General features: G+C 30.4%; 50 protein-coding genes and 3 tRNA genes (2 of these 53 cut by a window edge). 23 read left to right on the plus strand and 30 right to left on the minus strand.

Features of this window, described 5'->3' with window-relative positions; translation table 11 throughout:
- From HNV10_RS09235 to HNV10_RS09280, 10 genes are all read right to left on the minus strand, one after another.
- On the minus strand, positions 1 to 94 hold the 5' end (the start) of the coding sequence (locus HNV10_RS09235; RefSeq protein WP_173301069.1) for a DUF3857 domain-containing protein. 1,853 nt of this gene lie to the left of the window's left edge; only the first 94 of its 1,947 coding nucleotides appear in the window; the start codon lies at positions 92 to 94; its stop codon lies beyond the left edge, outside the window.
- Positions 94 to 1,464 (minus strand): exonuclease domain-containing protein, encoded by a 1,371-nt coding sequence (locus HNV10_RS09240; RefSeq protein WP_173301514.1) that lies wholly within the window; start codon positions 1,462 to 1,464, stop codon positions 94 to 96. The genes HNV10_RS09235 and HNV10_RS09240 overlap by 1 nt, the downstream gene beginning before the upstream one ends.
- A 58-nt stretch (positions 1,465 to 1,522) precedes the next feature.
- Positions 1,523 to 2,185: a YggS family pyridoxal phosphate-dependent enzyme gene (locus tag HNV10_RS09245; RefSeq protein ID WP_173301070.1), complete on the minus strand. Its 663-nt coding sequence runs from the start codon at positions 2,183 to 2,185 to the stop codon at positions 1,523 to 1,525.
- Between the two features lie 39 nt (positions 2,186 to 2,224).
- Positions 2,225 to 3,463 (minus strand): DUF1015 domain-containing protein, encoded by a 1,239-nt coding sequence (locus HNV10_RS09250; protein WP_173301071.1) that lies wholly within the window; start codon positions 3,461 to 3,463, stop codon positions 2,225 to 2,227.
- Between the two features lies 1 nt (position 3,464).
- A complete protein-coding gene (locus tag HNV10_RS09255) occupies positions 3,465 to 4,094 on the minus strand; it encodes a M23 family metallopeptidase (protein WP_173301072.1) in 630 nt (209 codons plus the stop codon).
- A gap of 38 nt (positions 4,095 to 4,132) precedes the next feature.
- Positions 4,133 to 5,023, minus strand: a complete 891-nt coding sequence (locus HNV10_RS09260; RefSeq protein ID WP_173301073.1) for a 3-hydroxyacyl-CoA dehydrogenase family protein — start codon at positions 5,021 to 5,023, stop codon at positions 4,133 to 4,135.
- 36 nt (positions 5,024 to 5,059) lie between these two features.
- Positions 5,060 to 5,713 (minus strand): hypothetical protein, encoded by a 654-nt coding sequence (locus HNV10_RS09265; protein WP_173301074.1) that lies wholly within the window; start codon positions 5,711 to 5,713, stop codon positions 5,060 to 5,062.
- On the minus strand, positions 5,714 to 6,673 hold the full coding sequence (locus HNV10_RS09270; protein ID WP_173301075.1) for a Gfo/Idh/MocA family protein: 960 nt from the start codon (positions 6,671 to 6,673) through the stop codon (positions 5,714 to 5,716).
- A 219-nt stretch (positions 6,674 to 6,892) separates the two neighbouring features.
- Positions 6,893 to 7,258, minus strand: a complete 366-nt coding sequence (locus tag HNV10_RS09275; protein WP_173301076.1) for a hypothetical protein — start codon at positions 7,256 to 7,258, stop codon at positions 6,893 to 6,895.
- A 79-nt stretch (positions 7,259 to 7,337) separates the two neighbouring features.
- The gene (locus HNV10_RS09280; protein WP_173301077.1) at positions 7,338 to 9,887 is read right to left on the minus strand and encodes an ATP-dependent Clp protease ATP-binding subunit; all 2,550 of its coding nucleotides are present in this window, start codon (positions 9,885 to 9,887) and stop codon (positions 7,338 to 7,340) included.
- Between the two features lie 274 nt (positions 9,888 to 10,161).
- Here HNV10_RS09280 and gyrA point away from each other — a divergent pair, with 274 nt between their 5' ends.
- Together gyrA and HNV10_RS09290 are read left to right on the plus strand one after the other, a co-directional pair.
- A complete protein-coding gene (gene gyrA, locus HNV10_RS09285) occupies positions 10,162 to 12,714 on the plus strand; it encodes a DNA gyrase subunit A (RefSeq protein WP_173301078.1) in 2,553 nt (850 codons plus the stop codon).
- Between the two features lie 29 nt (positions 12,715 to 12,743).
- Positions 12,744 to 14,036 (plus strand): tetratricopeptide repeat protein, encoded by a 1,293-nt coding sequence (locus HNV10_RS09290; protein WP_173301079.1) that lies wholly within the window; start codon positions 12,744 to 12,746, stop codon positions 14,034 to 14,036.
- 61 nt (positions 14,037 to 14,097) lie between these two features.
- Here the strand turns inward: HNV10_RS09290 and HNV10_RS09295 are convergent, their stop codons facing one another.
- Both HNV10_RS09295 and HNV10_RS09300 read right to left on the minus strand, forming a co-directional pair.
- Positions 14,098 to 14,847, minus strand: a complete 750-nt coding sequence (locus tag HNV10_RS09295; RefSeq protein WP_173301080.1) for a C40 family peptidase — start codon at positions 14,845 to 14,847, stop codon at positions 14,098 to 14,100.
- 9 nt (positions 14,848 to 14,856) lie between these two features.
- A complete protein-coding gene (locus HNV10_RS09300) occupies positions 14,857 to 16,035 on the minus strand; it encodes an acetyl-CoA C-acyltransferase (RefSeq protein WP_173301081.1) in 1,179 nt (392 codons plus the stop codon).
- Between the two features lie 114 nt (positions 16,036 to 16,149).
- Between HNV10_RS09300 and HNV10_RS09305 the strand changes: the two genes are divergently transcribed.
- Entirely contained in the window at positions 16,150 to 18,204 is a 2,055-nt protein-coding gene (locus tag HNV10_RS09305) for an HD family phosphohydrolase (RefSeq protein ID WP_173301082.1), read from the plus strand.
- Positions 18,205 to 18,305: 101 nt separating this feature from the next.
- Here HNV10_RS09305 and HNV10_RS09310 read toward each other — a convergent pair.
- The 3 genes from HNV10_RS09310 to HNV10_RS09320 form a co-directional block, all read right to left on the minus strand.
- A tRNA-Arg gene (locus HNV10_RS09310) sits at positions 18,306 to 18,379 on the minus strand.
- 34 nt (positions 18,380 to 18,413) lie between these two features.
- Positions 18,414 to 18,488: transfer RNA gene (locus tag HNV10_RS09315), tRNA-Pro, on the minus strand.
- Positions 18,489 to 18,539: 51 nt separating this feature from the next.
- Positions 18,540 to 18,628: transfer RNA gene (locus HNV10_RS09320), tRNA-Ser, on the minus strand.
- 458 nt (positions 18,629 to 19,086) lie between these two features.
- Between HNV10_RS09320 and HNV10_RS09325 the strand changes: the two genes are divergently transcribed.
- Complete coding sequence (locus tag HNV10_RS09325; RefSeq protein ID WP_173301083.1) at positions 19,087 to 19,500, plus strand: hypothetical protein; 414 nt, start codon at positions 19,087 to 19,089, stop codon at positions 19,498 to 19,500.
- Here HNV10_RS09325 and HNV10_RS09330 read toward each other — a convergent pair.
- The 8 genes from HNV10_RS09330 to tsaD form a co-directional block, all read right to left on the minus strand.
- The gene (locus tag HNV10_RS09330) at positions 19,487 to 20,668 is read right to left on the minus strand and encodes a class I SAM-dependent methyltransferase (RefSeq protein ID WP_173301084.1); all 1,182 of its coding nucleotides are present in this window, start codon (positions 20,666 to 20,668) and stop codon (positions 19,487 to 19,489) included. The genes HNV10_RS09325 and HNV10_RS09330 overlap by 14 nt on opposite strands.
- 6 nt (positions 20,669 to 20,674) lie before the next feature.
- Positions 20,675 to 21,763, minus strand: a complete 1,089-nt coding sequence (locus HNV10_RS09335; RefSeq protein WP_173301515.1) for an AI-2E family transporter — start codon at positions 21,761 to 21,763, stop codon at positions 20,675 to 20,677.
- A gap of 48 nt (positions 21,764 to 21,811) precedes the next feature.
- On the minus strand, positions 21,812 to 22,318 hold the full coding sequence (locus HNV10_RS09340) for a TrmH family RNA methyltransferase (protein ID WP_173301085.1): 507 nt from the start codon (positions 22,316 to 22,318) through the stop codon (positions 21,812 to 21,814).
- A 37-nt stretch (positions 22,319 to 22,355) separates the two neighbouring features.
- On the minus strand, positions 22,356 to 22,688 hold the full coding sequence (locus HNV10_RS09345; RefSeq protein WP_173301086.1) for a hypothetical protein: 333 nt from the start codon (positions 22,686 to 22,688) through the stop codon (positions 22,356 to 22,358).
- Between the two features lie 28 nt (positions 22,689 to 22,716).
- Positions 22,717 to 23,358, minus strand: a complete 642-nt coding sequence (locus HNV10_RS09350) for a DUF4159 domain-containing protein (RefSeq protein ID WP_173301087.1) — start codon at positions 23,356 to 23,358, stop codon at positions 22,717 to 22,719.
- A gap of 4 nt (positions 23,359 to 23,362) precedes the next feature.
- Positions 23,363 to 24,067: a 16S rRNA (uracil(1498)-N(3))-methyltransferase gene (locus tag HNV10_RS09355; protein WP_173301088.1), complete on the minus strand. Its 705-nt coding sequence runs from the start codon at positions 24,065 to 24,067 to the stop codon at positions 23,363 to 23,365.
- Positions 24,067 to 24,699: a peptidylprolyl isomerase gene (locus tag HNV10_RS09360; protein ID WP_173301089.1), complete on the minus strand. Its 633-nt coding sequence runs from the start codon at positions 24,697 to 24,699 to the stop codon at positions 24,067 to 24,069. The genes HNV10_RS09355 and HNV10_RS09360 overlap by 1 nt, the downstream gene beginning before the upstream one ends.
- 133 nt (positions 24,700 to 24,832) lie before the next feature.
- Positions 24,833 to 25,855 (minus strand): tRNA (adenosine(37)-N6)-threonylcarbamoyltransferase complex transferase subunit TsaD, encoded by a 1,023-nt coding sequence (tsaD, locus tag HNV10_RS09365; RefSeq protein WP_173301090.1) that lies wholly within the window; start codon positions 25,853 to 25,855, stop codon positions 24,833 to 24,835.
- Positions 25,856 to 26,029: 174 nt separating this feature from the next.
- Between tsaD and HNV10_RS09370 the strand changes: the two genes are divergently transcribed.
- The 5 genes from HNV10_RS09370 (at position 26,030) to HNV10_RS09390 (ending at position 33,832) form a co-directional block, all read left to right on the plus strand.
- On the plus strand, positions 26,030 to 30,430 hold the full coding sequence (locus HNV10_RS09370) for a translocation/assembly module TamB domain-containing protein (RefSeq protein ID WP_241695489.1): 4,401 nt from the start codon (positions 26,030 to 26,032) through the stop codon (positions 30,428 to 30,430).
- 136 nt (positions 30,431 to 30,566) lie between these two features.
- Entirely contained in the window at positions 30,567 to 31,553 is a 987-nt protein-coding gene (pfkA, locus tag HNV10_RS09375; protein WP_173301091.1) for a 6-phosphofructokinase, read from the plus strand.
- Positions 31,554 to 31,584: 31 nt separating this feature from the next.
- Positions 31,585 to 32,586, plus strand: coding sequence for a type I glyceraldehyde-3-phosphate dehydrogenase (gene gap, locus HNV10_RS09380; protein WP_173301092.1), 1,002 nt, complete (start codon positions 31,585 to 31,587; stop codon positions 32,584 to 32,586).
- Between the two features lie 78 nt (positions 32,587 to 32,664).
- A complete protein-coding gene (locus tag HNV10_RS09385; RefSeq protein ID WP_173301093.1) occupies positions 32,665 to 33,537 on the plus strand; it encodes an N-acetylglucosamine kinase in 873 nt (290 codons plus the stop codon).
- Positions 33,538 to 33,646: 109 nt separating this feature from the next.
- The gene (locus tag HNV10_RS09390) at positions 33,647 to 33,832 is read left to right on the plus strand and encodes a hypothetical protein (RefSeq protein ID WP_173301094.1); all 186 of its coding nucleotides are present in this window, start codon (positions 33,647 to 33,649) and stop codon (positions 33,830 to 33,832) included.
- A gap of 82 nt (positions 33,833 to 33,914) precedes the next feature.
- Here HNV10_RS09390 and HNV10_RS09395 read toward each other — a convergent pair whose 3' ends face one another.
- From HNV10_RS09395 to HNV10_RS09405, 3 genes are all read right to left on the minus strand, one after another.
- Complete coding sequence (locus HNV10_RS09395; RefSeq protein WP_173301095.1) at positions 33,915 to 35,846, minus strand: DUF3857 domain-containing protein; 1,932 nt, start codon at positions 35,844 to 35,846, stop codon at positions 33,915 to 33,917.
- A 2-nt stretch (positions 35,847 to 35,848) separates the two neighbouring features.
- Positions 35,849 to 37,759, minus strand: coding sequence for a DUF3857 domain-containing protein (locus HNV10_RS09400; RefSeq protein ID WP_173301096.1), 1,911 nt, complete (start codon positions 37,757 to 37,759; stop codon positions 35,849 to 35,851).
- 147 nt (positions 37,760 to 37,906) lie between these two features.
- Positions 37,907 to 39,535 carry an acyl-CoA carboxylase subunit beta gene (locus tag HNV10_RS09405; protein ID WP_173301097.1) on the minus strand — a complete coding sequence of 543 codons (1,629 nt, stop codon included), beginning with the start codon at positions 39,533 to 39,535 and terminating at the stop codon, positions 37,907 to 37,909.
- 148 nt (positions 39,536 to 39,683) lie between these two features.
- Here HNV10_RS09405 and HNV10_RS09410 point away from each other — a divergent pair, with 148 nt between their 5' ends.
- From HNV10_RS09410 to ettA, 6 genes are all read left to right on the plus strand, one after another.
- Positions 39,684 to 40,040, plus strand: a complete 357-nt coding sequence (locus HNV10_RS09410; RefSeq protein ID WP_173301098.1) for a DoxX family protein — start codon at positions 39,684 to 39,686, stop codon at positions 40,038 to 40,040.
- 1 nt (position 40,041) lies between these two features.
- A complete protein-coding gene (locus HNV10_RS09415; RefSeq protein ID WP_173301099.1) occupies positions 40,042 to 40,572 on the plus strand; it encodes an NADPH-dependent FMN reductase in 531 nt (176 codons plus the stop codon).
- A gap of 57 nt (positions 40,573 to 40,629) precedes the next feature.
- A complete protein-coding gene (locus HNV10_RS09420) occupies positions 40,630 to 41,067 on the plus strand; it encodes a MarR family winged helix-turn-helix transcriptional regulator (protein ID WP_173301100.1) in 438 nt (145 codons plus the stop codon).
- A 62-nt stretch (positions 41,068 to 41,129) separates the two neighbouring features.
- Positions 41,130 to 41,855: a pirin family protein gene (locus tag HNV10_RS09425; RefSeq protein WP_173301101.1), complete on the plus strand. Its 726-nt coding sequence runs from the start codon at positions 41,130 to 41,132 to the stop codon at positions 41,853 to 41,855.
- 101 nt (positions 41,856 to 41,956) lie between these two features.
- A complete protein-coding gene (locus HNV10_RS09430) occupies positions 41,957 to 42,139 on the plus strand; it encodes a CAL67264 family membrane protein (protein WP_173301102.1) in 183 nt (60 codons plus the stop codon).
- Positions 42,140 to 42,187: 48 nt separating this feature from the next.
- Complete coding sequence (gene ettA, locus HNV10_RS09435) at positions 42,188 to 43,879, plus strand: energy-dependent translational throttle protein EttA (protein ID WP_173301103.1); 1,692 nt, start codon at positions 42,188 to 42,190, stop codon at positions 43,877 to 43,879.
- Positions 43,880 to 43,929: 50 nt separating this feature from the next.
- Here the strand turns inward: ettA and HNV10_RS17285 are convergent, their stop codons facing one another.
- Together HNV10_RS17285 and HNV10_RS09440 are read right to left on the minus strand one after the other, a co-directional pair.
- Complete coding sequence (locus tag HNV10_RS17285) at positions 43,930 to 44,064, minus strand: hypothetical protein (RefSeq protein WP_262887132.1); 135 nt, start codon at positions 44,062 to 44,064, stop codon at positions 43,930 to 43,932.
- A 66-nt stretch (positions 44,065 to 44,130) separates the two neighbouring features.
- The gene (locus tag HNV10_RS09440; RefSeq protein WP_173301104.1) at positions 44,131 to 44,301 is read right to left on the minus strand and encodes a hypothetical protein; all 171 of its coding nucleotides are present in this window, start codon (positions 44,299 to 44,301) and stop codon (positions 44,131 to 44,133) included.
- 465 nt (positions 44,302 to 44,766) lie between these two features.
- Here HNV10_RS09440 and HNV10_RS09445 point away from each other — a divergent pair, with 465 nt between their 5' ends.
- From HNV10_RS09445 to HNV10_RS09480, 8 genes are all read left to right on the plus strand, one after another.
- Positions 44,767 to 46,113, plus strand: coding sequence for a microtubule-binding protein (locus HNV10_RS09445; protein WP_173301105.1), 1,347 nt, complete (start codon positions 44,767 to 44,769; stop codon positions 46,111 to 46,113).
- A 136-nt stretch (positions 46,114 to 46,249) separates the two neighbouring features.
- Positions 46,250 to 47,293: a hypothetical protein gene (locus tag HNV10_RS09450; RefSeq protein ID WP_173301106.1), complete on the plus strand. Its 1,044-nt coding sequence runs from the start codon at positions 46,250 to 46,252 to the stop codon at positions 47,291 to 47,293.
- Positions 47,294 to 47,426: 133 nt separating this feature from the next.
- Positions 47,427 to 49,388: an AAA family ATPase gene (locus HNV10_RS09455; protein ID WP_173301107.1), complete on the plus strand. Its 1,962-nt coding sequence runs from the start codon at positions 47,427 to 47,429 to the stop codon at positions 49,386 to 49,388.
- A 2-nt stretch (positions 49,389 to 49,390) separates the two neighbouring features.
- Positions 49,391 to 50,719: a hypothetical protein gene (locus HNV10_RS09460; protein WP_173301108.1), complete on the plus strand. Its 1,329-nt coding sequence runs from the start codon at positions 49,391 to 49,393 to the stop codon at positions 50,717 to 50,719.
- Between the two features lie 23 nt (positions 50,720 to 50,742).
- On the plus strand, positions 50,743 to 51,324 hold the full coding sequence (locus tag HNV10_RS09465; protein ID WP_173301109.1) for an NUDIX domain-containing protein: 582 nt from the start codon (positions 50,743 to 50,745) through the stop codon (positions 51,322 to 51,324).
- A gap of 5 nt (positions 51,325 to 51,329) precedes the next feature.
- The gene (locus HNV10_RS09470) at positions 51,330 to 52,565 is read left to right on the plus strand and encodes a DUF6638 family protein (protein ID WP_173301110.1); all 1,236 of its coding nucleotides are present in this window, start codon (positions 51,330 to 51,332) and stop codon (positions 52,563 to 52,565) included.
- A gap of 38 nt (positions 52,566 to 52,603) precedes the next feature.
- Entirely contained in the window at positions 52,604 to 53,131 is a 528-nt protein-coding gene (locus HNV10_RS09475) for a hypothetical protein (protein ID WP_241695490.1), read from the plus strand.
- Between the two features lie 92 nt (positions 53,132 to 53,223).
- Positions 53,224 to 54,927, plus strand: coding sequence for a hypothetical protein (locus HNV10_RS09480; protein ID WP_173301111.1), 1,704 nt, complete (start codon positions 53,224 to 53,226; stop codon positions 54,925 to 54,927).
- Here the strand turns inward: HNV10_RS09480 and HNV10_RS09485 are convergent.
- A complete protein-coding gene (locus HNV10_RS09485; protein ID WP_173301112.1) occupies positions 54,924 to 57,350 on the minus strand; it encodes an nSTAND3 domain-containing NTPase in 2,427 nt (808 codons plus the stop codon). The two genes, HNV10_RS09480 and HNV10_RS09485, sit on opposite strands and share 4 nt — an antisense overlap.
- Before the next feature lie 16 nt (positions 57,351 to 57,366).
- A protein-coding gene (locus HNV10_RS09490) for a GNAT family N-acetyltransferase (protein ID WP_173301113.1) crosses the window boundary here: on the minus strand, positions 57,367 to 57,671 show its 3' portion. The gene runs 160 nt beyond the window's last position; only the last 305 of its 465 coding nucleotides appear in the window; its start codon lies beyond the right edge, outside the window — the gene reads right to left on this strand; its stop codon occupies positions 57,367 to 57,369.

Below are 57,671 nucleotides of genomic sequence, written 5' to 3' on the forward strand. Positions count from 1 at the left end.
ATTCACTTTTTATAACAGCCATATTACTAACATAGCTTTGAGAAAAACATAAATAAGACGCAAAAAGCGAAACAATTAACAATCTATATTTCATTAGTCTTTATTTAAATCAATTATTTTTAAACGTTTATTTCTCCTTAAGTAACTTTGTATAATATGTTGAGAATCTCTATCGTTTGTCATAGGAGTAATAACAGACTTGAGAATTTTTAAATTATTTATTTGATGGTTCAGTTCAAAATAACCCATACCTTTAAAAATACCATTTTCAATTAAAAACACAGATTTTTCTTCTATTTCACGACCTTTATCAATAATAAGCATATTTTTATTATCGTAACTAAATTTTTCCTTAAGTAAATTAACTCGATTATTATATACTTCTATGGGTTCTTCATTAATACAAGCACCTAAACATTCTTTTACTTCATATTTAAAACAGCTTGTCTTTGTAGTGTATAAACCAGTTAGCTTTTGGCATAAATTAAAATCTTCTACAGCCTTAAACAAAAAATGTTTTCCACTAGCCCTAGTGCTAAAGGTTGTTATTGGAGCATCCTCTCTATCTGATTTATCTATTTGGAGATTGATATAACCATTGCTATCTGTGTAACTATATAGAGCATGGGTGAAAATACTTCTCCGTAAAGCTCTATTAAAAATAGGTTTGTTTTTTTTTATTTCTGCACTTTCTTTTAATAATGCGGCTAATTCGCTACCTGTTTTTTCATAAGTAACTGTATTAACTAATTTCTGAATTTTCTTAGATTTAGAATTTGTACCCGTAAAATGCTGAATAATACGCTTTCTTATATTTTTACTTTTACCTATATAAATAATTTCACCGTCTACATTATGTATGTAATAAACACCGGTATCGGATGGTAACTCATCTATAATATTATTAAGATTAGAAGACATTTTAGATTTTTGTTCAATCTTAATTGCGTCTTTTACAATCACTTTATCTAAATCTTTATTCAATAGCATTTTAAACAACTTTACCGTTGCCATAGCATCTCCATTTGCTCTGTGTCTATCTGCAATAGGTATTCCAAGTGCACGTGTTAATTTCCCTAAACTATAAGATTCCATATCAGGAATTAATTGTTTAGATAACTCAACGGTACAGAGTGTTTTGCGTTTATAGGGAAAGCCTAAACGTTTAAATTCGGTTTTAAGAATTCTGTAATCAAAAGAAGAATTATGAGCTACAATAATGCAATCTTCCGTAATTTCTACAATACGTTTTGCAACCTCATAAAATTTAGGTGCATTTCTAAGCATATTAGAATTTATGCCTGTAAGATTAACAACAAAGGGTTGAATTTCGCGTTGCGGATTAACTAAAGAAATAAATTGGTCTGTTACTTTATGACCATCGTACTGATAGATTGCAATCTCTGTAATCCCTTCTTCATTGTACTTTCCACCAGTGGTTTCTATGTCTAGTATTGCGTATATGGTATTCTGATATTTTATTCTAGTTGTACAGTTATATTTAAAGTAACTTGTACGTTAACTAATTATTGTAATTTCTTACTCCAAATATACTACTTCCTACGCGAATCATGGTACTTCCACATGCAATTGCTAACTGATAATCACCACTCATTCCCATACTTTTAACTTTTAGTTCAGCGTTTGTGTTTTTAAGTTCTGAAAATGTGTTGTTTAGGAATTTAAATTCATTTTCAATTTGTTTTGAATTATCGGTAAAAGTGGCCATTCCCATTAGGCCAACAATCTTTATGTTTTTTAATTCTGAAAACTCATTAGATTTTAAAAGGGTAGAAGCATCATTTGCAGACATACCAAATTTACTATCTTCTTCAGCAATTTTAATCTGAAGTAAACAATCTATAACTCTATTATGGTTTTTGGCTTGTTTGTTTATTTCTTTTAATAATTTGAAGCTGTCCACACCATGTATTAAGCTTACAAATTTAGCCATGTACTTCACCTTGTTTCTTTGTACATGTCCAATCATATGCCATTCAATGTCTTTTGGCATTTCTTCATGTTTATCAATCATTTCTTGGATTTTATTTTCTCCAAAAATGCGTTGGCCAGCATTATAAGCTTCCATTAAATCGCTTACGGGTTTTGTTTTTGAAACTGCTACTAAAGTAACATGCTTTGGTAGTTTAGATTTTATATGTTCTAAATTTGCTTTTATACTCATTATTCTGTTTATTTTGAATAATTGTTATTTTTTTCAGAGTTAATACTCATATATAGTTATCGCACTTCTTAATTTTGGTAAAATATAGGTGCTTTTTGGTGGCATACGTAATCCTTGATCAGCAATTTGTTTCATTTGTTCTACATTAGATGGACACATGCCAAAGCCAACTTTATATTCACCACTATCGACACTACTTTTAATGGTAATCATTTCATGTTTACCATTGACATAAGAGATTCTGTTATCTTTTCTTAAATCTTCAATACCTAAAATAGGTTGAAGTATGGTTTTGTATAATAATTGTGCATCTAATCGGTCTAAAGCTGTTTTAAAATTGTAATTCGTTTTTCTTAAATATAAAGAATAAAATTCTCCATCTAAGTACATACTAAAATGATGTGGTTTTGATGGGTTATAAGGTATTAAGCCTCTATTTTCAATACGATAAGATGTATCTAGCTTAATTAAAAATTCTTCTTTTGTTAGACCGTTTAAATCTTTAATTAGTCTATTAAACTCTTGAATAACCAAATCAGATTCAGGAATTAAATAAGACATAAAAAAGTTATAAGATTCTTTTCCGTTGTGGTTTGGATTCTTGGCTTTTTCATCTTTATATAGCAAATAAGACGAAGCTGATCGATGATGACCATCAGCTATATAAACAGTATCCATTTTGCTAAATTCTTTTTGAATAGTTTTAATAGTTTCTATAGCATCTATTTTCCATAAATAATGTGTATCTCTATAGGTCATTGTAAATTCAAACTCAGCATAACCTTTTTGTGTTTCCTTAATAATCTGTGCAATTGTAGGATTATCAGGATAGGTGAGAAGCACAGGTTCTGCATTAAAACCTACGGTTTGTAAATAATTTTTGAAGGTTTCTTCGCGTTTAGCAATAGTTTCTTCGTGTTTCTTTATTCTGTTTTTTTCGTAATCTTCAGCGCTTGTTGCAGCAATGATTCCATTAAAAACTTGTCCATGTCTATTTACAATTTTATAAACATAAAAAGAAGGTTTCTCATCTTGTACAAAAACACCATCTTCCTTAAATTCTAAATATCTATTTTTTACAAGTTTATAGCGTTCTTCACCTGTAACTTCTTGTGCGTATTTGTAACCAGGATTTATAATATGAAGAAAACTATATGGATTATAGGCCATGCGAGATTCTCGCTCATCTAAAGTATAACTTTGATAAGGGCGTGAAGCAACAAGACCAACAATTGCTCTTGTTGGTTTAACGGCTTTAAATGGAATAATTTTAACCACTCTAGTTTCTGTTTTTATTAATAAAATTTGTTGGATTTAAATATCCAGTTGTGTCTGTAGAATAGCCAGAACCAATATCTAAATCTACTTTATTTCTAATTTCTAGATGAAGATGTGCAAAATATGCACCATTACAATTTCCTATAGTAGCAATCTTTTCTCCTTTTTTAATAAATCGATTAGAGTTTACTAAAATAGAATCGCAATGCGCGTAAATTGACTTGTACAATTTTTTATTATGTAAATGAACAATTCGTATAACTTTTCCCCAGCCACCTTTATAATCTTTTACTTCACTTATATACCCATTTGCAATAGAATATATTGGGTCTCCAAAATCCGTGTTGCCACCATTTTCACCATTCCAATCATCGCCTAAATGGTTGTTTTCTTGAAATTTTTGAGCATTATAATAGCCTTTGGCATTTGGTTTTCCTACAGGGAAATCAAAGCCTTTGGCCACAAAAGTTGTATCATTTTTAAACCGAGTTTTATAATTATTTTTTTCTGTAAAAACAGGTGATGTATCTGTTGAGTAGGCATTTATTGGGTCATCAGCTATTTGTATGGCATTGTCTTTACAAGACCAAAATATAAAGCAGACAAAACAATAAATTACAGGATATTTCATAAGTAGAAATAGTATTCAAAATAGTATAAGTATTCTGTTTACTTTACAAACTGTTTAGAAACTTTTTCAGCTTTTCTACTTTCTGAATAATCGTAAAAACCTGCACCAGATTTTACACCTAATTTACCAGCCATAACCATATTAACAAGCAATGGGCAAGGTGCATATTTAGGGTTTTTAAATCCATCGTACATTACATTAAGGATGGACAGGCAAACATCTAAACCTATAAAATCGGCTAGTTGCAATGGACCCATTGGATGTGCCATTCCTAATTTCATAACGGTATCAATTTCTTCAACACCAGCTACACCATTATATAATGTTTCAATAGATTCGTTAATCATTGGCATTAAAATACGGTTAGCTACAAAACCAGGATAATCGTTAACCTCTGTTGGTACTTTGCCTAAGGTTTTAGATAATTCCATAATCGTAGAAGTTACCTCATCACTAGTGTTGTATCCTCTAATTATCTCAACTAATTTCATAATTGGTACCGGATTCATAAAGTGCATACCAATAACATTCTCTGGTCTTGAAGTCACTGCAGCAATTTGCGTAATAGAAATAGAGGATGTGTTGGTTGCTAAAATGGTATCATTGCTACAAATATCACTTAATTGCTTAAATATTTTAAGTTTTAAATTTAGATTCTCTGTTGCAGCTTCAACAATTAAATCAGCATTTTTAACCCCTTCTTCTGTATTTGTAAACGTTTTAATGTTACCTAATGTAATGGCCTTGTCAGACTCGCTAATTTTTTCTTTAGCTACCATGCGATCTAAATTCCTGGCAATGGTATCCATGCCTCGTTTAAGAGAGTCTTCACTAATATCAATTAGTTTAACGCTAAATCCAGATTGTGCAAATGTGTGAGCAATTCCATTTCCCATGGTTCCTGCACCTATAACTGCTATATTTTTCATATTAATATATATGTTTTAAATGATGAAATTCTAAGATTAATTATCGCTTATTAATTCTTCTCCATGATAAGGACAGAATTTCCAACTACCATTATGTTTTTTATTATCAATAGGGCATTTTTTCTCTCTAACTAAAGAGGGTAGCGGTAAGTTGTATTCAAAACTAGAATTATTAAAATTAAGTTGAAAAACTGTTTCCTTTGTAGGGGAAATAGCATCACTGAAGGTATTGTCAAAAACGAAAAACTCAATATTTTCACCGACTTCACCTAACATTTTACTAAAAGTTGGTTTAAGCACATCTATCATAGATTGAATTTCATCAGAATAAGATTTTAGAGGCTTATAAGAATTGTTATTAACAACTAACTCTAAGTCTAAAATTTTATTTTTCTTAATTCCAGAGAACGCAGTTAATTCGGCATCAAGTAATATAAAGAGTGAATAATCTTTGAATATAGTGCTGATTTCATCTATTAAGGCTTGTGTGCCAAGAGGACTATCTTTTAAGGCAACTTCCCAATATACTTCAGGTAACCACCATACTTGTTTCATATTTTGTCCAGTTTTCTCAGTTTGAATTAAATCTTTAACTAAGGTCATTAAATCTGGATTCTTATTTTTGTTTTGAGAAAATGCTATTGAAATATAAAAACAAAATGCTATAAATATTAGGTTTTTTTTTATCATTTAAAATTGATTAATAATCATATTAGCAACTCGCAATGCTTCTGTACCATCATGCAATGTAACAATTGGTTTCGTGTTGTTATTAATGGCGTCAGCAAACGTTTCTAATTCATCTAAAATAGCGTTATTGTTTGCTATATCTGGATTGTCAAAATAGATTTGTTTTTTAATACCTTCGGCATTTTGAAGAATCATATCAAAATCACCTGGATTATCTGGTGCGTCTTTCATTTTTACAACCTCACATTTCTTTTCTAGAAAATCTACTGATATATAAGCGTCTTTTTGAAAGAAACGTGTTTTACGCATGTTTTTTAAAGAAATTCGGCTTGCCGTTAAATTGGCCACACAACCGTTTTTAAATTCTATACGTGCATTGGCAATATCTGGAGTTTCGCTTACAACAGAAACTCCACTCGCAGAAATATGTTTTACAGGTGACTGCACAACACTTAATATAATATCTATATCATGAATCATTAAATCTAAAACCACAGGAACATCCGTGCCACGAGGGTTAAATTCTGCTAGTCTATGACATTCTATAAACATTGGATTTTTAATTTGGTCTTTAACGGCTATAAATGCAGGATTAAAACGCTCTACATGTCCAACCTGACCTTTTACACCATGTTCTGCAACCAAAGTTCTAATGGTTTCAGCTTCTTCTACTGTATTGGTAATTGGTTTTTCTATAAAAATATGCTTTCCTTTTTTTATAGCAACTTTAGCACAATCATAGTGAGAAAGTGTAGGTGTTACAATATCAACCACATCAACAGCTTCAATTAAATCGTCTATAGAATCAAAATATTTATAACCAAATTCGTCTACGACAAGTTTTGCATTTTCTGGATCTGCATCGTAAAAACCGATAAGATCAAATTTACTAGATTGGTTGAGTAACCTTAAATGTATTTTTCCGAGGTGACCAGCACCAAGAACACCAGCTTTTAGCATGTTTTTCTGTTTTTAGCAAAAATAGTCGTTTTCAATTAGAAATTGAAAAAAGAAAATGCAAAATACTGCGAATTTAATATCGACTAAATTTATAAGTTTAGTTAGTCTTTTAGATAGCTATTTATAAATTTAAAACTAGTAATTATTTATTACAAACAACTAGGTTATATTATTAAATTCTAATAATTAGTTGATTATATAATTACAATTGAATTAATATCATTTTACCATTTCCTCAGCCCAGACAATTGCATCTTCAATATTTCTAAATATTTTGAAATCTTTTTCAAAAAAAAGTTTCTCTATTTGTGCATTACCAATCACTTTAGCGTTATTAGAGACTATAGCAAGCCCTTGTAAATTTTTAATCTTTACAGTTTCAAAATAGATTTTTGGATCAACGGAATAAGAATTTATTCTGTTAGAAATATAAACGAATGGTTGATTTTGAAAATGGGATTCTGCAATTTTTGCGAGGATGTCATGCTGTTTTAATCTTAGGTCAACACCTTCATTTACAACAACTATTACATATTTATCAAAGATTGACATCTGACAAAAGTCATAAGTAAGGGATTCTCTCATGTTTAAGTTTGGTTAGGGATCGTCAATATAAAAAAAAAACTCCTTCTATTAGAAGGAGTTTTTTTAAAATTTAATCTTTTTAAGATTCTGTTGTCTTACCAGAAGATTTTATCTTAATACTTAATTCGTCATTTTTTTCGTCTAAGTCCATTACAATGGTATCACCTTCATGAATTTTTGAATTAATGATTTCCTCAGCTAATGCATCTTCTACATATTTCTGAATAGCCCTATTTAATGGTCTTGCTCCATATTGTTTATCAAAGCCTTTTTCAGCAATATAATCTTTTGCTTTGTCTGTAAGGTTAAGAGCGTATCCTAAACCTTTTATTCTTTCGATAAGTTTAACTAATTCTATATCAATAATTTTATTAATATCTTCTTTTTCTAGAGCATTAAAAACAATTACGTCATCTATTCTATTTAGGAATTCTGGAGCAAATGCTTTCTTTAAGGCATTTTCTATAACAGCTTTAGCATGGTCAGATTCTTGAGCAATGGCTGCTGAAGTACCAAAACCTACACCAGTTCCGAAATCTTTTAGTTTTCTTGCGCCAATATTAGATGTCATAATAATGATAGTATTTCTAAAATCAATTTTACGTCCTAAACTATCGGTTAAATAACCATCATCTAACACTTGAAGTAGCATGTTAAAGACATCTGGATGTGCTTTTTCAATTTCATCTAATAAAACGACAGCGTAAGGTTTACGTCTTATTTTTTCAGTTAATTGTCCACCTTCTTCATATCCTACATATCCTGGAGGTGCACCAATTAAACGTGAAATTGCAAATTTTTCCATGTATTCACTCATATCTATACGTACAAGAGAGTCATCACTTTCAAATAATTCGCGAGCTAAAACTTTAGCTAATTGTGTTTTACCTACACCTGTTTGACCTAAAAATATAAATGAACCTATTGGTTTATTAGGATCTTTAAGTCCTGCTCTGTTTCTTTGTATAGCTTTTACAACTTTAGCAACAGCTTGGTCTTGTCCAATAACTTTCCCTTTAATTAACTCAGGTAATTGAGATAGTTTTGTGATTTCGGTTTGTGCAATTTTGTTAACAGGTATACCTGTCATCATAGAAACGACATCTGCAACATTATCTTCTGTAACAATTTCTTTATGTTGTTTGGTTTCTTCTTCCCATTTTTCTTGGGCAGTTGCCAATTCTTTTTCTAGTCGTTTTTCATCATCTCTAAGCTTTGCAGCTTCTTCATATTTTTGTTTTTTAACAACTGTATTCTTGGTTTCTTTAACTTCTTCAAGTTTCTTTTCTAGTTCTAGAATTTGTTTTGGTACATCAATATTAGTGATATGAACACGCGAGCCTGCTTCATCTAAAGCATCAATAGCTTTGTCTGGAAGAAAGCGCTCTGTCATATAACGATTAGTTAATTTAACACAAGCTTCTATAGCTTCATCTGTATAACTTACATTATGATGTTCTTCATATTTTCCTTTTATATTATTAAGGATTTCTATTGTTTCTTCTACAGAAGTTGGTTCTACAATTACTTTCTGAAAACGACGTTCTAATGCGCCATCTTTTTCAATATATTGTCTGTACTCATCTAGAGTAGTAGCACCAACACATTGTATTTCTCCTCTTGCTAATGCTGGTTTAAACATGTTGGAAGCATCTAAACTACCAGTTGCGCCACCTGCACCAACTATGGTATGAATTTCATCAATAAAAAGAATAATATCATCATTCTTTTCGAGCTCGTTCATAACGGCTTTCATACGTTCTTCAAACTGTCCTCTATATTTAGTTCCGGCGACTAAACTTGCTAAATCTAAAGTGACAACACGCTTATTAAATAAGGTACGTGATACTTTACGTTTAACTATTCTGAGTGCAAGTCCTTCTGCAATAGCAGATTTACCAACACCAGGTTCACCTATTAATAAAGGGTTGTTTTTCTTTCTTCGACTTAAAATTTGAGATACACGTTGTATTTCTTTTTCTCGACCTACAACTGGATCTAATTTACCTTCTTCTGCAAGTACAGTTAGGTCTCTTCCAAAATTATCTAAAACAGGTGTTTTAGATTTTTTGTTTGTTTTGCTTGCTTGTCCTCCAAATGGATTTTGCTTTGCCTCTTCTTCTTCGTTTATATCATCGTCAGAAAACGACTCTGCTTTTGGAGTTTCTAAATAATCATCTTCGCTAGTTGCCATAGATTTAAATTCTTCTTTTACGTTATCATAATCTACTTTAAGCTTGTTTAAAAGCTTAGTTGTTGGATCATTTTCATTTCTTAAAATGCACAATAATAAATGTGCTGTATTTATTGAGGTGCTTTGAAACAATTTAGCTTCTAAAAACGTTGTTTTTAATGCACGTTCTGCTTGCCTTGTTAAATGCAAGTTCTTTTTTTCGTTAGATGTTGTAACGATATTTGGATTAGCAGGACTTAAAATCTCTACTTTACGCCTTAAATGATTAAGGTCTACTTCTAATGCACCTAAAATATCTATTGCTTTACCATTGCCATCTCTTAATAAACCAAGCATTAAATGCTCAGTTCCTATAAAATCATGACCTAATCGTAAAGCTTCTTCTTTGCTATAAGCTATAACATCTTTAACTCTTGGGGAAAAATTATCATCCATACTATATTCCTTTCTGCTTTAAAAATAATAAAAACATATTAGGTAGACGGCAAAAATCATACCTTAAATTATATGTTTAATTAATGTTGTAAACGAAGAGAGTAAAAAAGGGATTTAAATCAAAGAAAAATAGTAGATACTTATTAACTAAAAAGATATCAAATATTGTTAATAAAAAAACCTAAAAAGCAAGTCGAATTTGTTTAGAAACAGTGGTATTTTGGTTATATTAGCACGTTATGAAAAATCACAAAAAAACTAATTAATTTTATATATGGCAGAAGGAGAAAAACTCATTCCAATTAACATTGAAGACGAAATGAAATCGGCTTACATTGATTACTCAATGTCGGTCATTGTGTCACGTGCGTTACCAGATGTAAGAGATGGTTTAAAACCCGTTCATAGACGTGTACTTTATGGTATGCATGAGCTAGGTATTAGAGCAAATAGTGCACATAAAAAATCAGCAAGAATTGTAGGTGAAGTTTTAGGAAAATACCATCCGCATGGTGATACTTCGGTTTATGATGCAATGGTACGTATGGCTCAAGAATGGAGTTTACGTTACATGTTGGTAGATGGACAGGGTAACTTTGGGTCTGTAGATGGTGATAGTCCAGCAGCAATGCGTTATACAGAAGCAAGAATGCGAAAGATATCTGAGGATATGTTAGCAGATATTGATAAAGAAACTGTAGATCACAAATTAAACTTTGATGATACGCTTAAAGAACCTACAGTTTTACCAACACGTATTCCTGGTCTTTTAGTAAATGGAGCTTCTGGTATTGCGGTTGGTATGGCAACTAATATGCCACCTCATAATTTAACAGAAGTTGTAAACGGAACAATTGCATTTATTGAGAATAATGATATAGAGATTGATGAATTAATGCAACACATTAAAGCTCCAGATTTTCCTACAGGCGGAACAATTTATGGTTATGATGGTGTAAAAGAAGCTTTTCATACTGGTCGTGGACGTATTGTAATGCGTGGAAAAGCAATAATTGAAGAAGTACAAGGTAGAGAATGTATCGTCGTTTCTGAGATTCCTTATCAAGTTAATAAAGCAGATATGATTAAGAAAACTGCTGATTTAATAAATGATAAGAAAATGGAAGGTATTTCTTCTATTCGTGATGAGTCAGATAGAAACGGTATGCGAATCGTTTATGTATTAAAGCGTGATGCTATTCCTAACATTGTTCTTAATAAACTGTATAAATATACAGCGCTACAAACGTCTTTTAGTGTAAATAATATTGCACTAGTTAATGGTCGTCCTCAGTTATTAAACTTAAAAGAATTAATTCATTATTTCGTAGAACATAGACATGATGTTGTTGTTAGACGTACTACTTATGAATTACGTAAAGCAGAAGAACGTGCTCATATTTTAGAAGGTTTAATTATTGCATCAGATAATATTGATGAAGTAATTAAAATTATACGTGCATCATCTAATGCAGATGAAGCTCGTAACAACTTAATTGAGCGTTTTAAACTGTCAGAAATTCAGGCAAAGGCTATTGTTGAGATGCGTCTGCGTCAGTTAACAGGTTTAGAGCAAGATAAGTTGCGTGCTGAATATGAAGAAATAATGAAAACCATAATAGATCTTAAAGATATCTTAGATAAGAAAGATCGTAGAATGGATATTATTAAAGGAGAACTAGAAGTTGTTAGAGATAAGTATGGTGATGATCGTCGTTCTGCAATAGAATATGCAGGAGGAGATTTAAGTATCGAAGATATGATACCAGATGCACAAGTTGTAATTACAATTTCTCATGCTGGTTATATTAAACGTACTTCGCTTACAGAATATAAAACTCAGAATAGAGGAGGAGTTGGCCAGAAAGCATCAACAACCCGTAATGAAGATTTCTTAGAGCATTTATTTGTTGGTACAAACCACCAATATATGTTATTCTTTACTCAAAAAGGAAAATGTTTCTGGATGCGTGTATATGAAATTCCTGAAGGATCTAAAACTTCAAAAGGTAGAGCAATTCAGAATTTAATAAATATTGAGCAAGATGATAAAGTGATGGCTTTTATTTGTACTCAAGATTTAAAAGACGAAGATTATATTAATAGTCACTATGTAATAATGGCGACAAAACAAGGCCAAGTTAAGAAAACATCTCTAGAGCAATATTCTCGTCCAAGATCTAATGGTATTAATGCTATTACTATTAAAGAAGATGATGTTTTATTAGAGGCTAAATTAACTACAGGTGAAAGCCAAGTGATGTTAGCTTTAAAGTCTGGTAAAGCCATTCGTTTTGAAGAAGCCAAGACAAGACCAATGGGTAGAAATGCCTCTGGTGTTAGAGGAATTAGACTTCAAGATGAAAAAACAGATGAAGTTATTGGGATGATTGCCGTTGACGATATGGAAAGTAACATTCTTGTTGTTTCTGAAAATGGATATGGAAAACGTTCTAGCTTAGAAGATTACAGAATTACCAACAGAGGTGGAAAAGGTGTAAAAACAATTTCTATCACCGAAAAGACTGGTAATTTAGTATCAATTAAAAATGTAACCGATGAAGATGATTTAATGATTATCAATAAATCTGGTATCGCTATTAGAATGGCAGTAGCAGATTTACGTGTTATGGGTAGAGCAACTCAAGGTGTAAAATTAATTAACCTTAAAGGAAATGACTCTATTGCAGCTGTTGCTAAAGTGATGAAAGATGATGATGAAGATTTAGAAAATATTGATGCAGAAGAAACTAATGGTGATTCTGTTGATAATCAAGATTCTAATGAAGATGGCACGGCTATTGATAATAATGAAACCGAAAACTAATATTTAACAAAAAAACTATTTATTACAAGATGAAAAAATTAATGACATTAGTGCTATTATTTGCAGTTGGTTCAATGTCCTTTGCTCAAAAGAATGAGTTAAAAGCAATTGAAAAAGCACTTAAAGATGTAAACTTCTTAGACGCCAAGGCAGCGGTAAAATCTGCCGAAGCTTTAATTGGAAATATGGACGATAAGTCTAAAGCGAAATTTTATTACTTAAAAGCACAGGCATTATATGCCAATGGCGCAGGATCAGATGCTAATATTGATTCTGCAATTGAAACTTTAGACGAATTAAAGACATTAGAGTCATCAATTGGTAAGCTAAAATACACAGAGCAAGCCAATGAGATGAAATCTAAAATGTTTAATACCTTTATTACAAAAGCAAATGAAGCTTTTAATAGTAATAACTTCGATGCAGCGGCAGATAGATTTGAAAAAGTTTATAGAGTATCACCAAAGGATACTTCTTATTTATACAGCGCAGCATATTCATCAATTAAAGCTAACGATTATCCAAAAGCTTTAGGCTACTATATTGAACTAGGAGATTTAGGTTATACAGGTATAACTACAAATTATTTTGCTACCGACAAAGAAACAGGTGAAGAGGTGTTATTTGCAGATAAGGCAGGACGAGATTTTAATGTTAACATAGCGAAAACGCATATAAAACCTAGAGATGCCAAAGCTGAATCTAGACGTTCAGAGATAGTAAAGAATATTGCTTTAATTTATGCAGATCAAGGTGAAAGTGAAAAAGCATTAGCGGCAACTGTTGCAGCAAGAGAAGAAAACCCTGATGATTTGGGATTAATTGTTGTACAAGCACAAACTTATTTAAAATTAGGAAATAAAGATAAGTTTACGGAATTGATTGACGAAGCTTCTGTAAAGGCAGATGGAAATGCAGAGTTCTTATATAATTTAGGCGCTTTATTAGCAGAGTCTGATAATAATGAAGAAGCTAAGAAATATTATAAAAAATCTTTAGAAATTGACCCAAATTACAATAATGCTAACTTAAATATGGCATTTGTTATTTTATCTGATGAGGCCAAGTATATTGAAGAAATGAACGCTATTTTAGAAAGTAATTCTCCAGATTATAATAAATACGACGCAATTAAGGCAAAAGTAAATAATCTTTATTTAGAGGCTATTCCTTATTTAGAAAAGTCATTGAGTTTAAATGAAACTGTTAATACAGCAAAAAATTTAATGAATTTATATAGTGCAATAGGAGATACTGATAAATATAAAGCAATGAAAGCTAAACTCGAAGATATGGAAGCGGCAGCAGCTGGTGGAAATTAATTTTAGAGAATAAAAGTTCAAATTTGTGAATAAAAAAAGCGACTAATTTTAGTCGCTTTTTTTATATTATTTTTTTTATCACTCGGAGTTTATGAGTATGTGCATTCTTTTCTTTGTTGTATATGCCACTATGGTCTAAACGGTCAATTCTTACTTTCCCGTGTGCGTGAATAATATAATTATCTTTCATTATTATACCTACATGAGTGATATGGCCTTCTGCATTATCAAAAAAAGCTAAATCACCTGGTTCACTTTCTTCTATAAAACTTAAAGCTTCTCCTTGAGTTGCTTGTTCTGAAGCATCTCTTAGTAGTTTGTAACCATTAAGTTTATATACCATTTGAGTAAAACCAGAACAGTCAATACCAAATGGTGTTTTGCCTCCCCAAAAATAAGGCGCATTTAAATATAAGAAAGATGTTGTTATAATATTTTCTTTTGCACTATTTGATTTTATAGTAGAGCCATCAAAATGATGTTTTAACACTTGTAAACCATTAAGGTTTGACCCAACAGGAATTGGGTACAAATTGTTGGATTCGTCCGTAACAAACTCAATTAAATCTTTAGATAAATTAATATCTGAAGAAAGAATCTCATTATAGCTAGACTCTTCAATTTCTAAGTATTGTTTATTATCTATCCAACCTTCATAATTATCAAAAGCAAATCGAACACGACTCCATTTTTTACGTTGTTCCAATACTTTAAAAACATCACCATATAAGGCTTGTGTTACCATTTCACTGATATCACTAGGTTCAATTCGTATAGGTACAATGCCAAGATTGCAAATGCCGTATTGCATAAAATTTGGTTAAGCTCGTTCTAATATTAAAGCAGATGCACCACCACCACCATTGCAAATAGCAGCAGCTCCTAGTTTAGCATTATTTTGATGTAAAACGTTAATTAATGTTACTAGAATTCTAGCACCAGAACATCCTAATGGATGACCCAAAGAGACAGCTCCTCCATTAACATTAACATTGCTGTCATCTAATCCTAAAATTTTCATATTTGCCAAACCAACTACAGAAAAAGCTTCGTTAAATTCAAAAAAATCAACATCACTTAATTCTAAATTTGCTTTTGCTAATGCTTTAGGTAAAGCTTTTGCAGGAGCAGTAGTAAACCATTCAGGTTCATGCGCAGCATCAGCATAACCTTTAATGGTTGCTAACGGTTTTAAACCTAGTTCAATTGCTTTCTCTTTACTCATTAGTATTATTGCAGCAGCACCATCATTAATTGTAGACGCATTTGCTGCTGTAACTGTTCCGTCTTTAGTAAATGCAGGTCGTAAGGCAGGAATTTTATCTATTTTTACATTAGTATATTCCTCGTCTGTATCAACAATAACAGGTTCTCCTTTACGTTGAGGTACTTCGACAGAAATAACCTCTTCTTTAAATTTACCAGAATCCCAAGCTGCTTTAGAACGTTCATAAGATTGAATAGCGTATGCATCTTGGTCTTCTCTAGAGAATTTGTACTCAGTGGCACATGCGTCTGCACATACTCCCATTGCATTTTTATCATAGGCATCAACTAAACCATCTTTTTGCATACCATCTTCTAGCGTAGCCGGTCCGAATTTTGTACCAGAACGTGCATGATAATAATGAGGTATAGCGCTCATATTTTCCATTCCGCCAGCAACAATAACATCAGCATCGCCTAATTGTATGGATTGCGCTGCTTGCATTACGGCTTTCATACCAGACGCACAAACTTTATTAATTGTAGTGCAAGGTACTGTATTAGGTAAGCCAGCATAAATTGCAGCTTGCCTTGCAGGAGCTTGCCCTGTACCAGCTTGTACAACATTGCCCATAATGACTTCGTCAACCATGTCTGGCTTTAGGTTTATTTTGTCTAAAGCGCCTTTAATAGCAGTTGCTCCTAGTCTAGGTGCAGGCACAGAAGATAAACTTCCTAAAAAACTTCCAATTGGTGTTCTTACAGCAGAAACGATAACGACTTCCTTATTCATAATAAATACGTTTGATGTTATTTGTTGCGAAATTAAACATTTTTTGAGAGATTTTAGAATGTATTATTGATATTAGCCTTCTAAAATTTTAATATTTATTACATTTGATTGTATATGAATGCATTCCTCAATAAATGGTATAAAAATCATGCCTTAGGCTATAAAATATTGCTGTACTTAGTTACAACCTTATTTATAGTTTACTTATTTCCTAAAACAGGGAAATTTAGATATTCCTTTGAAAAAAGTAAACCTTGGCAATCCGAGAATTTATATGCTCCTTTTAATTTTGCGATTAAGAAATCTAGTGATGAAATAGAAAAGGAAAAACGTGAAATTAAAGAACAGAGTCAAGTTTATTTTGATATAAATAAGGACATAAAATCTCAGGTTTTATCGGATTATCAAGTTAGATTTAATCAAGTCTTTAAAGATTCTAATGCAGTTGTTAGTATTAAGAATTCTAATTTATATGCCAAAGGAAAGTCAATAATAAATAAATTGTATAATCCTGGAATTTTAGATTTAGAGTATGGATACTCTGATGACAGAACAATAGTTTTGGCAATATCTAATAAAGTGCAGAATGAGCTGCAATATGGCAGCATAAATCAATTAGGAGAGCTTAGGGAACTTATAGAAAAGGATTTAGGGAATAGTTTATATGAAGACGAAAAAAAACGAATGATTTCAATTTTTTTCGATGTCATAAAACCTAATATTAGTCTTAATAAAATTTTAAGCGACAAAGTTCTTGAAGAAGAATTGTCTAAAATATCATTAACACGAGGTCAAATTGAAAAAGATCAGTTAATTGTTTCCAAAGGGCAAGTTATAGAATCGGATCAATATGACATCTTAAGTTCTTTAAAATCTGAGTATGAATCACATATATGGAATACTAAGAATTATAATTGGGTTCTTGTAGCTTATACACTTTTGGTTGCATTAGCATTGTTAATGCTTCTATTATTTCTTAGAAAATATAGAATTGAAGTATTCTTAGATAACACTAAGGTTACCTTTATATTTTTCAATATAGCATTGATGATTCTGTTAACGACTTTAGTTATCAACTTTAATTCTCAATATATATATGTAGTGCCTTTATGTATTTTACCGTTAGTATTAAAAGCTTTTTTTGATGCTAGATTAGGCTTATTTGCACATGTACTTACTGTATTACTTTTAGGTTTTATTGTGCCTAATAGTTATGAGTATATGTTTCTTCAAATCATTGCAGGTATGGTTACAATTTTAACGGTTTCAGAATTATACAAAAGAGCAAATCTATTTATATCTGTTGGGCAAATTACATTTATTTACATCATTGCATACTTTGCTTTTTTTGTAATTCACGAAGGACAGTTAACAGGTATTAAATGGGAAACTTTTGGGTTATTTGTTCTATGTGGTTTAGCTACGCTTTTTGTACAGCCATTAATTTATATGTATGAAAAAATATTTGGTTTAGTATCAGATGTTTCACTATTAGAGCTCTCAGACACAAATTCTAAATTATTAAAAGAATTATCTAATAGAGCCCCAGGAACTTTTCATCATTCATTAAATGTTGCAAATTTAGCAGAGGCCTCTGCTAATGAAATTGGGGCCAATGCAATGTTAATTAGAGTGGGTGCTTTGTATCATGATATTGGTAAGATGAAAAACCCTACCTATTTTACAGAAAACCAAAGTACTGGTATAAATCCTCATGATGAATTATCTAGTAAAGAGAGTGCGAAAATTATAATTAATCATGTTATAAATGGTATAGAAACGGCTAAAAAGTATAAACTGCCGGATCGTGTTATAGACTTTATAAGAACTCACCATGGAACGAGTTTGGTTTATTATTTTTATATGAAAGAAAAAGCGACTAATGAGCTTGTTGATATTAAGAATTTTACTTATCCAGGACCTAAACCTTTTAGTAAAGAAACTGCTATTTTAATGATGTGTGATAGTGTAGAGGCTGCCTCAAAGAGTTTAAAGGAGCCAACTAGTACTAAGATTAATGACTTTGTTGAAAATATTATAAATAAACAAATGGAAGCCGGTCAATTTTTAAATGCTGATATTACTTTCAAAGAGATACAATCTATTAAAAAAGTTTTAAAGCATAAATTAGCAAATATCTACCATTTAAGGATTGAATATCCTGAGTAATCATTAGGCAAATTGTGCGTTCTTAATTAATAATTATAACTTAAAAAAGACCAACAGAATAAGAAACAAAAAAGCCTTAACAGAAATGTTAAGGCTTTTTGTGATCGCACTAGGATTCGAACCTAGGACCGCCTGCTTAGAAGGCAGGTGCTCTATCCAGCTGAGCTATGCGACCATTTAGAGTAAACTCTAAAATAAATCAATAAAAGTCGGGGTGGCAGGATTCGAACCTGCGGCCTCCACGTCCCAAACGTGGCGCGATAACCGGGCTACGCTACACCCCGAATTTAGTAATAAAAAATACTTTCAGTCGCATATGCTGAAGTAAATTTTTGCGGAGAGACAGGGATTCGAACCCTGGGTAAGTGTTTCCACCTACGACGATTTAGCAAACCGCTCCTTTCGGCCACTCAGGCACCTCTCCAATAAATAAATGAACGTGATTCATTAAAAATGCGGATGCAAAGGTAACTTTTCATATTAAAGAAAACAACATTTTTATTGAGTTTTTGATAAAAAAAAATAATAAGATTTTCAACTAGTCTATAAATAGGTATTTATCAGCCTTATAGGAAGAAAATAGAGATTTTTATATTTACTAAATCAATGAAATATGTAGAATTTCATTGTGCTACAATTTAAAATTATTTAGGAATTAAGTCAAAATTACGGTTTTAACTATTTGAATATAAAAGCCTTTTATAAAATATGAACTGCAATTTTTATCGATAAATGCTTTTGCTCAGTTGAATTCATTCCGAAAAATGTGCATTTCATCGAAAATATTAAACTTTTTATCGGTAAAGTTTAATACATTTTATATGTTTGCAGTCCCAAATTAAATGATTTAAGGATAAAACTTATTTCAAAAATTAAATAAAAATGAAAAACCTACTAAAGTTAACGGCTAGTTTTGGCCTAATCTTATTGTTCTCTGCTTGTACAGCAACAATTGAAGACTATACAATTGAAAATGAGAGCGTAGCTGCACCATTAAATCCACCTTGTGATAATGAAGACCCAAAAACAAGGGTAGTTAATAACGGAACCGTTTCGTTTAATTTAGAAGTTTTAACGGCAGATGGTTCTACAGTTGTATCAATATTAAATATTCCTCCAAATTCTACTACATCTTGGGCTAGTTTTTCTGAAAACGAAGTTATGTTTTCTTTAAAAGGTTCAAATTTTAACGTAGCAGATGATAAGGTTTTGATACAGATGGATAACTGTATGGCTTATGAAATTGAAGTAAACGGTAGCAATGAGATAGTCTCATATGTTCCTACAATACTTTAGAGCAGACTATTATAATTTTATGGTCATTGATATCTGTTGTAAAAAATAGATAAACGTTACCACCATGTTTTATTTTTAGTTTTTTCCGAATTTCATCTACTGAAAGCGGGAAGTTTCTAGTAGTAATATTTGCTTTAGATATATTTTCTTTTGACAATGATTTTTTGTTGAAGGGTAGTGTAGTTTTTATTATAAAACGTCTACCTGGAAAATCTAAAAGCGCGTTAGACGTATATAAATGTGAATGTTGATGTAGTTTATTAATCTTTAAACTTTCACTAACTGAATTAAAACCTCCAGACTTTAATACAGCTGCATTTGGTTCGTATAAATAGGATAGGGGTTTGCTGAAAGTTGCATTAGCACTATATTCTTCATTAAAAACATACTCAAAAAACTGTGATTTTATTTGTTTTAAATTCACAGTTTTTACTTTTGGAGAACCTTCAAAATTTCTTTCTATAATCCATAGTAATTCTTTGACTTCGTTATTGCTTGCAACAATGTGGATTTCTTTTACATGGTTTATCTCAGTTAAAATCGCTGATAAATCTAATAATGGCGATGTTTTTATCATCACATTTTTAGAGTATTTTAAAAATAATGCTTGATGTGCCTTTATGTTAGGTTCACAATCTTCTATTAGAAACACCTTTTTCTTTAGATTATCTCTTCTTGAAGGGTCAATATAAATCCAATCAAACGTTTGGTCTACCTGTTTTAAGACTTCAATTCCATTTTCATTTATGCATCTAATGTTTGATACATTTAGTGCTTTATAATTATGATTAACTATGTCTGAAAGTTCAGTATTTATCTCACAATGGGTAATTTTATCAATTTTTTTAGCAAAATAAAAAGTATCAACACCAAATCCTCCAGTAAGGTCAATAAGTTTAGTACCAGAAACTAAACTAGCCTTGTATTCTGCAGTAGTTTCTGAAGATGTTTGTTCAATGTTTAGTTTATTGGGATAGTATATATTCGCTTTATTAAACCAATTTGGTAGTTTTTTTAAACAGCGTTTTTTAGATTCAATTTGTTCAACAATTTGTTTAGCGTCTATAGCTTTAAAAGGAACTCCTTTCAATAATAATTTTGTAATGTCAGAATTTAAATTTGAGTTTATAAATTCTTGAATTTCAGTATTTAATAGTTCTTTCTTCAAATTAATTTATAAACCTTTTGTAAACTTTTTTACAATTTTATATTCAGATAAAAATTCTTTTAAAATAACTTTTATTGCTGTGTAAGTTGGTACAGCGACAATCATCCCAACTATTCCAAATAGAATACCTGCTATAACAATGACTAAAAATATTTCTAAAGGGTGAGATTTTACGCTTTTTGAGAATATATAAGGCTGACTAAAAAAATTGTCAACCAATTGTGCTATAATAAAACCAATCATTACATACGTTGTCTTCGGTAAAATAACGTCGCTAAAACTTTCACCTAAATTACTAGACATGCTTAATAACAACATTAAAAATCCACTTACTAAAGGGCCAACGTAAGGAACTAGGTTGAGAAGTGCGCATAAAAATGCAATAACAATAGCGTTATCTATACCAAAGATTAATAGTACAATTGTATAGATTATAAAAAGGATTAAAATTTGAAATATAAGACCAACAAAATATCGAGATAGCAAATCTTTTATAGTATTAATGGAACGTTTAGAGCGTTCTTCATTGCCACTAGGTACAAATACCATTATTCCATCTTCAAACAATTTACTGTCTTTTAAAAAGAAAAATGAAATAAATAATACAGAAAATAAACCAATACTAAAACTACCCAAGCCACTGATAAAACTATTTAAAAAATTTGGAATGATTGCAAAATCTAACTTAGAAAGTACATTAGAGTCTTTTATGGATTGCTCAACATCAATATTATTAAATTCAAAATAAGTAATTATTTGATCGTAAAGGTCTTCTACATTAACCTGTAATTCTTCAATATTTAAAAGAGAAAGGTTGTGTCCTTGTTCTACAATAAGCGGAATAAATAAACCAACTAAGCCTATTAATAAACCTAGTAAAAAGGCCATTGTAACTACTACAGAAATAGTATTATTAAATTTTAGTTTGCGTCTTAAAAAAATAATAATTGGTCTACCAATAAGCGAAATTACAGCTGCTATAGCAATGTAGATAATAACGGATTGAATTTTAAAAAGAAAATATAATACTAAAGCAATTGCCAAAATTATACCTAGTGCTCTTAAAATGCCTTTGGCTATGGTTTTTGAATTCATTTCTTTTTGTTTACTCAAAGATGCTGAAATTTATTCAGCAAGGCAAATTTAGGAATTAAGTTGTTTTGTTATTTCGTAAAGTGCAATACTAGTAGCTTGTACCACATTCATACTACTATTATTACCATACATATTAATATGTACTATACTATCAACCTGGTTTAATACAGTTTCAGATATTCCAAAATTCTCGTCACCTAAAATTAGGGCAATTGGTTTGTTAGAGTTTAATTTAAACTCTGTTAAAGGTTGGCTTTGCTCAGTAATTTCTAATGCAATAAGATAATAGTTTTTAGACTTTAAGGCGTCAATTTGAGATTCAATATTTTCTTCAATGCAATGAGATATGTACTTTTCTGTAGAACGTGAGGTTTTTTTAATTCGTTTACCGAGAGAAACATTAGTACCACAAAATATAATTTCTTCTATTCCAAAAGCATCTGCAATTCTAAATAAACTACCAATATTTGGAGCGTTGCTAACGCTATCGCATACAACTGTGATTGTATGTTTCTGTTTTTTAAAGTTTGTATTGTAGTGAGTTAGTTGCTTCAAGTTATTTATAAAAAAAATATAAGTAAACAGAGTTTTTTTAATCTACCATTGTTCTATTAAAGTTACTAGACTTTTTTTTCATTTCTGCCCAAAACCAAATAGGAATTGATCCTGATAGGGTAGAAATAAATCCAAAATCCCACAAAAAATATGTTGTGATCGCAGCTAAAATAAACCCTGTTAAAACATAAATATAATTATCAACTGCATATAAACGATTAATATGCTTTTTAGTAAAGTTTCCACAATGTTTACAGCGATGCTTAAATTCATTTGCCCTTGTTTCCATTAATAAGCCATATCTATCTGTAGCTTTTGTTTTTAAGTAATTGTCTTTTTTGCAAGAGCTACAACGGTAACTTAATTTCATTTTTTAGCTTCTGTTTTTATTTTGGCAGCTAATTCTCAAAAGCATACTTTATAATATTAGCTCCCATTTTCAGAGCTTTTTCTCTTACATCTTCTGGGTCGTTATGTACTTCTTGGTCTTCCCAGCCGTCACCTAAATCACTCTCAAAGGTAAATAATAAGACCAGTCTGTTTTCTTGAAAAATTCCAAAAGCTTGTGGTGCTTTACCATTGTGTTCGTGGATTTTTGGTAATCCGTTTGAAAAATTAAAGGCAGCATTAAAAATGTCATGATTTTTAGGAATTTCTACTAGTTCACTATTAGGAAACACTTTTTTTAGCTCTTTTGTAATGTAGGGTTCCATACCGTAGTTATCATCAATATGAAGAAACCCACCTGAGATAAGATAGTTTCTTAGATTTTGTGCATCATCTTCACTGAAAAACACATTTCCATGACCTGTCATGTGTAAAAATGGGAACTGAAAAATATCTGTACTACCAACTTCTACAGTCTGAACACTTTCATTAATTTGGGTGTCGATATTTTCATTACAATATTTCACTAAATTAGGCAATGCTGTAGGGTTACTATACCAATCGCCTCCACCTTTATATTTTAATATTGCAACATCTTGAGAAAATATTAAAAGGGTGAAAAATGTAAAATAAAAAGTAAAAATAGTTTTCATCTAATTATTCATTTAAAAAAGCAACAGAGTGGCAAGCAGCAATAGCTGCTGTTTCTGTTCTTAAACGCGTGTTACCCAAAGTTACAGGAATAAAATTGTGTTGCAAGGCTATTTCAATTTCTTTAACGCTAAAATCGCCTTCCGGACCAATTAAAATAGTATAATCCGCTTTAGGTGCTAACTGAGATTTTAAAGATTTTTTATCAGTTTCTTCGCAATGCGCAATGAAGTTTTGGCTATTAAATTCTTGCTTAATAAAATCTTTAAAAAGCATAGGTGTATTTAGCTTTGGTAAATAACATTGTAATGATTGTTTCATTGCCGATTGAATAATTTTTTCAAATCGTTCTGTCTTTACAACTTTGCGTTCACTATGATCACAGATAATAGGTGTTATAGTGTTAATGCCAATTTCTGTAGCTTTTTCTAAAAACCACTCGTATCTGTCATTCATTTTTGTTGGTGCAACAGCCAAATGCAAATTATAATTTTGTTTAGGTCTAAAATTTTTAGAAGTTATATTTACAACACAATTTTTCTGTTCTGCAATGGTTATTTCTGCTGTAAATAACCAACCTTTACCATTAGTTATATGTAAAATATCACCTTCTTTTTTTCTTAAAACTTTAGCAATGTGTTTGCTTTCGTCTTTATCGAATTTAAAACTGGTGTCGTTTTCAGATATATTTGGATTATAAAAAAGTTGCATTACTCTAATTCTTCAGAAAATTTTAAAACAATAATTTCTTCTATTGCTGTTTTTGCTTCGGTTTTTACAACTAAATAATATTTGTTGTTTTCAATGTCATCTATAGTAAAAACCTCACCAATAGCATGTGTTTTATTAAATGCAATTTCATCAAAAGCTGTAGACATATCTCCAGATTTTATCCAGCCAGTATCACCTCCCATTTTTGCAGTAGGACCAGAAGAATTATGCTTTGCTAAATCTTTAAATCTATAACCTTCTTTATGTAGAGCAAGTACTTTATTCCTTTTTGCTTTAGCTTCTTTTGTTGAAGTATTTGAGGCATCAAATACAATGATATCAAATCTTGAAAACATGACTTCAGATTTATCAATGATTTTGTAATAGGTTTTTTTAAAGTCGGTCTTAATTACCTTTTTTCCTCCTTTAGCTAAATTAAACAAATCATTAGCCAATCTTGTTTTATGTTTAGCTCTATTAAACGTAAACAGTTTGCCTTGTTTTGGTTTGTTAGCCTTTAAAAAAGAGGTTGCTTCTTCAGAGCTAGAAATTGAATCTAATTGTTGCTCTATAGTCTCTTGAGAAAAACAAATTATAGGTATTAATAAGATAATTGTAAAAAAATACTTCATGTTTATTATGCTTTTGATTTAGGTATTACAAAACAACTAAATTTTAAAGTACCATTGCGGCAATGCCATAAAGATGTTAACAGATGTTTTAACAATTTTAAACTAATTTTTTTCTATTGAATTAGTTTCCAAATTAAATCTTTAATCTCGCAGTTGCCATAACATCAAAATCAGAAAAATCTTTTTCTAGATACTTAAGGTAACCAACAATAGCAATCATTGCCGCGTTATCTGTAGTATATTCAAATTTTGGGATATAGCTTGTCCATCCAAATTTGTCTTCAGCATCTTTTAAAGCTTTTCTTATACCAGAATTTGCAGAAACGCCTCCACCAATAGCAATATGATTAATGCCAGTTTGTTTTACGGCTAATTTTAATTTTGTCATTAAAATCCCAATAATTGTATATTGAATTGAAGCACAGATATCGTTTATATTCTCTTCAATAAAATTAGGGTTAGCCTTAACTTCTCGCTGCACAAAGTAAAGAATGTTAGTTTTTAAGCCTGAAAAGCTAAAGTTTAAACCATCTACTTTAGGTTTGGTAAATTGATAAGCTTTAGGATTACCAAGTTGTGCTCTTCTGTCAATTTCTGGACCTGCAGGATAACCTAAGCCTAAAATTTTTCCGCTTTTATCGTAGGCTTCACCAACAGCATCGTCAATAGTTTCACCAATGACTTCCATTTCAAAATAGCTCTTAACCTTCACTATTTGTGTATGTCCACCAGAAATAGTCATAGCCAAAAATGGAAAAGGAGGTTTTTTATGGTCTTCTTCGTTTATAAAATGCGCTAAAATATGCGCTTGCATATGGTTAACATCTATTAAAGGAATATCTAAACCGTAGGCCACTGATTTTGCAAACGACGTACCCACTAATAAAGAGCCCATTAAACCAGGTCCTCTTGTAAATGCAATAGCACTTAATTGTTCTTTTGTTATTCCTGCTTTTTCTATCGCTTGATGAACTACAGGTACTATGTTTTGTTGATGTGCACGCGAAGCTAATTCTGGTACAACTCCACCATATTCTGCATGTATTTTTTGATCAGCAACAACATTACTTAAAATCGTATCATTACAAAGAATAGCAGCAGATGTGTCATCGCAAGAAGATTCAATTCCGAGGATATAAATATTTTCTTTTTCCATAGTCGATATTAGGCACAATAATTGTTAATTTTACATATTAAAATCCATTACCATATAAAATAACGTATTGTAAGGACAAAGGTAATAAGTTTTAAAACATTTAAACGTAAAAATTCTATCAAGCGGATACTTAAAATATTAGGAAAATTAGTAGCAATCATTTTGTTACTTTTTTTGATTTTATTTTTAATTCTTTCCATTCCAGCAGTTCAAACAAGGTTAGGAAGATACGTTACAGATAGATTAAATAATGATTTTAAAACAGACATTAATGTTGGTAGAGTAGGATTGCAGCTAAATGGTGATGTAGAGTTAAAAGAAATTTTAATTAGAGATTATAAAAAAGATACACTTATTAGTGTTGGTGAATTAAATAGTTCTATCATTAGTTTTAGAAATTTAATCAATACGAAATTAAATTTTGGAGATATCGATATTCAGAATTTAGTTTTTAATCATAAAACATACAAAGGTGATGTAGAGAGTAATTTAGATATTTTTGTTGCTAAATTCGATAGTGATAACCCTAGAGTTGGCCCTAGTGAATTTTTGTTTTCTTCAAGTGACTTATCTATAGAAGGTGGTGTTTTTAAATTAATTGACGAAAATTTAGAAACACCTCAAATTTTTGAGTTTTCCGAACTCAATGCCAACGCTACCAATTTCTTAATTAATGGTCCAGAGGTAAGTACGCGCATTAATAAATTTAGTTTTAGAGACAGTAGAGGCATAGCGGTTGAAAATTTAATGGCAAATTTTGAGTACACGCTAAATCATATGATTTTTGGTGATCTAAATATTAAAACAAAAGCATCAGAATTAAAAGGCGATTTAAGATTTAATTATAAGCGAGAAGATTTAAAATATTTTAAAGACAAGGTAAATGTAGTTGCCAGTTTTAGAGATTCGGATATTTCTTTAACAGAACTTAATGCTTTCTTTGATGAATTTGGCACTAACCAAAATGCTAAGTTAAATGCAGATTTATCTGGAACTTTAAATAATCTTATAGCAACAAATCTCAACGTTAGCACTTCTTCTAACACTAAAATTATTGGAGATATAACCTTTAAAAACTTATTTAGTAGAGAAGATGATAGTTTTGCATTAAATGGAGATTTTCAAAATTTAGCATCAAATTATAGAGATTTGACAGCCCTTATGCCGAGGCTTTTGGGTAATTCTATTCCGAGTGTAATTTCTAAAGTAGGTAACTTTAGTATACAAGGTACATCAATTATAACGGCTAAATCTGTTGAAGCAGATATTGATATAAATACAGATTTGGGTTTTGTAAAATCGGATTTACTTTTAACTGATATAGATAATATTGATAATGCTAATTACATCGGAAACGTTGTTTTAAAAGAGTTTGATATTGGTAAGCTTATTAATGATCCTTTAGTGAAAACAACCACATTAAACCTCGATGTTGATGGTAAAGGATTCACAATAGACAATCTTAGATCAGATGTAAGAGGTGAAGTGTCTACCTTAGAATACAATGGTTATACTTACAGAGATATTGAGCTTTCAGGTAATTTAGGTAACAAAATTTTTAACGGAATTATAAATGCCGAAGACTTAAATCTACAACTCAATTTTAATGGATTGGTAGATTTTTCTGAGGATATTAAAAAATTCGACTTTAAAGCAAAAGTAGGCTATGCTAACCTTAACAAATTAAACTTTGTTACAAGAGATAATGTTTCAGAATTTAGAGGATTAGTAACTATGAACGGCACAGGTTCTACGTTTAATAATGCAGAAGGTGCTATAAATATTAAAAATACAACGTACAAAAATCAAGATGGAAGTTATGCATTTCAAGATTTTGATATCGTATCTTCTTTTAATAAAAATGAACGTACCATTGCCATAAACTCTCCAGATATTATTAGCGGAAATATTACGGGTCAGTTTAATATTGAAGATATAGTAGGATTAATTGAAAATTCAGTAGGAAGTATCTATACTAACTACGTACCAAATATATTAGAAGAAGGACAATACCTTAACTTTAAGTTTGATATTTACTCAAAAATTGCAGCAGTATTTTATAAAGAATTAACATTAGGAAAAAACACATTTATTGAAGGACGTATTGAAACAGACGAAAAAGGTTTTGAACTCAGTTTTAATTCTCCAGAGATAAAGTTTAAGGATTATTTTGCCAATAAAATTAATCTAAGTATCGATAATAGCAATCCTTTATATAATACATATATTGAAATAGACAGTATAGGAACAGGTATATATAATGCATCACAATTCAGTTTAATTAATGTAACAAAACGTGATACCTTATTAATTAAATCCGAATTTAAAGGCGGCACAAATAATACTGATAATTATAATTTAAATCTATTTTACACTATAGACGAATCTAATCAATCTGTTGTTGGTATTAGAAAATCTGATGTACGTTTTAAGGGTTATAATTGGTTATTAAATTCTAATAAAGACACCTTAAATAAAATCAGATTTGACAGAGCTTTTAAAGCGTTTGAGGTATTTCCTATTAGTATTACTAATAATGATGAAGAAATTTTAGTATCTGGTAAAATATCAGATTCTTTAAATAAAGATTTTAAAGTTGACATTAAAGATGTAGAACTCGTAAAAATAACACCTCGTATAGATAGTTTAGCACTTAAAGGATTAGTAAACGGAAAACTACAAGTCCTAGAAAATGATGGTGTTTATTTACCTAAGTCTAATATAGAAATTAGTGGTCTTTTTGTAAATGATTACGATTTAGGAAACCTAAAAGCTAATATTGAAGGAAATAATTCAATCACAGATTACAAAGTAGATGTAACATTAATTAATGATAATCTAAAATCTTTAGGAGCAAAAGGAACCATTGATGTTTCAGAGCAAAACCCAACCATAAACTTAGATGTTACGTTTGAAGAATTTTTACTAGATCCATTAAACCCGTTAGGAGAAGGTGTAATAAGTAATATTAGAGGCTTAGTTTCTGGTTATGCAAAAGTTAATGGTAGTTTAAAAAAACCGAGTATTGATGGCGAATTGTTGTTAGATAGAGCAGGTATGTCAATACCATACTTAAATGTAGATTATGGTTTTGATTTTGATTCTAAAGTTGAATTAAAAGGTCAGCAATTTATATTTAAAAATGTTGCAATGACAGATTCAGAATATTTTTCAAATGGAAATTTAAATGGTTTTATTGAACATCATAATTTTTCGGATTGGAGATTAGGTTTAAGACTAAATACAGATAGACTATTAGTTTTAAATACCGAAGAGTCTGAAGACGAACTTTATTATGGAACAGGCTTTATATCCGGAATAGCAGAAATAAAAGGACCAACAGAACAACTAGTTATAGAAGTTAATAATGGAAGAACCGAATCTGGTACGGAGTTTTTTATTCCTTTAAATGATTCGGAAAGTTTTGGAGACAACTCGTATATACATTTTTTAAGTCCTGAAGAAAAATTAACACGAGTAAAAGGTAAAATTTTAGAGCAAATAGAAGTAAAAGGTTTAATCTTAGATTTTGACCTCAATGTTAACCAAAACGCTACTATAGAAATTGTAATAGATAAAGAAGCAGGTAGTACAATAAAAGGAAAAGGAGAAGGAACGCTTAACTTCTTTATCAATACAAACGGAACCTTTAATATGTATGGTGATTTTACAGTTTATGAAGGCTTTTATAATTTTAAGTATGGTGGTTTTGTTGAGAAGAAATTTAAGGTAGAACAAGGCGGAAGTATCGTTTGGCAAGGAGACCCAATGGGTGCAGAATTAAATTTAAAAGCGGTTTATTCAGCACCTGCAAACCCTTCTGTTTTATTAGACAATCCAATTACCCAAAGTATTGATGTAGAGGTAGAAATACACTTAACAGGTCAACTAGAACAACCAGAACCAGAATTCGATTTTAGATTTCCAGGAGTAAGTTCTACCGTTAAATCCGAGTTAGAGTATAGATTGTCTTCTAAAGAAGAAAAAGATAACCAAGCTTTAATATTTTTAGCAACAGGTGGTTTTTCTAATGGCATACAGGGCGCAAATTTTACAGGTACAATATCAGAACGATTAACAGGTATTATAAATAATCTTTTTGGTGCCAATAATGGTAATTTAGATGTTGGTTTTGATTTTGAATTAGGACAGGACACACCAGATCTTCAAACCAATAATAAAGTAGGTGTTACACTCCAAACCAAAATAAGCGATAAAATATTGGTTAACGGTAAAGTTGGAGTTCCATTTGGTAGTGCAAGTCAAACCGTAATTAGTGGAGATGTGCAAATAGATTTCTTATTAAATGAAGATGGTACATTAAGAGCTAAAGTATTTAACAGAGAAAACAGTATTGTTTACCTTGGGGATGAAATTGGTTATACACAAGGTGTAGGTTTATCTTATAATGTAGAATTTGATACCTTTAAAGAATTTATTCATAAAATCTTTTCAAGTAAAAATAAAAAGGAAAAGACAGTTAAAAAAGAAGAACAAAAAAACACAGAAGATAAAAGTGATTTTATGCCAGATTTCATGTCAGTAAAAAAAGAAAATGGCAAAAAGAAGTCTTAATATCCTTAAAATTTTAAATTAATTTAAAATACTTATTAACGAAAACGTTTGAATTAGTTTTTCATAGAATATTTATGATAATAGTCACATTTTTCTATGTATTGTTTATTAATTTTACTGCAAATAAATATTATAAATGCTACAAACAATTAAAAAAATAGGTGTTTTAACATCTGGAGGCGATGCTCCAGGAATGAATGCTGCAATTAGATCAGTGGTAAGAGCTTGTGCTTTTCATGATATAAAATGCTACGGTATTTATAGAGGCTATGAAGGAATGATTGATGGTGACTTTGTAGAAATGGATGCGCGTAGTGTAAAAGGTATTATTAATAAAGGCGGTACTGTTTTAAAATCTGCAAGATCAAATAAATTTAGAACCAAAGAAGGAAGACAAATTGCATACGATAAATTAAGAGAAGCTGGTATTGATGCTTTTGTAGTTATTGGAGGAGATGGTAGTTTTACAGGTGCCATGATCTTTAATCAAGAATTTAATTTTCCGGTAATGGGAATTCCTGGGACTATTGATAACGATATCTATGGTACTACTCATACTTTAGGGTATGATACAGCTTTAAATACAGTTGTAGATGTAATAGATAAAATTAGAGATACTGCAAGTTCTCATAACAGATTATTCTTTATAGAAGTAATGGGACGTGATGTAGGACATATTGCATTAAACGTTGGTATAGGTGCTGGTGCTGAAGAAATTTTAATACCAGAAGAAGATTTAGGACTAGATCGTTTAGTTGAGTCATTAAGACGAAGTAAAGCTTCAGGAAAATCCTCGAGTATAGTTATCGTAGCCGAAGGTGATAAAATAGGTAAAAGTGTTTTTGAACTAAAAGACTATGTTGACGAAAACATGGCTGAGTACGAGGTTCGTGTTTCTGTTTTAGGGCATATGCAACGTGGTGGATCTCCTTCTTGTTTTGATAGAGTTTTAGCAAGTAGAATGGGAGTAAAAGCAGTAGAAAGTTTAATTACTGGTAAAAGTAATTATATGGTTGGTATTAAAAATGATGTAATGGATTTAACACCATTTGATCAAGCTGTGAAAGGAAAATCTAAAATAAACATGGAACTATTAAGAGTTTCAGATATAATGTCAATTTAATAAAAACAAAAATTTAATTAATAATAAAAAAATGGCAAATTTAAAATTAGGAATCAACGGATTCGGTAGAATAGGTAGAATAGTATTTAGAGCAACAGTAAAGCGTAATGATGTAGATGTTGTAGCAATAAATGATTTGTTAGATGTAGAACATTTAGCCTACCTTTTAAAATATGATTCAGTACACGGAAGATTTGATGGTACAGTTGAGGTTAAAGACGGACACTTAGTTGTAGACGGAAAAACAATTAGAATTACTGCAGAAAAAGACCCAAAAAACTTAAAGTGGGATGAAGTAGGAACAGATGTTGTTGCTGAGTGTACAGGTATTTTTACAACATTAGAAACAGCACAATATCATATTGATGGTGGTGCTAAAAAAGTTGTTATTTCTGCACCAAGTAAAGATGCACCAATGTTTGTAATGGGTGTAAATGACGGAGAATTAACTGCAAGTAACACTATTGTGTCTAACGCATCTTGTACAACTAACTGTTTAGCACCAATAGCTAAAGTTATTGAAGATAATTTTGGAATAGAGGAAGCTTTAATGACAACAATCCACGCTTCAACTTCTACACAATTTACAGTAGACGCACCTTCTCGTAAAAATTACCGTTTAGGACGTTCAGCTATTGTAAATATTATACCTTCTTCTACAGGTGCTGCAAAAGCGGTAGGGAAAGTAATTCCTGAATTAGATGGGAAATTAACAGGTATGGCTTTTAGAGTACCAACAGCAGATGTTTCTGTTGTAGATTTAACAGTAAAAACTTCAAAAGAAACGTCTTTAGAAGATATTAAAGCAGCTATGAAAAAAGCAGCTGAAGGATCTATGGAAGGTGTTTTAGGATATACTGAGGATGCAGTTGTATCTCAAGATTTTGTTAGTGAAGTAAGAACAAGTGTTTTTGATGCAGATGCATCTATAGAGCTTAATTCTAAATTCTTCAAATTAATATCTTGGTACGATAATGAATTTGGGTATTCTAATAAAATGATTGATTTAGCTCAGAAGGTTAATAGCCTTTAAGACATTTTAATAATTCCGAAAATTCCGTAGGATTATGTATTGTCATAGGCTACGGAATTTTTTTATATATACATTATCATGATTTTAATTACAGATGGTGGTTCTACAAAATGCGATTGGATTGCAATTGATAAAAACGGTAAACAAACCGTTGATAAAATTAGAACCAAAGGTTTGAATCCTGCTATTGTAGCAGAAAAAAAATTAATCAAAACAATTCGTAAGAGTAAAGAATTAATGGCAATTGCCGATGAGGTATCGTATATTTATTTTTATGGTGCTGGTTGTGGTACCGATAAGCCTACATTATTACTAAAGTCAATTTTAGAATTTTATTTTAAAAATGCTATAGTAGAAGTTAGAGAAGATACCTATGCAGCGGTAAGAGCATGTATAAATACTAATGATGAAGCAGCAGTGGTTTGTATTTTAGGTACAGGCTCTAACTGTAGTTATTATGATGGTAGAGATTTACATCAACGCGTATCTAGTTTAGGCTTTATTTTAATGGATGATGCCAGCGGAAATTATTTTGGTAAGCAATTGATAAGAGATTATTACTTTAATAAAATGCCAGATACAATTAGCGTAGCATTTGCACATAAACACAACTTAGAAGCAGACTATATTAAATACAACTTATATAAGCAAACTAATCCTAGTGCTTATTTAGCGGATCATGCTGAGTTTATGTTTATTAATAAAGATTCAGAATATATTAGCAATCTTATAACTAACGGAATTCGCTTGTTTACAGAAAATATGATTCTTCAGTATAAAGAAGAATTAAAAGCAGGAATCCCAGTTCACTTTGCAGGTTCTATAGCTTATTTTGGTCAGGCTGAAATTAAAAAAGTAGCAGAAGAATATGGTTTTAAAATTGGTAATTTTGTAAGAAGGCCTATTGAAGGCTTAGTAAATTATCATATAAAAAATTTAAAAGCAGAGTAGGGTAAACCTATTTTGTTTATTTCCTGTTAATAAAACTAGGTTAAGGTATTGTAAAACTTATATTTTGGTTATATCTTTGCAGTATTAAAACGTAAACGAAACAAGAATTATGTTCGAATTTGATCAGTATTTAGGATTTTTAGCATTTTTAACCATTTTAACAATAGGATTTTGGTTAATGATTTTCCTTTTAACTTTTGTAATACCTTATTGGGTGTTTGGTTCTGCAATGGAGCGTTTTAAAGAGATTAAAGAAGAAAAGAAAGCTGCGCGTGAAGGTTTAACGCTAGAGTAAATTTTAACTATCATATAAATAAAAAGAGCGCAATTTGCGCTCTTTTTTAGTTTGTATTATTAAGTAATTCTATTAACTCTTATTATAATTTCTTAAACAATATGCTTTTTTTACTAAAATCATATGCAGCATTTACAACAGATTTGTAATCTTCGTAATGTTTTAAGTCCATATTTAATTTATAATAACCTTCAGTTACATTAATGGTGATAATATTATTTTCAATACTATAGTCCGAAACAAATTTACACGCCGTGTCATTATTAATAATGACGTTACGGTTTATTTTAGTGTCATCTAAACCTTTAACTTCATAACCTTCTGGTATTGGAATAGAAAATGTGTATTTATATTCTATTAAACTTCTTAATTCAATAGGGTTAATACGCTCAGATTCTTGGTATAGTTCATTTTGGGTTCCAATGACTTTTCCAAAATTAAGCATAAAATCTTCATTTATTTCATCTATTAGACTTTCAGCTTGGTACGTGTAATTTATTTCTAGAGGTGTATTATTTGCAGATAGAGAGAGTGCTTCGTTATTAATCTCAAAGTTTTTAAAATCAACATCTTCAATTCCTGAAGCTCCTGTAAAAGTTTTAAACTCATTTAGATCTCTAGTTTTAAAATATTTGTAAGCACCTCTACCACTGGTGGCTCTATATCCTGTGTTTTGTTGTTTACAATTTACAGTAGCTAATACATTATCAGTATCTAAAGTAAATACATAATCTCGTTTTATCATATTGTCTTTTGCATTAGGAGCTTCTATCTGTTTAAAACGTCTACCTTCAGCATTAATAAAAACACCATAATTACCAATAGTTTCCCAAGGCGCAAAATTTAGTCTTGTATTAACATGATCTGGTTCTATATACTTTTTTTCCTCTATAAAATATATTAAAGCAGTCTGTAAATTACTGTTTGAAAAAAAGTTTGAATCGAATTTATGGTTAAACCTATTTGAAGTAAGTACTAACTCGTAATCAATTTGTTCGGAATTTAATAAGCACGTATAAAGCCTAATTATTCCTTGCTCTGTAGCTTGTTTATTTTTAAAGATATGTTTTAACTGCGATAATTCTTCAGAGTGTGTACGTATAATATTGTATGAAGAGGTTATATATTCGCAAATATTAGTTATAATTTCTTCAGAATTGCCTTTAGGTTTGTTTTCCGCAAATTTTTTGTAATGATTAACGAGTGAGCGATGTTTGTTTGGCTGTATGCTAATATATTTACTTCTAATATTATTCTCTAAACCTCGCCACATTTGAGAATCTGAAGGGATACCTACAGCTACTTGGTACAAAACCTTCATTCTATTTGCAGATGGGCTAGCGTTGCTTTCGTCTGTCATTCCTTTAACGTTAGTTACAGTAGTTATTAACGCTTCTTTATTTCCATCAACTTTTTCTGTTTGCATATTAGGAAAACCATTATAGCCTTTTACACGGTATTTTAAAGCACGTGGTTTTCTAATAATCACTACAGCTTCTTTAACAAAATATTCTTTTTGTATTACAATAGATCCTAAACTTGTGGTTTTGTTTTCTAACGTATAAATAAATTCTAATTGAGAGTCTTTTGTTAAACCTTCAATGGCAAAAATTTTAAAGCCTCCATAATTTTTTACATTTTCTAGCTCCTTTATATTGTTTTTGTCTAAGTATTTTACATCTCCATTGCTTTGAGTAACGCGCGCTTTTATATCAATTACTCTTTTTACGTTGCGCATTGGGATATACACTCTATTATGACTTTTTATGCCTTTTTCAGTATTTATTCTAATGATACTGTGTTTTGTTTCAAACAGTTTAAAACTTCGTCCTAAAACAGGTTGATAATACTGAATTAAATATTTTTCTTTAATCGCAACGGAAGGTTCTTTTAATTCAGATGTGTTGAGTTCATAAAATTCTTGGTTTTCTTCCCAATCATGACTCTTATAAAGTTGTGCAGAAGCAGTAATTGAAATTAATACTAGTATTAGAGTTAATAAGCTTTTTTTCATGATTATAGATGGGTTAAAACTATGGATTGTTTGTTGGCTTTATTTAAGGCTTTTATAAAATGATTCCAGTCCTCGATATCTATGACTTCAATTTTCAATGTATTTATTGTAATGTGTTTTTCAATCTCTAGTATTTTAGAGTCCTGAGATAGTTTATATTGTATTTTAAAATTAAAATATGGATGATTAAAATTAGAATTTTCAGGAATGGTAATATCTGCATAATCACCTGAAATGTTAAGTTTTGTGATAAAAGATTTTTTGTATTTATGATTGATTTTTTTATCAAAATCCTTCTCTTCGTTCTTTACAATTTCAGATAATAAATTAAAATCTAAATGAGGTTTTAGGTAAATATTATTTTCTATTTTTTTAATGTAACGTTCAGTTTCTGAACTAAATTCAATTAAAAGCGTATCGTCAGCAAGTTCAAGATTTTTATATTTTATATCTTTTATATGAGTCCTTTTTTTGCCGAATTTAAGTGCTGATTCTAAAAAGCTAATATCATCATTATCTTTTCTTTCTAATTTATGATGCATATGTAGTTTTTCAAAACCTGTTAATTCAACTTTATGATTTCCTATTAAAGTTGTGTTACTAAGCTCTAGTTCAGAAAAAATGGTCGATGTGTTTTGAGATGCAGGTACTTCTGGTACTTTTATTATTTTAAACTCTGTTTCACTCAATCCAATGAGTGCTTCTTTTCCTTGTATAGAAGGTGAAGGGAAACCGTAACCTAAATATTTAGCAGTTGCATCTAAGAAGGTGTAATTATCATTAATTTTTACAGCAGTAATCATATGATTATCTGTTATAGGAGTAGGTACATCAGTGTAAGAATATGGTTTTTTACGTGTACCAATCCAAGTTAAATAAGAATTGATACCTGCATAATGCAACATTTGGTTTAATAAATTGGCCATATCCTTACAATCACCATATTTGTTGACGTAAATATTTTTAGCATCTCTTGGAATAAAACCATTTAAACCATCTTCAAATGCGATATAATTAATTTCATTTTGAACGAAATAGTAGATTTTTTTTATTTTTTCTTCTTCAGATTCTATTCCTTTAATTAATTCTAATGATTTGTTTTTTAATTCACTTTGGTCAGTATTATTAATATTTCTAATTAAAGACCTATACCAAGAATATAAATCACTAGTATTAGAAAGAACAGGAAAAGATTCTCCATTTATTGTGTAAGATTTGATATGTACTATAATTTGAGGAATGTAATAGATGGGTGAGAAATCATAATTTCTATTAATCTTAGGTATAGATTTTAAAGTCCATTTATAAGTAGTTATGTCACTGTCTTTTATTTCTTCGAAATTAGTATCAATATTCTCCAAATTAAAGGTTGTAAAAGCTACATCAACATCATTTGGAAAACTAATACTTACTTCTGCCTTTTCTATAGGTACATTATCACTAATTAAAAATGACGGAAGAAAATGTGGGTCATTAATGGTTTTTTCGTAACTTAAATGTGTTATAGAGCCCTTATTTACGTTAGGAAAAGAGAAACTCTTCTTCTTCTGGTCATTATAAAATACACCTCTAACTAAAACATCTTCATCATTAAAATCACGAACAAAGCTTTTTGTTATTTTATCAGAAATATTATTTTCTGTGAAAGCAGTAATGTTTTTTATAGTATTAAACGTATTATAATTTACACTTTCAGTAGCATGTGTTAAACGTTTATTAGTAAGATAGAAATCTTTTCTATTAACAATTTCTTTTATTGAAAGACTGCTTTTAGATTTTGTAATACTTATATGCTTATTTAAGGATAATGTTATAACATCGTCTTCTGGATACGTAGCATTATATTCATCTAAGTTTTGTGAATAACAAAAAAAAGAAGTTAAAACCAAAAATAGTAATGAAAGAGTTTTCAATTAGTTAGTAGGTAGGGTTGAGTATTCTCAAATGTAATAAAAATCTTATTTTTTATAAAAGAAAATATAGAATAATTACAGTAAGTAGTTGTTTTTAATATATGTATCTAATTAAAAAGGTTTAACTAATTAGTTAATGATACTTAATTATACCTGTAAAACGCCCATATTAAAAGGCTTTTCAATAGGAGCGTGGTTAGCAGCTTCAATTCCCATAGAAATCCATGTTCTGGTATCTAATGGATTAATAACACCATCTGTCCAAATTCTTGAAGCGGCATAGTATGGAGATACTTGATTATCGTATCGCTGTTTTATCTTATTAAATAATTCTTCTTCTTTTTCTTTTGTAATTGTTTCGCCTTTCTTTTTAAGAGAAGCTGTTTCAATTTGTAATAGTACTTTTGCTGCAGAATTTCCACTCATTACTGCCAGTTCTGCACTTGGCCATGCAGCGATTAATCTTGGGTCGTATGCTTTGCCACACATAGCATAGTTTCCGGCTCCGTAGCTGTTTCCTATAATAATAGTGAATTTTGGCACTACAGAATTGCTCACAGCATTAACCATTTTTGCTCCATCTTTAATTATTCCGCTATGTTCAGATTTACTGCCAACCATAAAACCTGTAACATCTTGTAAAAATACCAACGGAATCTTCTTTTGGTTACAATTAGCAATAAAACGGGTTGCTTTATCAGCAGAATCATTGTAAATCACACCTCCAAATTGCATTTCGCCTTTTTTAGTTTTTACCAATTTTCGTTGATTGGCAACAATACCCACTGCCCAACCTTCAATTCTGGCATAAGCTGTGATAATGGTTTTGCCGTAATCTTGCTTGTATTCATCAAATTCAGAGTTATCAACCAGTCGCTTAATTATCTCTTTCATGTCATATTGGTCAGCTCTACTTTTTGGAAGAATACCGTAAATATCATCCGGATTCTCTTTTGGTTTTTTAGATTCAGCTCTGTTGTATCCAGCTTTATCAAAATCACCAATTTTATCAACTATAGATTTTATTTTGTCTAAAGCATCTTTATCGTCTTTAGCTTTATAATCTGTAACTCCAGAAATTTCACAATGTGTGGTTGCACCTCCTAAGGTTTCATTATCAATAGATTCTCCAATAGCTGCTTTTACTAAATAGCTTCCGGCTAAAAATATACTTGCTGTTTTATCTACAATTAAGGCTTCGTCACTCATAATTGGTAAATAGGCTCCTCCAGCAACACAGCTTCCCATAACGGCTGCTATTTGGGTAATTCCCATACTACTCATTACTGCATTATTTCTAAAAATGCGCCCAAAATGTTCTTTGTCTGGAAATATCTCATCTTGCATTGGTAAAAATACACCAGCACTATCCACCAAATAGATTATTGGTAAATGATTTTCTATAGCAATTTCTTGAGCACGTAAATTTTTCTTTCCTGTAATGGGAAACCAAGCACCTGCTTTTACAGTTGCATCATTTGCAACAACAATACATTGTTTGCCTTTTACATAACCCATTTTTACAACAACACCTCCAGACGGACAACCACCATATTGCTCATACATGCCATCTCCTGCAAAAGCGCCAATCTCAATTGACTTAGCTTTTGAATCTAAAAGATAGTCCACACGTTCTCTAGCAGTCATCTTTCCTTTTGCCTTGTGCTTTTCTATACTTTTTTCACCACCACCTAATTTTACTTTAGCAAAACGCTTTTTTAAGTCGGAAACTAATAGCTTATTGTGATCTTCGTTTTGGTTGAATTTAATATCCATTAATAGAGATTTGTTTTGTACGAATTTACAAAACGAAACTATTTTTGGAAAGCTAATGTTTTGTTAAAAAATATTACATGGAAATATATTCCTAGGTAAATAAATATATTTTGTTATATATTTGCAGTCTAATTAAATTACAAATAGAATGAAAAGAGATAAAATTATTTTTTATGTTGCCACAGGTTTATTGACATTATTAATATTGTTTTCAGTAAACATGTATTTTTTTAAGCACGATATGGTGTCGGAAATGTTTAAAGGTTTTGGATATCCATCGTATATTATTTACCCTTATGCAGTTGCCAAGTTATTAGGTTTATTTGCGCTTTGGTATCCAAAGTTTAAAACCATTAAGGAATGGGCATATGCTGGATTCTTTTTTGCATTTATTCTTGCCTTTTTCGCACATTATATGATTGGAGATGGAGGACAAATGGCAGCATTAGTAGCATTAATACTTTTAATCGTTTCTTATATATTTAACAAAAAATCACAAAAGTAGTATGAAAAATATTATAGCATTTGCAGGAAGTAATAGTAAGCAATCCATAAATAAACAACTCGCTAGTTATGCTGCTAGCTTAGTAGATAATGCAAAAACAGAGGTTCTGGATCTTAATGATTATAATTTGCCACAGTATAGTGTAGATTTTGAGCAAGAAAATGGTTTTCCGGAAAATGCTAAGCGTTTTGTAGAAGCCATTAAAAATGCAGACGGAATTATAATTTCTTTAGCAGAACATAATGGTGCCTATACATCTGTATTTAAAAACTTATTTGACTGGATGTCTCGAGTAGAGCAAAAGACATTTCAAAATAAACCAATGTTATTAATGGCAACTTCTCCTGGAGCTAGAGGAGGTGCTTCTGTTTTAGCTATTGCAAAAGACAGATTTCCGAGACATGATGCTGATATTGTTAGTGAATTTTCATTACCATCTTTTTTTGAGAACTTTTCAGAAGGAAAAATTAGTAATGATGCGTTAAATGAACAGTTGCTAATTCAAGTTAAGCAATTTGAAAACGCATTATAGGTTTTAGTATTATTAAGCGTGTAATATAAAAGCAAGTAGATAATTAAAAAGTAATAAATGGGCGATTTTTCTAAAGATATCAATTCAACTTTTCCTAATCAAAAGGTTAAGGCCATGTTGAACATTATGTTCACAGCAAATTGGATTAATAGTTACCAAACTTCATTTTTTAAACCTTTTAAAATTTCGTCACAGCAATATAATATTCTCCGAATTTTAAAAGGAGCAGGAGAGCCTTTAAAAGTTCAAACTATAAAAGAGCGAATGATAGAAAGGTCGCCTAATGCAACACGTTTAATGGATAAACTCTGTTCAAAAAACTTAATAGAGCGTATTTCTTGTCCAGGAGATAGACGCGTCGTTCATATAAAAATTACGGAAGAAGGATTAAACCTATTACACGATATCTCTAAAGCAGATAAGAAAGATTTATTAGGGAATTTAACCGAAGAGGAGGCGGCTCAGTTAAGTAACTTATTAGATAAGGTAAGATGAACTAAATCTTTAAATTAGGTTAGGTTAAATACATTTTATTAGAACCAAAAATCACTTTAAAAATGAAGAAAGTAATTCATAAAGCAGAGAGCAGAGGGGTTGCTAATCATGGATGGTTACAAGCTAATCATTCTTTTAGTTTTGCTAATTGGTATAGTCCTGAAAAATTACATTTTGGTGCGTTAAGAGTATTAAATGATGATATTATTGCTCCGAAAATGGGTTTTGGGACACATCCACATGACAATATGGAGATTATCACAATTCCTTTAAAAGGAATCTTAAAACATCGTGATAATATGTATAACGATTGGCAAGCCGTTATGCCAGGAGAAGTACAAGTAATGTCTGCAGGAACAGGAGTTCAGCATTCTGAAATTAATGGTTCTGTTGAAGAGCATTTAAGTTTGTTTCAAATTTGGATTATTCCTGAAAAGCGAAATGTTCAACCTCGTTATAGTCAAAAAATGTTTAAAGCTGAAAATAGAAGAGGAAAGCTTCAAACTTTAGTAACATCATTTAAAAATGAAGATAAAGAAAGTTTAAAAATTCATCAAGATGTAAAACTTTCAAGAATTGATTTAGCTGCAGATGAAGAATTCACATACGATTTAAAAGGTGAAACTCATGGTGTTTATTTAATGATTATTTCAGGCGAAATTAATTTTGAAAATGAAGATTTAAAAATGAGAGATGCCATTGGTATTTCAGAAATAAATAGCTTTCAACTTAAATCAAAAACAGATACAGAGCTATTATTTATTGAGGTTCCTATGATAAAATTATAGTTTTCAATAGTATTTATAGTAGAAGCATCACAAAACGTGATGCTTTTTTTATTTAAAATACGATATTTGTAATTCAACTAACTAAATTAAAAGAATAGAATATGGCGATGAATAAAAACACGGTACTATCTTGGGCAACCTGGATAATGATATTTGTAGGATGTGGTTTAATAGCACTTGGCGCATTTAGATATGACGACGTAGCAGGTTGGGGATTTGCAGCTGTTGGTGGTGGATTTTTCTGTATCGCTTGGGTTTTTAATGCTCTTAAGGGACGTGTTTAATAGATTTAAACAACTTTTAACTAAAAATAAACTTTATAAATTAATAAAATGAGTGACGATAAAAAAGTAATTTTTGCGATGTCTGGTCTTACAAAGACTTTTTCTGGAGCAAACACACCTGTTTTAAAAAATATATATTTAAGCTTCTTTTATGGTGCTAAAATTGGAATTCTAGGTTTAAATGGGTCTGGTAAGTCTACCTTATTAAAGATTATTGCAGGTGTTGACAAAAACTATCAAGGCGATGTGGTATTTCAACCAGGTTATACGGTTGGTTATTTAGAGCAAGAGCCACAACTAGATGACGATAAAACAGTAATGGAAGTAGTGCGAGAAGGTGCTGCAGAAACTGTTGCAATTCTTGATGAGTATAATAGTATTAATGACCAATTTGGTTTAGAGGAAGTGTATAGCGATGCAGATAAGATGGAAAAGCTTATGAATCGCCAAGCTGAATTACAAGATCAGATAGATGCAGCAAATGCTTGGGAGTTAGATACAAAGCTAGAAATCGCAATGGATGCTTTGCGCACGCCAGATGGTGATAAAAAGATAGGCGTTCTTTCTGGAGGTGAACGTAGACGTGTAGCTCTCTGTCGTTTGTTATTACAAGAACCAGATGTATTATTATTAGATGAGCCAACTAACCACTTAGATGCAGAATCTGTACATTGGTTAGAACACCATTTAGCACAATATAAAGGAACGGTAATCGCTGTAACACACGATAGGTATTTCTTAGATAATGTGGCAGGTTGGATACTAGAACTCGATAGAGGTGAGGGTATTCCATGGAAAGGCAACTACTCATCTTGGTTAGACCAGAAGTCTAAGCGTATGGCTCAAGAAAGTAAAACAGCTTCTAAACGTCAAAAAACATTAGAACGAGAGCTAGATTGGGTACGTCAAGGCGCAAAAGGAAGACAAACCAAGCAAAAAGCGCGTTTAAAGAATTACGATAAATTAATGAGTCAAGATCAAAAACAACTTGACGAGAAGTTAGAAATCTATATACCAAATGGTCCACGTTTAGGAACCAATGTGATTGAAGCTATTGGAGTAGCTAAAGGTTACGAGGATAAATTATTATACGACAATTTAAATTTCAATCTTCCTCAAGCAGGAATTGTAGGTGTTATTGGACCAAATGGTGCTGGTAAAACAACAATTTTTAGAATGATAATGGGTGAAGAAAAACCTGATAAAGGAGAATTTAAGGTAGGAGAGACTGCTAAGATTGCTTATGTAGATCAAAAGCATTCTAATATTGACCCAGAAAAAACAATTTGGCAGAACTTTAGCGACGAGCAAGAGTTAGTAATGATGGGAGGAAGAGAAGTAAATTCTAGAGCTTATTTAAGCCGATTTAATTTCTCTGGAGGTGAGCAAAATAAAAAGGTTAAATTATTGTCTGGTGGAGAACGTAACCGTTTACATTTAGCAATGACACTTAAAGAAGAAGGTAATGTATTACTTTTAGATGAGCCTACTAACGATTTAGATGTTAATACGTTAAGAGCTTTAGAGGAAGGGTTAGAAAACTTTGCAGGTTGTGCAGTGGTGATTAGTCACGATAGATGGTTCTTGGATCGTATATGTACGCATATTTTAGCTTTTGAAGGTGACTCTCAAGTCTATTTCTTTGAAGGTGGATTTAGTGAATACGAAGAAAATAAGAAGAAACGTTTAGGTGGAGATTTGATGCCAAAACGAATTAAGTATAGAAAGTTAGTAAGATAAATCTACAGAACATCAGAGCAAATAGAGAAAGCCAGCAATTGCTGGCTTTTTTATTTATTATAAATATGGTTATTATCTATATAATAATTGTTTTCTATCTCTAATTCTTTAAAATTAGCGTTAAATTTCTCTATTTCTTCATTTATAGACGCATCGTGCTCATGAGCGTATATATCAGGTTTCATAAAAAGGATAAATATTGTAAAAAAAATGAAGAACGGAATTAATATTAAAAAGGCCATAGTCTTCAATTAATTATCACCATAAAGATGACCACTAGGTGTTTCTTCTGTAGAGTCTTCGTAATCCTTAAATGCATTAGTTTGCATAAGTTTTTTGTTTTCTGCTTTTAGCTTGTACATTTTTACAATAGCAATAGAAATAAGTACAAGAAAAACAGTGGCTACTGAAATTAATATCATAGTTAGTTGTGTCGTAGTCACTATCAGCGCCTTAGTAAGTAGAATTTTATACATACGTTTTGATGTAGAATTGGGGTTCTAGACCGCTAAGATAAAGAAAATATTATTTTTAAATCTTTAATTTTAAACTTTTTACATTAAAAAAATGATGATTTCGACGTTTAAATGTGATTTAATTCCGATAAACAGCAGTGTTTTTAGGGGTTTTCGGGATTTTAATTGCTAGTTTTAAAACTCATAATTTAACGTTTAAATTGTGTATGAATGGGTTAAATCTTATATATTCTATTTAAACGATGAATTTTCTATAGTTATTTAACGTTTGTCTTAAAATAATTTGAAAAAAAACTGTAACATTTTTTAAAATACATCTACCTATATTTTTGTAGGTAAAGTTTTTATAGTCCTAAAAAATTACCGAAATTGTTAACCTTAAATTGTTCAACTTAATAATACTACACAAATATGTCTGATGATTTTGATTTATTAGAAACAAGTTCCAATGAAAAAACAGCGAAAGTCGATGTAAATTGGGGGAAAGCCATTGACCAAATGAAGTCTAAATTGGCGCAAGAAGATGATCCAGAAAGTCGTCAGAAAATATTAAATGCAACATTAGATAATGTTGTAGATATGGCAGAAAAGGATAGAACTACTTTATTAGATGCTATTAAAGATCTAACAGATTATCAAGATGAAGTTGGTATTATGTTTGAAGGGTTTTCAGCTCTAAATGCAGCAGAACAAAAAATCATTGATGATGCCGTAAAACGTTTAGAACGTGCTAAAGTAGAATTAGAAGATGCCAATAATAAACCAGATACTTGGTGGAATAATCTTTGGGGACGCAAAAGCAAAATTAAAGATGCAGAGGCAGAGTTAAAAAATGCTCAAAAAGAGCGTGATGCTTCAGATAATAAGGCTAAGGCTATGTTTCAGCAACGTATAGAAACAGCAGACGTACAAACCTTATTAAATGAATTATCCTTTAAAAGTCAAGCGGCAATTAAGCGTTTAAAAGATAGAGAAATTGAGATTAAAGAAGTAGAAGAAAGCCTTAAAACGGCAATTGTAGAAGCGTCTAATAATCACACAAAAGCACTTCAGAAAAAGAAAGAAGTAGAAGATAAGCTAGAAACCGAGTATGCTTTATTAAAGCAAGCGCGTCAATCTTTAGAAGAAGTTGCAGATAAACAATCTACTGAATATTCCGATGCTTTGGCTAAAGTGACAACTTTAGAGCAAAAAGTAGAAGAGTTAGAAGGGCTTAAAAATGCTTATACTACATTAGCTGCTTCAAAAGATAGTTTTGTTCATAAACATAATCTTACAATTAAAGTATTAACATCTTTACGTAGTAATTTACAAACGCATAGAGCAAAATTAAAGAGTGATACGGATGAACGTTTAAAGTATTATGATGGTTATGTTGTTGCATTAAAAGCACGTACAGATCAAGAATTTGCTGCTATTTTAGAGCATCTTGGTGTAAAAACAGATGAGCATATTGGTGAGACATTGGCAGCAATGCATACAGCAAGTGCTAAAGCACGTCAAGAAATGATGGATAATATTCCGGTGCACGAAAAAGTAATGCAAGGTGTTTACGGAAGTTATGCAGAAGCTTTACAAGAAATTAGAGAAAAGGATAAATCAATCCAATCAAATTTTGCTGACCGTTATGGTATTGATATGAAAGAAATTTTTGAAGATTACTATGCAGCAGATGGAAATGCACCATCAGGTGATGGAGGCGGAGAACCAGCAGGTGAGCCAAAACCAGAAGCTAATGATGATGACTTGTTAGGATAAAAAAAATATATAACTATGGTATTCAGTTGGCAGTCAAATCAAAACTGAATACCCTAGATATATCTATTTCAATATCTTTTTAATAATACTTTAAAAGTATTCATGTTAAGCTGAATACTACCAACTGCCTACCATAATGATTGTTACACCATTAGATTCCGCAATATTAGATTCCAAAGAACAATATGTGTTCTATCACAAAATGATAGATTTTACATTAAAGGAACTCATTGTTGCTGTACAGGAAAAACAAATTTTAAATCAACAAGAAGTGTTGTTATTTAAACAATACAGTGATTTGTTGTTGTATTCAATTGAAGCCATGCGTGTAAAATACATGTATGACGATGAGGAAAACATGAAAGTTGATTTAACCGATTCTGGATTTCCAAATTATTTAGAATTTAGATACTTATTTAATGACTTAGAGTTGCGCGAAGAGTATTTAGGGAAACTAACTAATATAGAGGTGTTAAAAGAGGAGTTTTTAGACACCTTAATGCGCAAAAAGGAGCCAATTTCCAAGCGTAAACTCTTTCAGGCAGCATCAATAGTTTACTATACTTCAGCAAAAAAAGAGTATATTTTTAATCGTTTTGTGCAGGGCAAAATCATAAAAACTACAGAAGGTACTGAGGAAGAATATTTAGTAAGTTGGAGTTTCTATGATGTCACTCATAACAGGCCATACATTTGCTTTATGTATTTTAATTACGACGGTAAAAATGTTCTTGATTATAAAGACGAAATCTATTCTATTCTAAAAAATGTAGCGGATCGCGATATGAGTTTAGATACTATGGCTTATGCAATAGATAAGCGTTTGCCAAAGGTATTTCCTAAACGAATACGACGTGTAGATTTAGGACCATTACACAATGTTTTTGCAAAAGATGAAAATAAAGTAACGCATACAATTTTACAGAGTATTGCAAACAAAGAAATTCCTTTAGAGTCTTATGCTATTTCTTTTAAAATAGATGAATTAAAATCTGCAAGCGAATTTAAAGAAGGTAGTTTTTTTAGTAAACAAACTTTTCAGCGTTGGGATGCTATTTTCAATCAACGATACATATTTGCACCGCACAGAATCATTCAATTGTTATATAATAAAACTCCAGAGATTATGAATAAGTTGGCGCAGAGTCCTATTCAGATTTCGGAATTAGAAATGAAGTAAAAAGTTAACTGTCGCAGTTTCAGTTTTCAGTATTGCGATAAAATCACATATTAATAATAAACAGTTTTAGATAAATAAGGCAGTACAATGTAAGAAACTGTTTTTTAAGTCTTAGACTGAAGCCTAAAAAAAAATGGAACACAACTCAACCTTCCCTATAAAGCAAAATGAATTAGACATGCTTCGAGATGAAGCAACAACGTATCTAAAATCTATTCAATGGGAACAAAGTCAACGCGCAAAAAACAAAGATAACGACGCTAAAGATGAATCTATTTTATTGTATTTATCTCGGGCAAACAACGGAAGCAACGTCAATGTTACTTCAGTTTCAAAAACTATTTTAGCCTTAAAAAAACGTTTATTGCCAGAGTCTGTAGCACTTCCTATTTATTTAAATCAAACTTTATTTGCGGTACAAGAAGCTTTAACGCTAGGTATTTGGATTAAAGATAGCTTCTATGATGCCTCAGGATTATCGAGTTTAAGTGAAAATAAATCGGCTTTAGATAATTCTGGAAGACGAGAATACGAAAGTAAAATGCATACGTCTACAGCCTTTATGTTATTTGCTACAGCGTATAAAATTTTGCATGATTTAAAACCATATGCTTCAGATGATTTATCGGTTATGAAACAAAAGTTTGCAGGTATTCCTGAAGTGTCTTTATTGACACCTTTAAAAGGGATTTCTTGCCAATTGTTTTATTATGATAAATATTTAGGTCATCCAGAAATCATTAAGTCAGATAAAGATGTTATTGATTTTACGGTAGTTTATTTTGAAGCCTTAATAGACGAGATTCAACTTAGAAAAAGTAGCTTAGAATACACAGAAACAATTGTTGATAGAACTTACAAATTAGAAAATTCAGAATTTGCAGTATCTGGTTGGGAAAATTCTTTTTCAGGTACAGCAAAGAGTATAGAATTCAACAAAATTCAGTTTGAGCAAATTGTAGGTAATAGAGATGCCAAGCATTTTGCACGTCGTTTAACTGAGCGTTTATTAAGCTATGATATAGAAGCTAAGAAAAACCCATTTCAAGAATTAGGTGGTTTTATGCCTGTATTTATGGGTTACGGAATTCCTGGAACAGGAAAAAGTATGCTTATTGCAGCCATTGCAACCAGGTTAAAAGAACATTCTGATAATTTAGATATTCCATTTTTATTCCACCCAATGCCAGATACGTTGATTAGTACTTTTCAAGGTGGTTCTGCTGAAAAAATGGTAGAGTGGATGAAACCTTTACAAGATCCAACTAAATTAATTTTTGCGCCAATTGATGATGCTGAGAATAATTTACAAGAACGAACAGCGCAAGGTGTTTCTGCAGGTGTAAAAGAAGTTATAGGTGTATTTTTAAGGTATACTGAAGGTGCTTATGCTGTAAATTACGGTAACAGTTCTATTGGTTTATTTACCAATTTACCAGAAATGTTAGATAAAGCTGTAATTTCTAGAGTACAAGGTAGATTTAAAATTGATGGAGCACGTACGGAACACGATTTTGTTGATCAGGATTACATCTGGTGGAAAAAGTTAAATGATACAATGCCAGATTTTGTAAACATGAATGATCCTGAAGTGTATAAATACTTATCTGATCAAGGTTTGGCTAATAGTATGGGAGAAATTCTTAATGCATTAGAAAAACCTTCAGAGGCTAGAGTACATGATACTTTTGATAAGGTAGAAAAGTTACATCAAGAGACTGATCATATGTTTTACGCAGCATTGTATAAAGAAATTCAGAAGATATTTCCGTTTTTCTCGTCTAGAGATGTGCGTAACATTCAATCTGCAATTTCATTGCGACTTACTGATTTCGATTTAGAAAAAGATTGGTTTGAAAATCCCGAAACCTATTTTAAAAAGGATTATGAAACCAAATTTAATATGTTGCAAGAGTTAATGAAGTCTAATATGAAAGGTCTTAACTTTTCAGATATTAGAAGACAAGAGGTTATTCGTTATTTAGATAATGTAGCAACCATTGCAGATACAGACTTTAAGCGAAAAGTAGACGCAAGAGTAAATCAATTAAATATAGAGACAGAAGCAAGAGAACAATTTGGGAATAGAAGTTAATAATGAATTACGACACAAATAATGAAATAGAGTTAGATAATTCTTCTAACAAAACAACAAATAGTTGGTTGCAGAGACTAAAGGATGAAAGCTGGGAAGCAGAATTGTTAGTGTCTGCAATAGCTATATTTGGAACATTTCAATTGTTTGAGGTTATCGATTGGGCAACAAATAAATTGATTAACACTTTAGATCCTAGCCAGTATTTGGTTGGTTATGCTATTGTCTTTATTGGTCTATTTGCCATTAGTATTTTAGCGTCAATGTTTGTAATCCATTTTTTTCTCAGAGCTTATTGGATTGGGTTGGTAGGTTTAAATTCTGTTTTTCCAGATTATAGTATAGAAGATAGCGCGTATTCAAAGATATATACAGAGAAGATTCTTTCTATATTACCAAAGCTAGAAGATTCAATAAAAAAGGTAGATGAACTTTGTAGCGTTATCTTTTCGGCTGCATTTACATTTTTATTGATGTACTCCTATATGGCAATTTTGGCGTGTGTGTATTTATTAGTATTTAATATGTTGTCTAGTTATGTACATACTTATATCCTTTTAATTCCTCTAGTTTTATTTATTGCAGCTATGTTGTTTCAGATGGTTATAGGAACAATAGCTAATTTGAAAAAAAATAAAGAAAAAGAAAACCTTCAGATATTATATTTTAAAGCCGTAAAATATGGCTCTCTAATTATGATTGGGCCTTTGTATAAGTCTATTCTTCAAGTATCAATGATATTTGGTTCTAATTTTAAAAAGAATAAATCTCTAGCGTATTTAATGTTGTCTTTTTTAATAGTTGGAATGCCATTAGCTGTTATTCAAATGAATAAAACTAACATACCTTATTTGATTAAAAATGGGCTTTCTATAGAGTCAGATGACTTAAAGATAAATCCTAGTTATTATCAGTCTGAAAACACTAACAGTACGTTTCTTTTAGCGCCAGAAATAGAATCAGACATTATTAAATCTGAGGTTGTTAGAGTATTTATTCCCATTTTTGATAATGAAAAGAAAATGAGAGAAGGAACATGTGATGCTTATGTTAAAGACTCAAATAAATCTAAAGTAGAACAAAGAAAAGAAGAAAGATTAAATTTTTTAGACTGCTATCGCAAATACAATACAATATATTTAAATGAAGAAAAAAAGGATATAGACTTTTTAAAATATACACATCCTATAACTAAACAATTTGGTATTATTGGCTATGTACCTCTAAATAATGAAAAGTTTGGAATGCAGACTATTACTATAAAGAAAGAATTTAACCAAGAAAACATTAGATCTTGGTCCATACCTTTTTATTATACACAGAATAATTAGATCTATCTAAAAGATAAATCATTATGAATAACAATCTAAAAAACATAACTAAAACAAATCTTTCTAAAGAATGGGCAAGGTTAGATAGAATTGATTACGATTATCAATTTAAAAATGGAGATTGGAAATCTGTTTCTAGAGAGTGTTATAATCGTGGAAATGGAGCAGCAATTTTGTTGTATAACGCAAAGAAAGGTACTGTAATTTTAACCAGACAATTTAGAATGCCAGTTTACGAACAAAATCAATCAGAAGGCATGTGTATTGAGGTTTGTGCAGGAGCAATTGACAATAATGATGGTGCTTTAGAAACCATTCTTAGAGAAACAGAAGAGGAGGTAGGTTATAGAATTAATAATGCGAAACAAGTATTGTCCGCATATACATCACCTGGCGCTTTAACAGAAAAAATGTATTTATTTGTGGCAGAATATGTAGATGAAATGCAAATTAATGATGGTGGAGGATTAGAAAGTGAAAACGAAGAAATTGAGGTTTTAGAATTACCATTTTCTAAGGCTTTAGAAATGATTAAAACAGAGGAGATTATTGATGCAAAAACAATTATGTTGTTGCAATATGCTCAAATCAATAATTTGATTTAAAAATAATGAAAAAACTAAAAGTAGCAAATTTATACAGAAGCGAGCTTATTCCTATAAGTGGAAAACTCGTTGAGCGTTATAATAAATGCTTAAAAACACTAGGTTTTACAGAGACAAAACTCAAGTCATTTTATATAGATGGTATTGGCTGGAGTCCAGAAGTTGCTGAAGAGAAAAATAATACACAATATTTAAATCATGGTGATGCCAACCCAAATGGAATCATTATATCACCTTTACAAAAAGGTAAACCTGTGTATTTGCCTTTTCATTCTTTCGATAAAGAAATGATGCAACATATTTTTAGAACACATGGACAAAAAATCAATGATATCACTAGAGATTCTGCGATTTGCATAGATTTTGACCAAGATATAGATGTGTTTTATGAGCCATTAGATGTCTTAAAATATGATAATATCACTATTAAATTTAGGCTTATAGATAACCTTGAGCAGGTACAGAAAGATCAATTAAAATTAGTTGATAAATTTAAAACTGATAATAATTTTATAGATGAAGGTATTCATCAACAATTATTAGATTCGGCAAAAAAATATGGCGATTTGCGAGACAGAGATTTAAGCTTACATCCATTGCATTTTACTACAAATTCATTTTATACAAGAGCTTTTGGTGGTGTTTATTTATTGAGAGATTTTATAAAAACAATTATTATTTTTGAAAGCTTAAGTGCTTATAAGGAAGCTATAAAGGACACATTACATGATGTTTTAATTTACCATATAGCACAGCCAGAATTAGTAGATAAACTAAAAGATCATATAATAATTGAATGTGATTTAGAACATATGGTAAAAACGCCAAATTATGATCGTATTAAAAAGTATGAATTAGCACTGTTTTTAAAAGATACAGAACATCCAATTAAAGATATATTAAATGATAATGTTTTATTTAAAAGCTATTTAAATAAAATAGATATAAAGGCAAGAAAACAGGTAATGAGCGTAGAATTATACCTCGAAAAACTTGAACGCAGTAATGCTTATAAAATAGAAGATATTGTAGATCAATCGTTTTATTTTGCTTTACATCAGCCTCATTCTTCATTATCTTCAGAACATCGAGATTTAATCCATAAATTACTCATTAATATTGCACCAATGGATGTATTATTCTTGTATTGGTACGATAAAGAACAGTTTTATAAGAGTTATGAAACTTGGGAAGATTCCTTTAAAGATTGGGTAATTGAAAGAATCAGTAACAATATTTAATAATTTTAGACTAACTTTATAAGAACCATAAATTTAATATGATGTCACTAGAAATAATAGCATTTATAGCCTCAATTCTTTTTGGAATTGTATTGTACTGGAGAGAATCTAAAAGCAATAAAGTATACCGTTTTTTTAATAAAATTTTTTATTCTAAAGATTTGCAAATGCCTTCAACTAGCAAAAAAGGATTTTTATATCAACAGTCTTTTTTAATGCGATTGGTTTATATTGGTGTTTTATTTCTTGTTTTTATTGTGATAGCAAGGTTTTTAATTCCTATTGATTTAATGACCATCTCATTATTTGCGTCAAGTATGTTTGGTACCTTAATAGGAACGTATTTAGCAAACTTTGTATTTAAATCATCTGAAGTTATTGATGAAAAAGGTGATTCATTATTAGATGCTGTAAAAGACACAGTAGAAAAAGGAAAAGATTTTATACATGAGCTAGAATCCAAAGACTCAAATGCCGAAACACAGGTTAAACAAGATATAGAATCAAAACCTGAAATAGAAAAAACAAGTGCACGTGACCGATTAAAAGATAAGGGTCTTATGTAATGTAAAATTTGGCGCTAAGTTAATTTTTAGGTCGCTATTAAGTAAATAAGTTTAAAGTTCTGATTTAAAGTTAGAATTACAAAAAATAAGAAATGATTAAGAAATACTGGAACAAGGGAGGAAAACAGAAAGCAGTCACAATTTTTGTGGTTTTACTATTATTAGTGTTATTGTTCTTTTTTAGAGACGATTATCAACCTGTTTTACTATTTATTAGAAAATACATCTTTATAATTATTGTCAGTTTATTAGTTTTAATTCTTGGATTGCGAAAATTCAGAAATTCTGCAAATGTTGGTAGTCGCTTAGGGATTTTAGCATTGATGATTGTATTTTTTGGAATATTATATGGTGTAGGTTGGCATCTAAAAATGTATGATTACATGAAAACATATAATGTATTCAATAGTTTAAATAAAGTTGAAATCAACGAACTACCATTAACGCAAAACGAACGTATTCAGCCACTTAGAAATATATTTTCTATGGCAAATGAAAGTGTAGGTGAAACCAAAGACGTTTCGCTACCACATTTAGTAAGAATTGGCACTGAGAATAAGTGGACTATGGCAATTCAGCCAAGTGAGAAGTACGTAATGCAACAAATTAGCGATAATACAGAAGAGGTATTTGCTGTAAGTAGTACAACGCCATTTCCGAGGTTTTCTAACGAAAATAGAATTGATGTTACCTTTTCAATAGGTGAATCTCTAAAGTTTAGCAGAAACACTTACAATGCTGTTGTGCAACGTTTTAATCCATGGATGCTTTTTAATTACGAGCCAAGTGATACATTTTACATGAAAAATGACGATAATAAATGGGTAGAAGTTGTGAGTTTAATAAAATGGAAAGGCTTCTTTTTTCCATATCCATCATTTGGAGGTGTAATGATTATAGATAGTGGTGAGCACGATGTAAATGATTATATAGAACGCGTAACGATTGGTAAAGGCACATTTGTGAGTCCAGATGAAATTAAAAATTATCCATTTTTAAACAAACAAAATACTTTAGCTGAAAAAGTGTCTCAATTACAAGCAGAATCTTTAAAATTTCTTGGAGGATTTAGTGATCCATTACCATGGAAAATGGAAACAGCAGTTAAAATTCCAGTTATGCCAAAAGACCAAAATCAACAACCTTATGTTACTGATTTTGATTTTGCAGGTTCTAATTCAGATGCTTATAGCGGCTTATACCATTGGTTTGGTTTAGAGCCAGTAGGCGATGAGCGCACAAGTTTAAGCTATAGTGTGTTTATTCCGGCAGACGGAACCGATAAAATGTATTATTACGATCATGCCACTAAAAAACAAGGTTATGCAGGTGTTTCTGCAATGCCATTAAAAGTAAAAGAGTCTCGTAAAGAATATGATTGGAATGCAAGCACACCTGTAGAATTTAGACCTTACATAAAAGAAATTGCAGGTAGAAAACGTATGTTTTTCTTGGGTACAATATCTTCTATAAGTACAACTGATGCGCAGCAATTTGATGGTTCTGCAACGCCAGATTTAGTATTGATAGATAGTGAGTATAGAGATGTTATTTGGATAGATGTAAAACATCCAAGTACTTGGGATGAAGAAGTTTATAATCAATTAAATGAAGCTTGGAGAGCAAGTGAAGGTATTGGTTATTATTATAAAGAGGTTCCAAAAGATGAAGATGTAATGGAGCAACAAATGGATTCTTTAATGCGTATTCCTAAAATTGACGATAACACAGAGGTAATTAATAGATTGCAGCGTCAAATAGATTCGTTGAAAGCTGCTTCAGAAAAGCAAAATTAAAAAGGTAAATCATCATCAGCATTAAATAATTTATCATCTGTATCAGTGATTTTATTTTCTTTGAATGAATCATCCTTTATAGGTAAAACTTTACCATTTATGATATCATCTAATGTGATTTTTGAGTAATCTCTGTATTCATTATCTTCAAAGTTATTCATCATCATTTCGTCTGCTATTGAGTCATAGTCAATTACGAGTTTGGATTGACGTTGAACATTTTCTATAGAATTTATAAGTGCTATATCATTCCAGTCTTGTCGAAGCATAAATCTATATTCAATTTCAAATGATTCATTTATATTCAAAGTTATGAATTCGATATACTTTTCGATTTTATCAATTATTTCATAGTTAGCATCTTTTTCAATATTCTGATTTTTTAAAAAGTAATAATTTGACTCTATATAATCTGAAAATACTGCTTCCAGATGATCTAAGAAATAATCATATAATTCTAATTCGTTTTTAAATAAATTAAAAATATTTTTATTGAAATGTCGTATAAAAATATTTAATAATTCTATCAAATTCTCTAAGTTTTCTTCATTTGTAAGAAGAATATAAAAGAATTGCGAATTAAAATCACAAATAGTTTTATTTAGTTTATTTATACTCTTTGAATAGTTTAATAATTTCTTTGAATAGAATAAAGCACTTTCATTTCTATTTAAGAAATTCCAATCATTAATGCTTTTTAGATTGTTAATATTTTCTTCTAGTCCGTTTTCAAAAAAGTATTGAATAAAAATTGAGATTAGAAATTTATCGTAATTAATATCTAATGAGTTTTCAAGTAATTCTTTATAGTTATTTAGAAAAAAACAAGAAATGTTTTTTTCTATTGCATCTTTTGGCTTGATGTAAGGCGAATAAAAGAAATACCATTGTTCAATATATTTTGATGAAAATAAAATTCTTTCAACCTCTTGCCTATTTACATTAATTCTATATTTAAGAAAATCTTCAAGAGATGGATTGATGAAGTTAATATATTTTGGTTTGTTGTTACTAATAATGATAAAACCATCATTCATCAATTTTAAACTTTCGTAGTATGGATTTTGAGGTTTAATATAATTGTTTTTTTCTACTTCAAAATTTATTCGAGCATTGTATGCTTTTTCCAGATGCTTTATATCGGTTTCACCATTTAATGAATAAAGCGTATTCAAAAGAAATCGATCAAATTGAGTAATTTGTTTCATGTAAGCATGATTCCAAATTTCTTTAGGGTCTTTAAGATTATTAATTATAAATTTTTTTAAATCTTGAGGCTCAAGATTAACTCTGTCGGAATTAGTGAAAAATTCAACAATTCTTGGTGTAAAATTATCATTTACACATATGTCATGAGCTAGTATTCTAATAATATCTTTTTGTTTTTTTTCTAATTCAGAATCGTAAATATGATTATCTAATATTTTTCTTTTTATAGAATACGAATATGTTCTTAGTTCAATTTTAGTTTCGGATCTAAGTGGGTCAAAATGTCTAAGTCTTTCTGAACCTTGCATGAAAGAAGTCAAAATAAATTTTCTAGTATTTAATATCAAATATTTATTTTCAGAATTTTCTATTTGACTAATTATTTTAATAAGTGAAGCTTCTGCAGATTTTGATTTATTTATTTCTTCTTGAGTATGTCCAAGAAAATCGTCAAAATAAAAAAGTTGTTTAGACTCATCATCAATTAAAACATTTTCTATTTCTTTTATATTATCATACACTATGTTTAATTGGTAGTCATTTTTCAGATAATCATAAATAATCATTTCAGATAAAGTACTTTTTCCTACTCCAGGTTCCCCTGTTAAAATAATGAATTTGTTTTCATTTAATATTAATTTCGCTTTGTGGAAATCGTTCGTAATAACGAAAATTCTAAATTTTCTCTTTAAATTTTTTTCTGAAAATTCTTTTCTTCTACTTTGAAATTTATGGTTGAGTATTTTATTTAAAATAATTGTACTCGAAAACCATAATTTGTAATGCCTTTCTTCAATATTCTTGTTTTGATTTAGAATAGAGTTTAAGTCCTCTCTTCCAAAAATATGATCAATTGACAAAATGTAAGGAGCAAAAATCTCTTTTATTTCTAACTTATTTTGAGGACTTAATTCAAGTGAAGTAATTACTAAATAAGAAGTAGGATTTAATTTGAATATTTTCTCTTTTTCAGTGTTTTTAAGGTCATATTTTAAATTAGCATATTTCGATTTATTATAATGTTTTACCTGTCCAATAATTTTAAAATCATTTTCAGGTGTTGAAAGAAGTATGTCAATTCCTTTATCTCTGCCAGGTTTGAAGCTTTTAAATGTACCACCTAGGTTTTTATTAATAAAATAAGCATTCATCAGGTCACATACCAATTTTTCGAAATCTGTTGGACTTAATGTTGAGAAATCATAATTTGTCATATGAATAAAAGTTAATTTAATACGCTAACAACATCTTTATATCACAGCGTTCATAAGGACAATTTTCTTCAACCGAAATTTCCACAAAACCATATTTTCTATATAAATAAATAGCGTTTTCTAATTTTCTACTTGAATAGAGTAGAAGACCTTTTAAATTTTTAGTTTTACCAAAATCAATACAATGTTGCAATAACTGCTGACCAATTTTTTGTCCACGTTCTTCTGGTAAAACGGCCATTTTAGTTAATTCTAAAATGCCAAAAGTTGCCGTTGGCATTAATGCTGCAGTACCAACTACTTTTTCGTCTTTTAATGCAA

Origin of the sequence: Winogradskyella litoriviva (genome assembly GCF_013249065.1) — a bacterium.
GTDB lineage: Bacteria > Bacteroidota > Bacteroidia > Flavobacteriales > Flavobacteriaceae > Winogradskyella > Winogradskyella litoriviva.

Excerpts from the sequence above, each read along its gene's own strand:
- HNV10_RS09245 (WP_173301070.1), bottom strand. The coding sequence starts at position 2,185 with ATGAGTATAAAAGCAAATTTAGAACATATAAAATCTAAACTACCAAAG.
- HNV10_RS09255 (WP_173301072.1), bottom strand. The coding sequence starts at position 4,094 with ATGAAATATCCTGTAATTTATTGTTTTGTCTGCTTTATATTTTGGTCT.
- HNV10_RS09260 (WP_173301073.1), bottom strand. The coding sequence starts at position 5,023 with ATGAAAAATATAGCAGTTATAGGTGCAGGAACCATGGGAAATGGAATT.
- HNV10_RS09265 (WP_173301074.1), bottom strand. The coding sequence starts at position 5,713 with ATGATAAAAAAAAACCTAATATTTATAGCATTTTGTTTTTATATTTCA.
- HNV10_RS09270 (WP_173301075.1), bottom strand. The coding sequence starts at position 6,673 with ATGCTAAAAGCTGGTGTTCTTGGTGCTGGTCACCTCGGAAAAATACAT.
- HNV10_RS09275 (WP_173301076.1), bottom strand. The coding sequence starts at position 7,258 with ATGAGAGAATCCCTTACTTATGACTTTTGTCAGATGTCAATCTTTGAT.
- HNV10_RS09280 (WP_173301077.1), bottom strand. The coding sequence starts at position 9,887 with ATGGATGATAATTTTTCCCCAAGAGTTAAAGATGTTATAGCTTATAGC.
- gyrA (WP_173301078.1), top strand. The coding sequence starts at position 10,162 with ATGGCAGAAGGAGAAAAACTCATTCCAATTAACATTGAAGACGAAATG.
- HNV10_RS09290 (WP_173301079.1), top strand. The coding sequence starts at position 12,744 with ATGAAAAAATTAATGACATTAGTGCTATTATTTGCAGTTGGTTCAATG.
- HNV10_RS09295 (WP_173301080.1), bottom strand. The coding sequence starts at position 14,847 with ATGCAATACGGCATTTGCAATCTTGGCATTGTACCTATACGAATTGAA.
- HNV10_RS09300 (WP_173301081.1), bottom strand. The coding sequence starts at position 16,035 with ATGAATAAGGAAGTCGTTATCGTTTCTGCTGTAAGAACACCAATTGGA.
- HNV10_RS09305 (WP_173301082.1), top strand. The coding sequence starts at position 16,150 with ATGAATGCATTCCTCAATAAATGGTATAAAAATCATGCCTTAGGCTAT.
- HNV10_RS09325 (WP_173301083.1), top strand. The coding sequence starts at position 19,087 with ATGAAAAACCTACTAAAGTTAACGGCTAGTTTTGGCCTAATCTTATTG.
- HNV10_RS09335 (WP_173301515.1), bottom strand. The coding sequence starts at position 21,763 with ATGAATTCAAAAACCATAGCCAAAGGCATTTTAAGAGCACTAGGTATA.
- HNV10_RS09345 (WP_173301086.1), bottom strand. The coding sequence starts at position 22,688 with ATGAAATTAAGTTACCGTTGTAGCTCTTGCAAAAAAGACAATTACTTA.
- HNV10_RS09350 (WP_173301087.1), bottom strand. The coding sequence starts at position 23,358 with ATGAAAACTATTTTTACTTTTTATTTTACATTTTTCACCCTTTTAATA.
- HNV10_RS09355 (WP_173301088.1), bottom strand. The coding sequence starts at position 24,067 with ATGCAACTTTTTTATAATCCAAATATATCTGAAAACGACACCAGTTTT.
- HNV10_RS09360 (WP_173301089.1), bottom strand. The coding sequence starts at position 24,699 with ATGAAGTATTTTTTTACAATTATCTTATTAATACCTATAATTTGTTTT.
- tsaD (WP_173301090.1), bottom strand. The coding sequence starts at position 25,855 with ATGGAAAAAGAAAATATTTATATCCTCGGAATTGAATCTTCTTGCGAT.
- pfkA (WP_173301091.1), top strand. The coding sequence starts at position 30,567 with ATGCTACAAACAATTAAAAAAATAGGTGTTTTAACATCTGGAGGCGAT.
- gap (WP_173301092.1), top strand. The coding sequence starts at position 31,585 with ATGGCAAATTTAAAATTAGGAATCAACGGATTCGGTAGAATAGGTAGA.
- HNV10_RS09385 (WP_173301093.1), top strand. The coding sequence starts at position 32,665 with ATGATTTTAATTACAGATGGTGGTTCTACAAAATGCGATTGGATTGCA.
- HNV10_RS09390 (WP_173301094.1), top strand. The coding sequence starts at position 33,647 with ATGTTCGAATTTGATCAGTATTTAGGATTTTTAGCATTTTTAACCATT.
- HNV10_RS09395 (WP_173301095.1), bottom strand. The coding sequence starts at position 35,846 with ATGAAAAAAAGCTTATTAACTCTAATACTAGTATTAATTTCAATTACT.
- HNV10_RS09405 (WP_173301097.1), bottom strand. The coding sequence starts at position 39,535 with ATGGATATTAAATTCAACCAAAACGAAGATCACAATAAGCTATTAGTT.
- HNV10_RS09410 (WP_173301098.1), top strand. The coding sequence starts at position 39,684 with ATGAAAAGAGATAAAATTATTTTTTATGTTGCCACAGGTTTATTGACA.
- HNV10_RS09415 (WP_173301099.1), top strand. The coding sequence starts at position 40,042 with ATGAAAAATATTATAGCATTTGCAGGAAGTAATAGTAAGCAATCCATA.
- HNV10_RS09420 (WP_173301100.1), top strand. The coding sequence starts at position 40,630 with ATGGGCGATTTTTCTAAAGATATCAATTCAACTTTTCCTAATCAAAAG.
- HNV10_RS09425 (WP_173301101.1), top strand. The coding sequence starts at position 41,130 with ATGAAGAAAGTAATTCATAAAGCAGAGAGCAGAGGGGTTGCTAATCAT.
- HNV10_RS09430 (WP_173301102.1), top strand. The coding sequence starts at position 41,957 with ATGGCGATGAATAAAAACACGGTACTATCTTGGGCAACCTGGATAATG.
- ettA (WP_173301103.1), top strand. The coding sequence starts at position 42,188 with ATGAGTGACGATAAAAAAGTAATTTTTGCGATGTCTGGTCTTACAAAG.
- HNV10_RS17285 (WP_262887132.1), bottom strand. The coding sequence starts at position 44,064 with ATGAAACCTGATATATACGCTCATGAGCACGATGCGTCTATAAATGAA.
- HNV10_RS09440 (WP_173301104.1), bottom strand. The coding sequence starts at position 44,301 with ATGATATTAATTTCAGTAGCCACTGTTTTTCTTGTACTTATTTCTATT.
- HNV10_RS09445 (WP_173301105.1), top strand. The coding sequence starts at position 44,767 with ATGTCTGATGATTTTGATTTATTAGAAACAAGTTCCAATGAAAAAACA.
- HNV10_RS09450 (WP_173301106.1), top strand. The coding sequence starts at position 46,250 with ATGATTGTTACACCATTAGATTCCGCAATATTAGATTCCAAAGAACAA.
- HNV10_RS09455 (WP_173301107.1), top strand. The coding sequence starts at position 47,427 with ATGGAACACAACTCAACCTTCCCTATAAAGCAAAATGAATTAGACATG.
- HNV10_RS09460 (WP_173301108.1), top strand. The coding sequence starts at position 49,391 with ATGAATTACGACACAAATAATGAAATAGAGTTAGATAATTCTTCTAAC.
- HNV10_RS09465 (WP_173301109.1), top strand. The coding sequence starts at position 50,743 with ATGAATAACAATCTAAAAAACATAACTAAAACAAATCTTTCTAAAGAA.
- HNV10_RS09470 (WP_173301110.1), top strand. The coding sequence starts at position 51,330 with ATGAAAAAACTAAAAGTAGCAAATTTATACAGAAGCGAGCTTATTCCT.
- HNV10_RS09475 (WP_241695490.1), top strand. The coding sequence starts at position 52,604 with ATGATGTCACTAGAAATAATAGCATTTATAGCCTCAATTCTTTTTGGA.
- HNV10_RS09480 (WP_173301111.1), top strand. The coding sequence starts at position 53,224 with ATGATTAAGAAATACTGGAACAAGGGAGGAAAACAGAAAGCAGTCACA.
- HNV10_RS09485 (WP_173301112.1), bottom strand. The coding sequence starts at position 57,350 with ATGACAAATTATGATTTCTCAACATTAAGTCCAACAGATTTCGAAAAA.